The sequence below is a fragment of the Arthrobacter sp. BGA-UO-ETr-C19 genome (assembly GCF_059568005.1).
This window is the reverse complement of sequence record NZ_JCAQPC010000007.1, coordinates 56746-114416: the sequence shown is the minus strand read 5'-3', so window position 1 is coordinate 114416 and position 57671 is coordinate 56746. Positions and strand designations below refer to the sequence as shown.

Annotated in this window: 50 protein-coding genes (2 of these 50 only partly in view); 37 read left to right on the top strand and 13 right to left on the bottom strand. The window is 65.6% G+C overall.

The window, feature by feature from the left end:
• From AC57BR_RS02570 to AC57BR_RS02550, 5 genes are all read left to right on the top strand, one after another.
• On the top strand, nt 1-1374 hold the 3' portion of the coding sequence (locus tag AC57BR_RS02570; protein ID WP_496358204.1) for a CoA-acylating methylmalonate-semialdehyde dehydrogenase. 135 nt of this gene lie to the left of the window's left edge; the window shows 1374 of its 1509 coding nt (coding positions 136-1509); its start codon lies off the left edge, out of view; its stop codon occupies nt 1372-1374.
• A gap of 70 nt (nt 1375-1444) precedes the next feature.
• Nucleotides 1445-2356 (top strand): sugar phosphate isomerase/epimerase family protein, encoded by a 912-nt coding sequence (locus AC57BR_RS02565; RefSeq protein WP_496358203.1) that lies wholly within the window; start codon nt 1445-1447, stop codon nt 2354-2356.
• Nucleotides 2357-2392: 36 nt separating this feature from the next.
• Nucleotides 2393-3406, top strand: a complete 1014-nt coding sequence (locus tag AC57BR_RS02560) for a Gfo/Idh/MocA family protein (protein WP_496358202.1) — start codon at nt 2393-2395, stop codon at nt 3404-3406.
• 113 nt (nt 3407-3519) lie between these two features.
• Complete coding sequence (locus AC57BR_RS02555) at nt 3520-4395, top strand: sugar phosphate isomerase/epimerase family protein (RefSeq protein WP_496358201.1); 876 nt, start codon at nt 3520-3522, stop codon at nt 4393-4395.
• On the top strand, nt 4392-5852 hold the full coding sequence (locus AC57BR_RS02550; protein ID WP_496358200.1) for a sugar porter family MFS transporter: 1461 nt from the start codon (nt 4392-4394) through the stop codon (nt 5850-5852). The genes AC57BR_RS02555 and AC57BR_RS02550 overlap by 4 nt, the downstream gene beginning before the upstream one ends.
• A 108-nt stretch (nt 5853-5960) precedes the next feature.
• Here the strand turns inward: AC57BR_RS02550 and AC57BR_RS02545 are convergent, their stop codons facing one another.
• Nucleotides 5961-6410 carry a MarR family winged helix-turn-helix transcriptional regulator gene (locus AC57BR_RS02545; protein ID WP_496358199.1) on the bottom strand — a complete coding sequence of 150 codons (450 nt, stop codon included), beginning with the start codon at nt 6408-6410 and terminating at the stop codon, nt 5961-5963.
• Nucleotides 6411-6583: 173 nt separating this feature from the next.
• On the opposite strand from AC57BR_RS02545, the gene AC57BR_RS02540 reads away from it, so the two are divergent.
• Entirely contained in the window at nt 6584-7810 is a 1227-nt protein-coding gene (locus AC57BR_RS02540; RefSeq protein ID WP_496358198.1) for an MFS transporter, read from the top strand.
• 31 nt (nt 7811-7841) lie between these two features.
• Nucleotides 7842-8687 (top strand): aldo/keto reductase, encoded by an 846-nt coding sequence (locus AC57BR_RS02535; RefSeq protein WP_496358197.1) that lies wholly within the window; start codon nt 7842-7844, stop codon nt 8685-8687.
• A gap of 8 nt (nt 8688-8695) precedes the next feature.
• Here the strand turns inward: AC57BR_RS02535 and iolB are convergent, their stop codons facing one another.
• The 3 genes from iolB to AC57BR_RS02520 form a co-directional block, all read right to left on the bottom strand.
• Complete coding sequence (iolB, locus tag AC57BR_RS02530) at nt 8696-9598, bottom strand: 5-deoxy-glucuronate isomerase (RefSeq protein WP_496358196.1); 903 nt, start codon at nt 9596-9598, stop codon at nt 8696-8698.
• Nucleotides 9599-9780: 182 nt separating this feature from the next.
• On the bottom strand, nt 9781-10521 hold the full coding sequence (locus AC57BR_RS02525; RefSeq protein WP_496358195.1) for a GntR family transcriptional regulator: 741 nt from the start codon (nt 10519-10521) through the stop codon (nt 9781-9783).
• Between the two features lie 146 nt (nt 10522-10667).
• On the bottom strand, nt 10668-11714 hold the full coding sequence (locus AC57BR_RS02520) for a gamma-glutamyl-gamma-aminobutyrate hydrolase family protein (RefSeq protein WP_496358194.1): 1047 nt from the start codon (nt 11712-11714) through the stop codon (nt 10668-10670).
• A gap of 42 nt (nt 11715-11756) precedes the next feature.
• Here AC57BR_RS02520 and AC57BR_RS02515 point away from each other — a divergent pair, with 42 nt between their 5' ends.
• The 5 genes from AC57BR_RS02515 to AC57BR_RS02495 all read left to right on the top strand — a co-directional run bounded on the left by AC57BR_RS02515 (nt 11757) and on the right by AC57BR_RS02495 (nt 16724).
• Complete coding sequence (locus AC57BR_RS02515) at nt 11757-12224, top strand: SRPBCC family protein (protein ID WP_496358193.1); 468 nt, start codon at nt 11757-11759, stop codon at nt 12222-12224.
• A gap of 82 nt (nt 12225-12306) precedes the next feature.
• The gene (locus AC57BR_RS02510) at nt 12307-13014 is read left to right on the top strand and encodes a FadR/GntR family transcriptional regulator (RefSeq protein WP_496358283.1); all 708 of its coding nucleotides are present in this window, start codon (nt 12307-12309) and stop codon (nt 13012-13014) included.
• A gap of 301 nt (nt 13015-13315) precedes the next feature.
• Nucleotides 13316-14683, top strand: a complete 1368-nt coding sequence (locus AC57BR_RS02505; protein ID WP_496358192.1) for an MFS transporter — start codon at nt 13316-13318, stop codon at nt 14681-14683.
• 35 nt (nt 14684-14718) lie between these two features.
• Nucleotides 14719-15495 (top strand): SDR family NAD(P)-dependent oxidoreductase, encoded by a 777-nt coding sequence (locus tag AC57BR_RS02500; RefSeq protein ID WP_496358191.1) that lies wholly within the window; start codon nt 14719-14721, stop codon nt 15493-15495.
• 95 nt (nt 15496-15590) lie between these two features.
• Nucleotides 15591-16724 carry an LOG family protein gene (locus AC57BR_RS02495; protein WP_496358190.1) on the top strand — a complete coding sequence of 378 codons (1134 nt, stop codon included), beginning with the start codon at nt 15591-15593 and terminating at the stop codon, nt 16722-16724.
• A gap of 107 nt (nt 16725-16831) precedes the next feature.
• Here the strand turns inward: AC57BR_RS02495 and AC57BR_RS02490 are convergent, their stop codons facing one another.
• Together AC57BR_RS02490 and AC57BR_RS02485 are read right to left on the bottom strand one after the other, a co-directional pair.
• A complete protein-coding gene (locus AC57BR_RS02490) occupies nt 16832-17836 on the bottom strand; it encodes a matrixin family metalloprotease (RefSeq protein ID WP_496358189.1) in 1005 nt (334 codons plus the stop codon).
• 122 nt (nt 17837-17958) lie between these two features.
• Complete coding sequence (locus AC57BR_RS02485) at nt 17959-19146, bottom strand: VIT1/CCC1 transporter family protein (protein ID WP_496358188.1); 1188 nt, start codon at nt 19144-19146, stop codon at nt 17959-17961.
• A gap of 247 nt (nt 19147-19393) precedes the next feature.
• On the opposite strand from AC57BR_RS02485, the gene AC57BR_RS02480 reads away from it, so the two are divergent.
• Nucleotides 19394-19630, top strand: a complete 237-nt coding sequence (locus tag AC57BR_RS02480) for a hypothetical protein (RefSeq protein ID WP_496358187.1) — start codon at nt 19394-19396, stop codon at nt 19628-19630.
• 158 nt (nt 19631-19788) lie between these two features.
• On the opposite strand, the gene AC57BR_RS02475 is transcribed toward AC57BR_RS02480, so the two are convergent.
• Complete coding sequence (locus AC57BR_RS02475; RefSeq protein ID WP_496358186.1) at nt 19789-21312, bottom strand: sodium:solute symporter family protein; 1524 nt, start codon at nt 21310-21312, stop codon at nt 19789-19791.
• A 292-nt stretch (nt 21313-21604) separates the two neighbouring features.
• On the opposite strand from AC57BR_RS02475, the gene AC57BR_RS02470 reads away from it, so the two are divergent.
• The 12 genes from AC57BR_RS02470 (at nt 21605) to AC57BR_RS02415 (ending at nt 37161) form a co-directional block, all read left to right on the top strand.
• Nucleotides 21605-22180, top strand: coding sequence for a helix-turn-helix domain-containing protein (locus AC57BR_RS02470; RefSeq protein WP_003804566.1), 576 nt, complete (start codon nt 21605-21607; stop codon nt 22178-22180).
• A 166-nt stretch (nt 22181-22346) separates the two neighbouring features.
• The gene (gene speB / locus AC57BR_RS02465; protein WP_496358185.1) at nt 22347-23459 is read left to right on the top strand and encodes an agmatinase; all 1113 of its coding nucleotides are present in this window, start codon (nt 22347-22349) and stop codon (nt 23457-23459) included.
• Nucleotides 23456-25171, top strand: a complete 1716-nt coding sequence (locus tag AC57BR_RS02460) for a thiamine pyrophosphate-binding protein (RefSeq protein WP_496358184.1) — start codon at nt 23456-23458, stop codon at nt 25169-25171. The genes speB and AC57BR_RS02460 overlap by 4 nt, the downstream gene beginning before the upstream one ends.
• Before the next feature lie 199 nt (nt 25172-25370).
• The gene (locus AC57BR_RS02455; protein ID WP_496358183.1) at nt 25371-25868 is read left to right on the top strand and encodes a MarR family winged helix-turn-helix transcriptional regulator; all 498 of its coding nucleotides are present in this window, start codon (nt 25371-25373) and stop codon (nt 25866-25868) included.
• Between the two features lie 61 nt (nt 25869-25929).
• Nucleotides 25930-27906 (top strand): MDR family MFS transporter, encoded by a 1977-nt coding sequence (locus AC57BR_RS02450; protein WP_496358282.1) that lies wholly within the window; start codon nt 25930-25932, stop codon nt 27904-27906.
• A 297-nt stretch (nt 27907-28203) separates the two neighbouring features.
• Nucleotides 28204-29937, top strand: a complete 1734-nt coding sequence (locus AC57BR_RS02445; protein WP_496358182.1) for an ABC transporter ATP-binding protein — start codon at nt 28204-28206, stop codon at nt 29935-29937.
• Nucleotides 29934-32003, top strand: coding sequence for an ABC transporter ATP-binding protein (locus AC57BR_RS02440; RefSeq protein ID WP_496358181.1), 2070 nt, complete (start codon nt 29934-29936; stop codon nt 32001-32003). Before AC57BR_RS02445 ends, AC57BR_RS02440 begins: the two co-directional genes overlap by 4 nt.
• 56 nt (nt 32004-32059) lie before the next feature.
• Nucleotides 32060-32488: an acyl-CoA thioesterase gene (locus tag AC57BR_RS02435; protein ID WP_496358281.1), complete on the top strand. Its 429-nt coding sequence runs from the start codon at nt 32060-32062 to the stop codon at nt 32486-32488.
• A complete protein-coding gene (locus AC57BR_RS02430) occupies nt 32485-32766 on the top strand; it encodes a hypothetical protein (RefSeq protein ID WP_496358180.1) in 282 nt (93 codons plus the stop codon). Before AC57BR_RS02435 ends, AC57BR_RS02430 begins: the two co-directional genes overlap by 4 nt.
• A gap of 54 nt (nt 32767-32820) precedes the next feature.
• Nucleotides 32821-35052, top strand: a complete 2232-nt coding sequence (locus AC57BR_RS02425) for an McrB family protein (RefSeq protein WP_496358179.1) — start codon at nt 32821-32823, stop codon at nt 35050-35052.
• A 40-nt stretch (nt 35053-35092) separates the two neighbouring features.
• Nucleotides 35093-36376, top strand: coding sequence for a 5-methylcytosine restriction system specificity protein McrC (locus tag AC57BR_RS02420; RefSeq protein WP_496358280.1), 1284 nt, complete (start codon nt 35093-35095; stop codon nt 36374-36376).
• A 236-nt stretch (nt 36377-36612) separates the two neighbouring features.
• Nucleotides 36613-37161, top strand: coding sequence for a TetR/AcrR family transcriptional regulator (locus AC57BR_RS02415; RefSeq protein WP_496358178.1), 549 nt, complete (start codon nt 36613-36615; stop codon nt 37159-37161).
• Between the two features lie 9 nt (nt 37162-37170).
• On the opposite strand, the gene AC57BR_RS02410 is transcribed toward AC57BR_RS02415, so the two are convergent.
• Complete coding sequence (locus tag AC57BR_RS02410) at nt 37171-38862, bottom strand: sensor histidine kinase (RefSeq protein ID WP_496358177.1); 1692 nt, start codon at nt 38860-38862, stop codon at nt 37171-37173.
• Between the two features lie 101 nt (nt 38863-38963).
• On the opposite strand from AC57BR_RS02410, the gene AC57BR_RS02405 reads away from it, so the two are divergent.
• Nucleotides 38964-39719 (top strand): response regulator transcription factor, encoded by a 756-nt coding sequence (locus AC57BR_RS02405; protein ID WP_496358176.1) that lies wholly within the window; start codon nt 38964-38966, stop codon nt 39717-39719.
• Between the two features lie 21 nt (nt 39720-39740).
• Here the strand turns inward: AC57BR_RS02405 and AC57BR_RS02400 are convergent, their stop codons facing one another.
• Nucleotides 39741-40166 (bottom strand): very short patch repair endonuclease, encoded by a 426-nt coding sequence (locus AC57BR_RS02400; RefSeq protein WP_496358175.1) that lies wholly within the window; start codon nt 40164-40166, stop codon nt 39741-39743.
• Between the two features lie 26 nt (nt 40167-40192).
• A complete protein-coding gene (locus tag AC57BR_RS02395; protein ID WP_496358174.1) occupies nt 40193-40627 on the bottom strand; it encodes a pyridoxamine 5'-phosphate oxidase family protein in 435 nt (144 codons plus the stop codon).
• Nucleotides 40628-40831: 204 nt separating this feature from the next.
• Here AC57BR_RS02395 and AC57BR_RS02390 point away from each other — a divergent pair, with 204 nt between their 5' ends.
• The 3 genes from AC57BR_RS02390 to AC57BR_RS02380 all read left to right on the top strand — a co-directional run bounded on the left by AC57BR_RS02390 (nt 40832) and on the right by AC57BR_RS02380 (nt 44491).
• Nucleotides 40832-42643 carry a purine-cytosine permease family protein gene (locus AC57BR_RS02390; protein WP_496358173.1) on the top strand — a complete coding sequence of 604 codons (1812 nt, stop codon included), beginning with the start codon at nt 40832-40834 and terminating at the stop codon, nt 42641-42643.
• Between the two features lie 229 nt (nt 42644-42872).
• Nucleotides 42873-43547, top strand: a complete 675-nt coding sequence (locus tag AC57BR_RS02385; RefSeq protein ID WP_496358172.1) for a DUF6318 family protein — start codon at nt 42873-42875, stop codon at nt 43545-43547.
• A gap of 497 nt (nt 43548-44044) precedes the next feature.
• On the top strand, nt 44045-44491 hold the full coding sequence (locus AC57BR_RS02380; RefSeq protein ID WP_496358171.1) for a PKD domain-containing protein: 447 nt from the start codon (nt 44045-44047) through the stop codon (nt 44489-44491).
• A 24-nt stretch (nt 44492-44515) separates the two neighbouring features.
• Here the strand turns inward: AC57BR_RS02380 and AC57BR_RS02375 are convergent, their stop codons facing one another.
• Nucleotides 44516-45841: a helix-turn-helix domain-containing protein gene (locus tag AC57BR_RS02375; RefSeq protein ID WP_496358170.1), complete on the bottom strand. Its 1326-nt coding sequence runs from the start codon at nt 45839-45841 to the stop codon at nt 44516-44518.
• Between the two features lie 194 nt (nt 45842-46035).
• Between AC57BR_RS02375 and AC57BR_RS02370 the strand changes: the two genes are divergently transcribed.
• Both AC57BR_RS02370 and AC57BR_RS02365 read left to right on the top strand, forming a co-directional pair.
• Nucleotides 46036-47826, top strand: coding sequence for an NAD(P)/FAD-dependent oxidoreductase (locus tag AC57BR_RS02370; RefSeq protein ID WP_496358169.1), 1791 nt, complete (start codon nt 46036-46038; stop codon nt 47824-47826).
• Nucleotides 47827-47838: 12 nt separating this feature from the next.
• Entirely contained in the window at nt 47839-48894 is a 1056-nt protein-coding gene (locus AC57BR_RS02365; protein WP_496358168.1) for a 2,3-butanediol dehydrogenase, read from the top strand.
• Between the two features lie 88 nt (nt 48895-48982).
• On the opposite strand, the gene AC57BR_RS02360 is transcribed toward AC57BR_RS02365, so the two are convergent.
• Both AC57BR_RS02360 and AC57BR_RS02355 read right to left on the bottom strand, forming a co-directional pair.
• On the bottom strand, nt 48983-50248 hold the full coding sequence (locus AC57BR_RS02360; protein WP_496358167.1) for an MFS transporter: 1266 nt from the start codon (nt 50246-50248) through the stop codon (nt 48983-48985).
• A gap of 141 nt (nt 50249-50389) precedes the next feature.
• Nucleotides 50390-51985: an IclR family transcriptional regulator domain-containing protein gene (locus tag AC57BR_RS02355; protein WP_496358166.1), complete on the bottom strand. Its 1596-nt coding sequence runs from the start codon at nt 51983-51985 to the stop codon at nt 50390-50392.
• 165 nt (nt 51986-52150) lie between these two features.
• Between AC57BR_RS02355 and AC57BR_RS02350 the strand changes: the two genes are divergently transcribed.
• The 6 genes from AC57BR_RS02350 to AC57BR_RS02325 form a co-directional block, all read left to right on the top strand.
• Nucleotides 52151-53434 carry a Rieske 2Fe-2S domain-containing protein gene (locus AC57BR_RS02350; RefSeq protein ID WP_496358165.1) on the top strand — a complete coding sequence of 428 codons (1284 nt, stop codon included), beginning with the start codon at nt 52151-52153 and terminating at the stop codon, nt 53432-53434.
• 24 nt (nt 53435-53458) lie between these two features.
• Nucleotides 53459-54628 (top strand): zinc-binding dehydrogenase, encoded by a 1170-nt coding sequence (locus AC57BR_RS02345; protein ID WP_496358164.1) that lies wholly within the window; start codon nt 53459-53461, stop codon nt 54626-54628.
• 29 nt (nt 54629-54657) lie between these two features.
• Nucleotides 54658-55173, top strand: coding sequence for a hypothetical protein (locus AC57BR_RS02340; RefSeq protein WP_496358163.1), 516 nt, complete (start codon nt 54658-54660; stop codon nt 55171-55173).
• 2 nt (nt 55174-55175) lie between these two features.
• Complete coding sequence (locus tag AC57BR_RS02335; RefSeq protein WP_496358162.1) at nt 55176-56153, top strand: PDR/VanB family oxidoreductase; 978 nt, start codon at nt 55176-55178, stop codon at nt 56151-56153.
• 142 nt (nt 56154-56295) lie between these two features.
• Nucleotides 56296-57369, top strand: coding sequence for an alkene reductase (locus tag AC57BR_RS02330; protein WP_496358161.1), 1074 nt, complete (start codon nt 56296-56298; stop codon nt 57367-57369).
• 195 nt (nt 57370-57564) lie between these two features.
• On the top strand, nt 57565-57671 hold the 5' portion of the coding sequence (locus AC57BR_RS02325; RefSeq protein WP_496358160.1) for an alternate-type signal peptide domain-containing protein. Its footprint extends 427 nt past the window's final position; the window shows 107 of its 534 coding nt (coding positions 1-107); the start codon lies at nt 57565-57567; its stop codon lies beyond the right edge, outside the window.

The window sequence follows — 57671 nt, the reverse complement described above, 5'->3', positions numbered from 1 at the left end:
GCCGACCTGGACACCACCGTCGCCGCCGCCCGCGCCGCCGCGGACTCCTGGGGCGACATCTCCCTGGCCAAGCGCACCGCCGTGCTGTTCAGGTTCCGCGAACTCGTCGCCAACCACATCGATGAACTTGCCGAGCTGATCACCGCCGAGCACGGCAAGGTCCTCTCCGACGCCAAGGGCGAGATCGGCCGCGGCCTGGAAGTCATCGAATTCGCCTGCGGCATCCCGTCCCTGCTCAAGGGCGACTACTCCGACCAGGTCTCCACCGGCATCGACGTGTTCTCCTTCCGCGAACCCCTCGGTGTCGTCGCCGGCATCACCCCGTTCAACTTCCCGGTCATGGTCCCTTTGTGGATGGCCCCGATGGCGATCGCCACCGGCAACGCCTTCATCCTCAAGCCCTCCGAACGCGACCCCTCCGCATCCCTGCTGCTGGCCAGGCTCTGGAAGGACGCCGGCCTGCCCGACGGCGTCTTCCAGGTCCTGCACGGCGATAAGGAAACCGTCGACGGCCTGCTGACCCACCCGGACGTGGACGGCATCTCCTTCGTTGGCTCCACCCCGATCGCCAAGTACGTCCACGAGACCGCCACCGCCCACGGCAAGCGCGTCCAGGCCCTCGGCGGGGCGAAGAACCACGCCATCATCCTGCCCGACGCCGACCTGGACAACGCCGCCGACCACCTCGCCGCCGCCGCGTTCGGCTCCGCCGGTGAACGCTGCATGGCCATCTCCGTCGCCGTCGCCGTCGGCGATGCCGCGGACCTGCTGGTCAAGAAGGTCGAAGAACGCGCCACCGCCGTGAAGGTCAACAACGGCACCGTGCCCGGCGCCGAAATGGGCCCGGTCATCACCCCCGCCTCCAAGGAACGGATCGTGAAGATCGTCACCGAGGCCGAAGCCGCCGGTGCCGCGATGGTCGTGGACGGCCGCGACCTCGTCGTGCCGGGCCACGAAGAAGGCTTCTGGGTCGGCCCCACCGTGCTCGACCACGTCAAGACCGAAATGACCGCCTACCAGGAGGAGATCTTCGGACCCGTCCTCGTCGTCGTCCGCGTCGACACCCTCGAGGACGGCATCAAACTGATCAACTCCAACCCGTACGGCAACGGCACCGCGATCTTCACCTCCTCCGGCGCGGCAGCACGGAAGTTCCAGCGCTCCGTCACCGTCGGCATGATCGGCATCAACGTGCCCCTGCCCGTCCCGGTGGCCTACCACTCCTTCGGCGGCTGGAAGGCATCCCTCTTCGGCGACAAGCACATCTACGGCCCCGAAGGCGTCTCCTTCTACACCCGCGGCAAGGTCATCACCTCACGCTGGCCCGAACCCACCCACGCCTCCGGCGCCTCCTACAACTTCCCCTCCAACTAACCTGGCAGCATCGGTTTCGACGGGCTCAACCACCGGTGGTTGAGCCCGTCGAAACCAGAAGGATTGAGCAATGACAGAGAACAAGCTGATCATCGGCACCGCGCCCGACTCCTGGGGCGTGTGGTTTGCGGATGACCCCAAACAGACCCCGTGGGAGCGCTTCCTGGACGAGGTGGCCGAATCCGGGTACAAGTGGATCGAGCTCGGCCCTTACGGCTACCTGCCCAACGACCCCACACGGCTCGCCGAGGAGCTCAAGCAGCGGGGCCTGTTGGTTACGGCGGGCACGGTCTTCACCGCGTTCCACCGCGGCCTGGACCAGTGGGAGACGGCCTGGGAGCCGGCCCGCAAGGTGGCCGAACTGACCGCAGCCATGGGCGGCGAGCACATCGTGGTCATCCCGGCCATGTGGCGCGACGACGTCACCGGCGAGGCCGTGGAGAGCGGCACGCTCAGCGACAAGGCCTGGAGCGACCTGTTCGCCGGCCACAGCCGGCTCGGAAAGACGCTGCTCGAGGACTTCGGCCTCAAACAGCAGTTCCACTCCCACGCCGACTCGCACGTCGGAGCCCAGGAGGACATCGAAACGCTGCTGGGCGCGACGGACCCGCAGTACCTCAACCTGTGCCTGGACACAGGCCATGCGGAATACTGCGGCGCCTCCAGCCTGGAGCTCATCAAGAACTACCCGGACCGGATCGGGTACCTGCACCTGAAGCAGATCAACCCGGACGTCCTCAAGAAGGTCAACGAGGAAAACATGACCTGGGCAGCAGCAAACCTGGCCGGCGTCATGACGGAACCGCCCAACGGCCTGCCGGACCTGCGCGCGGTCATCGAGGCCGTGGAGGCCCTCGACCGGCCGATCTTCGGCATCGTGGAGCAGGACATGTACCCGGTGGCCTTCGACGTTCCGATGCCCATCGCCAAGCGCACCCGCAACTATCTTCTGTCCTGCGGCTCCCGCACTGCGGTCAACTAACATCCGCCCCGGCATACCAAACGTAAGGAAAGAACAATGACTGAAACCCTTCGCGTCGCCGTCATCGGCGCCGGCCGCATGGGCGCGGACCACATCCAGCGCCTCAGCAAGCGCATCCACGGTGCTGAAGTAGCCGCCGTCGTCGATGTTGACCTGGCCCGCGCCCAGGCCGCTATCGAAGGCATCCCGGGCGCCGTTGCCCTCGCGGACGCCGATGAGGCGCTGAACAACGGCGACGTCAATGCCGTCCTCATCGCCACGCCAGGCTTCCTGCACGAGGAGATCCTGCTCAAGGCCATCGCCAAGGACATTCCCATCCTGTGCGAGAAGCCGCTGACGCCGGACGCCGAGTCGTCCTGGAAGATCGTCCAGGCCGAGGAGAAGCTCGGCCGCAAGCGCATCCAGGTGGGCTTCATGCGCCGCTTCGATGCGGAATACGCGGCCCTGGGCTCGGTCATCCGCGACCGCGAACTGGGCGAGCTGCTGATGCTGCACCACCAGCACCGCAACCCGACAACCCCCGCTGGCTTCACCAACGAGATGCTCATCAACGATTCGGTGGTCCACGAGTTCGACGCCATCCGCTTCTTCACCGGCGAAGAGATCACCTCCGTCCAGGTCCGCCTCGGCAAGGCCACGAAGAACGCACCGGCCGGCCAGCACGACCCCCAGCACGTCCTGATCGAAACCGAGTCCGGTGTCCTGGCCGACGTCGAAATCTACGTGAACGCGAAGTTCGGCTACGAAGTGGCCACGCAGGCCTCCTTCGAGGACGGCATCGTCAGCATCGGCGGCGACAGCGGCCCGTACCTCCGCAGCAACGGCCGCTGGGGCGGCAAGGTCACCCCCGGCTTCGAGGAGCGCTTCGGTGCCGCGTACGACGTCGAAATCCAGGCCTGGGTGGACGCCGCCCTCCGCGGCGAAATCGGCGGCCCCACCGCCTGGGACGGCTACGCCACCGCTGCATGCTGCGAAGCCGGCGTGGAGGCCCAGAAGAACGGCGAGAAGGTCGCCGTGAAGCTGAACGCCAAGCCTGCCCTCTACACCTAGGCCCGTCCTTGGAGTTTTTGTCCAGATAATGCGCCTTCGAGGCCCTCAAGGTTGCATTATCTGGACAAAAACTCCGTTTGTTGCCCGACTCTTTCCACAATGGAGTGTTCCTCGTGAAAATCGCCCTTGATCCCACCCCGTTCCATCACAGCCACAGCCTGCTGGAATTCCCCAAGGTGGTGGCGGACCTCGGCTACAAGTACATGCAGATGACGCCGCACCCGGATTTCATTCCCTTCTACAACCACCCCAAGGCCGACGACGAACTGGTGGGACAGCTGAAGAAGGCGTGTACCGACGCCGGAATCGAAGTCGCGTCCATCCTGCCGGTGCTCCGGTGGTCCGGCCCGGACGAGGACGCCCGTGAGGCAGCCGTGCGCTACTGGAAGCGCGCCATCCAGATCGCCGTTGACCTGGGCGTCAGCACCATGAACACCGAGTTCAGCGGCCGGCCGGAACTGGCCGAGGAATCCGAGCGCGCGTTCTACCGCTCCATGGAGGAACTGCTCCCCATCATCGAGCGCGAAGGCATCGACCTGCTCATCGACCCGCACCCGGACGACTTCGTGGAAGAAGGCCTTGCCGCGATCCGCGTCATTCGCGGGCTGAACTCGAAGAACGTCGGCATGGTCTACGTGGCCTCCCACAGCTTCCACATGAAGAACTCGCCGCTGGACATCATGCGCGCGGCGGGGGACAAGCTCCGTCTGGTCCACGTCGCCGACACCATGGACCACCACGCCTCGCACGGACTGCGCTACATCACCAACCCGCCGGGCAACGCCGTCCGGGTGCACCAGCACCTGAAAATCGGCGACGGCGACGTGAACTGGGATGAGTTCTTCGGCGGCCTGAAGGAAATCGGGTTCCTCGACCGGGACGACACCGTGATGGTGTCCAGCGTCTTCGCCGAAAACGAGAATGCCGAGGAGGTTTCCCGCTTCCAGCTGGACACCATGAAGCAGTACGTGCAGAAGGTCAGCGTATGACGGCGGCGCCTTCTGGGAAGGCTGACTTAAAACACAACAGGGCACTGCGCACCGTCACCATCATCTCCACCTTCGGCGGCCTGCTCTTCGGCTACGACACAGGCGTCATCAACGGTGCCCTGCCCTACATGCAGGAGGACCTGGGCCTGACCCCGCTGGCCGAAGGCATGGTGACGTCGTCGCTGCTGTTGGGTGCCGCCTTCGGTGCCCTGTTCGGCGGGCGGCTGGCGGACCGGAACGGCCGCCGCAAGATGATCATGGTCCTGGCCGTCATCTTCCTGGTCGGCACGCTGTTCTGCACCCTGGCCCCCAGCACCGAGTTCATGGTGGCGGCCCGGTTCATCCTGGGCCTGGCCGTGGGCGGGGCGTCCGTAACGGTGCCGGTGTATCTTGCGGAGGTGTCGCCGTCGGCCCGGCGCGGGCGGATCGTGACGCAGAACGAGCTCATGATCGTCACGGGCCAGCTGCTCGCCTTCATCTTCAATGCCTACCTCGGCAACACCTTCGGCGAGGCCGGAGGTATCTGGCGCTGGATGCTGGTGATCGCCACGCTGCCGGCGGTCGCCCTGTGGATCGGCATGGCCTTCATGCCCGAAAGCCCCCGCTGGCTTGCCTCGATGGGCAGCTTCGGGGAGGCGCTCGGAGTGCTTCAGCGTATCCGCTCCAGGGCCGAGGCCGCGGCAGAATTTGAAGAAGTCAAGGCCATGGCCGTGGAGGACTACAAGTCCAAGATGGGGTCCTGGAGGGATCTGCGGGTTCCCTGGCTGCGGCGGATCTTCTTCGTCGGCGTCGGCCTTGCGGTGATCCAGCAGATCACGGGCGTGAACTCCATCATGTACTACGGCACGCAGATCCTCGCGGATGCCGGTTTCGGCCGGGAAGCGGCACTGAGCGCCAACATTGCCAACGGTGTCATCTCCGTGCTGGCCACCTTCGCGGGCATCTGGCTCCTCGGCAAGGTGGGGCGCCGGCGGATGCTCATCACCGGGCAGATCGGAACCACCTCGGCGCTGCTGCTGATCGGCCTGTTCTCGCTGGTCCTGCCCGAGGGCACCGCCCGCGGCTACGTGATCCTGGCGCTGACCGTCACGTTCCTCGCCTTCCAGCAGGGAGCCATTTCACCGGTCACCTGGCTCATGCTCTCGGAGATCTTCCCGCTGAAGCTGCGCGGCCTGGGCATGGGCGCATCGGCCTTCGTGCTCTGGATCGTGAACTTCCTGATCGGCTTCGGTTTCCCGCAGCTGCTCGCGGCCATCGGCATCTCCAACACGTTCTTCGTGTTCGCCGTCCTGGGTGTCGGGGCGATTCTGTTCGCCGCAAAGTACGTCCCGGAGACCAAGGACAAGAGCCTCGAGGACGTGGAACACTACTTCAAGCACCAGGCCGGTGTCCCCGCGGACGCAAAGACCGACGCGGACGCAAAGACCGCCGTCGAAGCGGAAGCCCCGGTCCACTAAGCCCGTCCTGCTCCGGAGTTTTTGTACAGATAATGCCCCCTCGAAGGCCTCGAGGGGGCATTATCTGTACAAAAACTCCAGCGCCGGAGGGGTTCTTGGAGCCCGGGGTCAGACGCCGGCGGAGAGGCGGGGGAGCGCGTCCACCAGGGGCGCCAGCTCCGGCACCTGCTGCGCCTCGGCCAGGGTCCGCTCCAGCGCGGCGTCGTGGACGGGCCGCGCTTCTGCCAGCAGCTTGCTCCCGCTCTCGGTGAGCTCGGTGTAGATGCCGCGGCGGTCGTCCGCGCACAGGATGCGGGTCAGCAGGCCGCGGTCCTCCAGCCGGTTCACCAGCCGGGTGGTCGCGCTGGCACTGAGAGCCGTGGCCCGCGCCAGCTGCTGCATGCGCATGTGCCACCCGTCCTGCCGGCTGAGCGCGTCCAGTACGGTGTATTCGACGACGGAAAGCTGCGCCTGCCCCTGCAGCGACCGTTCCAGCTCCCCCTCGATCAGCCCGTGCAGGGCCGCCAGAGTGCGCCACCCTTGGGCGCGCACCTCCATGGCGTCGTCCTTGATGCCCATGGGCTTTCCTCCTTCACTTCTCCGGCTCACTCGGAACAGGGCCGGGCATAGATAGTTGCTTGCGCGCTATATCTTTCTGTGCAATATTTGCTTGTGCAACAAAATATAGCGCGCTTGCAACTATTAGCTTACGTCGCGCTCCCCATTCAGTACAGTTCCGAAGGAGCACATCCATGCCAATTGGCCTGATAGCCCTAGCCCTCGGCGGGTTCGGCATCGGACTCACCGAATTCGTCATCATGGGCCTGCTCCCCGAAGTGGCCGCGGACTTCCGGGTGAGCGAAGCCTCCGCTGGCTGGTTCATCTCCGGCTATGCCCTCGCCGTCGTCGTCGGCGCCCTGCTGCTCACGGCGGCCGTGACGCGCTTCGAGCGCAAGCCCGTGCTGGCCATGCTGCTGGTGCTTTTCATCGCCGGCAACCTGATCTCGGCCGCAGCCCCCGGCTACGGGATTATGATGGTGGGCCGCATCATCGCCGCCCTGGCCCACGGCGCGTTCTTCGGTATCGGCGCGGTGGTAGCCGCGGACATGGTGGCCCCCACCAAGAAGGCCGGCGCCATCGCCATCATGTTCACCGGGCTCACCGCGGCCAATGTCCTCGGCGTCCCGTTCGGCACCATGCTCGGCCAGGCAGCCGGCTGGCGCTCCACATTCTGGGCCATCACCGGCATCGGAGTCCTGGCCTTGGTCGGCATCCTGACGCTGGTGCCCAAGACCGGCCACGGTGACACCGCCCCCGGCGGGCTCCGCAGCGAACTCCGGGCCTTCCGCTCCGGCCAGGTGTGGCTGTCCATCCTGGTGACTATCCTCGGCTACGGCGGGATGTTCGGTGCCTTTACCTACATCGCCTTCACCCTCACGGAAGTTTCCGGATTCGCCGCTTCAACAGTGCCGTGGCTGCTGATCGTCTTCGGCGTCGGCCTCTTTATCGGCAACACGCTCGGAGGCAAGGCCGCCGACCGGAACGTCGACCGCACGCTTCTCGTCGTCCTGTCGGTCCTCGTGATTGTTCTCGTGGCCTTCGCCCTGACGGCGGGCAACCAGCCACTCACCATTACCTCCATGGTGCTGATGGGCGGCTTCGGCTTCGCCACCGTGCCGGGCCTGCAGATGCGGGTCATGAAATACGCCGACGGCGCCCCCACTCTCGCGTCCGGGGCCAACATCGGCGCGTTCAACGTGGGCAACGCCCTCGGCGCCTGGCTGGGAGGGATGACCATCACCGCCGGCCTGGGCTACACCTCGCCCATTTGGGCCGGGGCCGGCATTACCCTGCTGGGCCTGGCCGTCATGGCCGTCGCCGCGGCCATGGCCCCGGCCGCCGCGCCGGGATCCACTACGGCTCCCGCGGATTCCGTCGGGTCGGACCCCAACGCTCCGGCACTGCCGGCTGTCCGCTGAACCGCCAAACACCACAACAGAGAGAGCTTCCATGAACGCCAGCAATGCTGCCACCCAGATCCCCACCGTCACGCTCAACAACGGCGTCCGCATGCCGCAGCTCGGCTTCGGCGTCTTCCAGGTATCCGACGACGACACCACCGCCGCGGTCAGCGCGGCCCTTGCCGCCGGTTACCGGAGCATCGATACCGCCGCCATCTACGGGAACGAAGCCGGCACCGGACTGGCCCTGGCAGAGTCCGGGATAGCCCGCGAAGACCTGTTCGTCACGTCCAAGGTCTGGGTTGCAGACCTTGGCTACGACGCCACCCTTGCCGCCTACCAGTCAAGCCTGGACAGGCTGGGCCTGGATTACCTGGATCTGTACCTCATTCACTGGCCGGCTCCGGCGACGGACGGCTACCTCGAGTCCTGGCGGGCCCTGGAAAAGCTGCTCCGGGACGGCCGGGTCAGGGCGATCGGCGTTTCCAATTTCCTGCCGGAGCACCTCGACAAACTGGTTGGCCTGGGCGGAACCGTCCCGGCGGTCAACCAGGTGGAGCTGCATCCGGCGCTCCAGCAGCGGGACGTCGCCGGGTCCAACGCCGCCCACGGCGTCGCCACCGAGGCGTGGAGTCCGCTGGCACAGGGTGCCGTGCTGGGGGAGCCGGCCGTCACCGCCATCGCCGCGGAACACGGTGTGACGCCCGCCCAGGTGATCCTCCGCTGGCACCTGCAGCAGGGCCGCATCATCATCCCGAAGTCGGTCACCCCGGCGCGGATCCGCGAGAACCTGGACGTGTTCGGCTTTGAGCTGGCGGACACCGAGCTGGCGGCCATCGATGCCCTCGAGCGCGACGGCCGGACCGGCCCGCACCCGGCCGAGTTCAACGGGTAAGTCGGACCCTACGCCCCGAACGGCAGCCGGGGGTCCAGGTTCTGGCTGTCCCAGGTCTGGCGGACCCAGCCGTGGTGGGGGTCGTCGCTGATGAGCCAGTCGCGCACGCGGCCGGGTCCGGCCATGACGTTGAGGTAGTACATGTCGTAGCCGGGCGCCGCCATGGCCGGGCCATGCCAGCCGTAGGGAACCAAAACCACGTCGCCGGTGCGGACCTCGGCGGCAACATCGATGGGCCGGTGGTCGGAAGCATAGACCCGCTGGTAGCCGATGGCGTCCTCATTCCCGCCCGGGCCGGTGGAGCCTGGAACATCGGCCACCCGCGTCTCGAAGTAGTAGATCTCCTCGAGCCGGGTCTCGCCCTCCTTCTCCTCGTCGTGCTTGTGGGGCGGGTAGGAGGACCAGTTGCCCGCTGGGGTGAGGACCTCGCAGACGATGAAGCGGTCGGCTTCCAGCGCGGCAGGGGTGCCAAAATTGTGGACCTGGCGAGAGCAGTTTCCGGCGCCGCGCAGCTCCACCGGCGTCTCTGCCGCGGTGATCAGGCGGGTGGGGTACTGGACCTTGGCGGGGGCCGTGGCGATGGCAACCCGGCCGCCGTCGGACGACGTGACCGTCACCGCCTTGTCCGTCCCGGAGTACAGCACGTCGGTGGGTCCGCTGAAGACGCTGGCCCGCCCGGCAAGCGGGTAGTCAAGCCCGTCAACGGAGGCAGTGAACGCCCCGCTCAGCGGGATGACAATTCGTTCCTCAGCCGCAGGCGGAAGTTCGACGGCGGCGCCCGGCCCCAGCGTGGCCACCTTCAGTCCCGTGTGTTCCCAGCCCTCCACGGCAACTTTCGAGTCCGACGTTCCCAGCGAAACGTCCCAGCAGCCTTCGGCTGCACTGCCCAGGGGGTATACCCATTCGGCCATAAGTTCATGTTCCTTTCGGATGTGTGGTGGTCGGTCCGGCGCGCGACAGCCCGGCGCAAGGGCAGGCCTAATGCCGCCCCTGCGCTGAAGGAGCCTCCCGGGTCCTTACGCCGCGCGGGCAGCGCTGGCCTGCGCTACGGCTGGACTGCCCTGGCGCTGGACTGCCCTGGCGCTGGGCTCTCCTAGCGCTGGACCAGTGTCATTTCGAAGCTGTAGGAGTCACCTCGGTAGACGTGGTGTCCGGTCTCCACGTTCCGCCCCGTGTCGTCGACGGCGGTGCGTTCCATGGTGACGAGGGCGGAGCCGGCTTCGGTCTCCAGGAGCGGAGCCTGGTAGTCGTTGGCCACCATCGCGCCGATCCGCTGCGTGGCCAGGCGGAAGTTGACGCCGCCGCTGCGCAGGATGCTGTACAGGCCCTGCGTCTTCAGCAGGTCCTCGTCGATGTGCGTGATGTCGTCGCGCACCCAGTTCTCCATCAGGGCCAGCGGCTTGCCGCCCACCTTCCGGAGCCTGGTGAAGTGGTAGACCTTGGCCCCGGCCGCGAGGTGCAGGGCCTCCCGGGTGGCGGGGTCGGCCTCGACGTGCGCAAAAGTGAGCACCTCGGTGGTGGGCTTGCTGCCGTTGTTGGTCAGGTCGTCGTACAGGCTGGACAGCTCAAGAGGGCGGCGGACCTGGCTCGACACCACCTGCGTGCCGACCCCCCGCTTTCGGACGAGGAGCCCCGAGCGGACCAGTTCGTCCATGGCCTTGCGCATGGTGGGGCGCGAGAGGTTCAACTGGGCGGCGAGATCAATCTCGTTCTCCAACCGGCTGCCGGGTTCCAGCAGGCCGGTGTGGATGGCAGCTTCAATGCCCTGGACGACCTGATGGTACAGCGGCACCGGCGACGAGCGGTCGATGCTGAGGTGTAGTTGGTTCGCCATTGAGTGCTCCCTTTGTGCTGCAGGTTCCTGCGTCCAGTAGCCTGTATGTCAGTGCATGTCCGTTTGTTAGGACATACTCTGTTTTTGATCATAGCAGGGAGCCGCCGGCAGTCAAGGAGCCCGGTCGGTCAGGGGAAGGCCGGCGGTCAGGGAGTGCGGCAGGCGTCCACAAACACACGGAACGGGGCAAGCCGTTGCTCTTCGGTCAGTTCCAGGGCTTCCGGATGCCACTGCACCGACGCGACCCACCGATCGGGGTCCTCCAGCGCCTCCACCGTGCCGTCATCCGCCACGGCGGTCACCAGCAGCCCCGGGGCCACCCGGTCCACAGCCTGGTGGTGGCCCGAAGCGATCTTGACCTCGACGGCGCCTGCGTCACCCGCTGCTGCATCATGCGCGGCCTCACCGGAGTCGGCGGACGCCGTCCCGCCGGCTTCCGGATTTCCCGCGGCGGCATACATCTTCGCCACTTTGGATCCCGGGGTGATCGTCACCTCGTGCCAGACCCAGGGCCTGTTGGCCGCTGCCGGGACCTGCCGGTGCGGCACCGTACCCGGCGTCATGTCCTGGACAAGCGTCCCGCCGTACAGGACATTGAGCAGTTGGTGCCCGCGGCAGATACCCAGCACCGGCGTGCCGGCATCGAGCGCGCGCCGCGCCACCGCGATGTCCAGCCGGTCCTGCTCCGCGTTGACGTCATAGAGGGAGGGCCCCGGCTCCTCGCCGTAGAGGCGAGGGTCAACGTCACCGCCGCCGGGAAGTACGACGCCGTCAAGCGCCTCGGGCGCGTCCGGCGCCTTATCGCCGTCGGCCGTTCCGCTGTTGGCCGGTCCGCCGTCGGCCGTTCCGCTGTTGGGTGCGCCGCTGTTGGATGCGCCGCCCGCCGTTTCACTTGCGCCGCTCAGTCCACCCTCCAGCGACTCGGGGGTGAGCAGCACCGGCTCGCCGCCGACATCGCGGATGAGGCTGACGATGCAGCCGAAGAGGCTGTTGGCCTTTGCCACCCGCGGGTCCGGATCCGCCGAGCTGCTCAGCCGGACGGGAATGCCGATCCGCGGCCGGCGCACATCGCCCGGCACCGTACCCGGCGCCGCGTTTGTATCCGGGACTGTGTCCGGGGTCTGCGAACTGTCTGTGGTCTGCGCTGTGTCCAGAGTCTGCGCCGTGTCTGAATTCCGCGTTGAATTCTGCATCCTCAAATTCTGCCCCATATCCGGGCGGTTTAGGCTGGGCCGATGAACAACCGCTATCTGGTGTCCCGGGACCGCTTCATCGCCGCGGCACCGGACCGCATCTTCGAGGTCCTGGCCACGCCCGCGCTGCACAGCGAAATCGACGGTTCAGGCACCGTCAAGGGCGCCCAGCCGCGGGGGCCCCGGCGCCTCGGCCCGGGCGCCAGATTCGGGATGGAGATGAATGTCAGGGTCAATTACCGGATCCTCAACACCGTCACGGAATTCGAGGAAGGCCGCCAGATCGCCTGGCGCCACTTCTACGGGCATGCGTGGCGTTACCTGCTGGAACCGGCCACGGACAGCAGCGGCGTGCCCGGAACGCTCGTGACCGAACAGTGGGATGCCCGCCATGTCCGCGGCAAGTTCCTGCTTCGGCTTGCCGGCTATCTTGGCCGCCATCCGGAGAATATTGACAGGACGCTCGCCAGGCTGGACTCATACGTTACGGGCGCCCAGGCCACAAGCTGACGCAGTTTGTGCCGTTGTTACTGCGTCTGGCCCGGTTTCGGTAGTGTTGGGAGCAATAGGCAAGGCGAAAGTAGGGCAGTCAGTGGGGCGCAGGACACTTGTTGACGACCTCGTTGACGGTCTGCTGGAAGACATACTTGCCGGCAGGCTGAAGCCGCATGATGCCTTGCCGCCGGAAGCCGACATCGCCAAGGCCTATGACGTCAGCAGGCTGACCGCCCGTGAGGCGCTGAAGGCACTCCGGGCGCAGAACATCCTTTACGTCAAAGCGGGCCGCGGGACGTTCGTGAACCCGGCAGACAACTGGACCGGCCTCGACGCCATTATCAAGGCGGCCTCGCACGGCAACGCGGACGACCAGGTTTCCCGTGGCCTGATCGAGGTCCGGCGCATGGTGGAAACCGGCGCCGCCGCGCTTGCTGCCAGACGCCACACCCCCGAGCATGCCGAGGAAATGCGGTCCTCCATCGCGGACATGAAACGGTATCATCAGGCCGCCGACCTTGACGGGTTCGTGGCGGCGGACATCGCCTTCCATGACACCGTTCTCAAGGCTTCCGGCAACCCGTTTGTCCGGGCCCTCCTGGCCCAGCTGGGCCAGTCCCTTTACCGCGCCCGCCGCGAGACGTCCGCCATCGAGGAGATCCAGCGCCACGCCATCGCCTTCCATCAGCGCGTGCTGGAGAGCATCCTCACCGGCGACGCCGAGCTGGCGCGCAAGGCCATGGACGAGCACATGGACCAGACATTCGAGGACTACGAACGTTACGTTCACGGCCAGCGCTCCTAGTCTCGGGCCACTCGTGAGTCTGAGTTTTTCCGGGTCCTGACTTTCATCTGGTCCCGTAACTTTTTGCTGGGCCCTGACTTTCATCTGGGTCCGCGGTCGCCTTAACCCGCCTTTTCCTCGGGTCCACCCTTTTCGTCTTGACGTAATGCTCGTCACCCTCCTATGCTTTTGGTCATGTTCTTCCGTCAGATGTCTGACATCAGATAAACCAGACATAATTACTGAAGCCGGACTGAACCCCACAAAGACAAGCTGCGGATTCCCACCGCGAAGCCGCCGGGAACCGCCAGACAGAAGGTCGATGATGACTTCATTAACCACAAAGTCCTCCGGACTCGGCGAGCTTGGAGACCGCACGCTCCGCAAGGTCCGCCGCCGCGTAATGCCCCTGATTGTCCTGCTGTACTTCATCGCGTACCTGGACCGGAACAACGTCGGCTTCGCCAAACTGACTATGAGCGAGGACATCGGCCTGAGCGCCGCGGCCTACGGGCTGGGCGCCGGCATTTTCTTCCTCGGCTACGCCGTGCTCGAAATCCCCAGCAACGCCGGCATGTACAAGTTCGGCGCCCGCAAATGGCTGGCCCGCATCCTCATCACCTGGGGCATTTTCGCTGCGGCGATGGCCCTGGTGAACGGCGAATCCACCTACTACATCATCCGCTTCCTGCTCGGCGCCGCCGAGGCCGGCTTCTTCCCCGCCATTCTCTTCTACCTGACCCTGTGGTTCCCGGCCGCACAGCGCGTCTCTGTGCTGGGCATCTTCATCCTGGCCCAGCCCATCTCCAACGCGCTGGGTGCCCCGGTTTCCGGCCTGCTCCTCCAGATGGACGGCATCATGGGCCTGCAGGGCTGGCAGTGGCTCTACATTATTGAAGGCATCCCCGCCATCCTGCTGGGCGTGCTGACGCCCTTCCTGATGACGGACCGCCCCCGTGACGCCAAGTGGCTCAACGCCGACGAACGCGAATGGCTCGCCACCACCATGGACGCCGAACTGGCAGCCAAGTCCAAGGGTGGCAGCCATAACTTCCTGGCCGGCCTCAAGGACAAGCGAACCATCGTCTACTCGGCCCTCTACTTCGGCCTGGTCTGCGGCATCTACGGCCTCGGACTCTGGATGCCCACGATCGTGGCGGCCCTGGGCAAGTTCTCCACGGCTGAGGTCGGGTTCATCGTCCTCATCCCGTACGCAGTGGCTGCAGCCTTCGTCTTCTTCTGGAGCAAGCGTGCTGACAAGACCGGCAAGCGTGCGTGGCATAGCGCCGTCAGCATGGTCCTGGCCGGTTTGGGCCTGCTCGCCGCCGGTTACCTGCTCCCGGTCAACCCTGTCCTGGCACTCATCGCCCTGACCGCCTCGGCCATGGGTATCTACGGAGCCATTGCCCCGTTCCTGTCCATGCCGTCCGCAGCGCTCACCGGCGCAGCCGCAGCCTCCGGCCTGGCTATGGTCAACTCGCTGGGTAACCTGGGCGGATTCGTCGCCCCTTACGCAGTGGGCCTCCTGAAGGACGCCACCGGCAACAACCAGAGCGGCCTCCTGTTCCTCTCCTTCTGCCTGTGCGTCACAGCTGTGGCCACCTACCTCTACGCCCGCAGGCGCCCCGAAGGCGATGCGGCCCTGGATCCGGCAGTCAAGGCCGCCGCAGACGCTTCGGCCAGCCACTAAAGACCCATTCGAGAACCACCCGAAGGAATACCGCAATGAGCTCAATCACCCCTTTCCCCGCAGAGCGCACCGTTGTGCTGACCGGCGCGGCGTCCGCCCGCGGCATCGGCCGCGCAGCAGCTGACCGCATGGCCAGCGAAGGCTGGTCCATCGCGATCCTGGACATCAACGCCGAGGACGCGAAGGCCGCCGCCGCGGAGATCGGGTCCAACCGTGCCGTGAAGGCTATCGGTGTCGGCGCCGATGTCTCCGACGAAGCATCCGTGGACCGGGCGATCACAGAGATCGAAGCATCCCTGCCGCCGATCGTGGCTCTTGCCAACCTGGCCGGCATCAGCTCCCCGACCCCCTTCATGGAAACCACGGTTGCCGAGTGGGACAAGGTCTTCGCCATCAACATGCGCGGCACGTTCGTGGTGTCCCAGCGGGTGCTCAAGGGAATGATCGAGCGCAAGCTCGGCCGCATCGTCAGCATCTCCTCCATCTCCGCCCAGCGCGGTGGCGGCACCTACTCCAAGGTGGCCTACAGCGCCTCCAAGGCCGGCATCATCGGCTTCACCCGTGCCCTGGCCCGCGAAGTCGGCGAGTTCGGCGTGACCGTGAACGCCATTGCACCGGGTCCAATCGACACCGACATCATGGGCGGCACGCTGACCGAGGATCGCAAGGCCCAGATGTCCGAGGGCATCATGATGGGCCGCGTCGGTACCCGCGAAGAAGTGGCCGCGCTGATCTCCTTCCTGCTGGGTGCGGACTCGGGCTACATCACTGCCGCCACCTACGACATCAACGGCGGCCTCCAGGTTTCCTAACCCGGTTTCCTGACCCCTTCCTGATTTATCCGAAGTGTCCCGCCGGGATTCCCGGCGGGGCACTTCCGGCAGAACACCGCACTAGGCTGGGCAGCATGAACCCCTCCGGCAGCCTGAACCCGAGCCCGCGCACACTCGAGGTGGACAGCGTCGCCAGGTTCGACAGGCTGGTAAACGCCGGAGCCAGGGCGATGCACGGCTGGCACGCGCAGTCGCTTGACCTCCGCGGGCGGGGTGCCGCCCTTGCAGCCCTGGACGCCGAGGGCGCGGTTTTCCTGGGCTGCACCTTCGACCCGGGCGTGGAGGCTTCGCTCCGCAGCAGGGGCGCGCTGATCTTCCCGCGGCTCATCGGCGTTCCTTTCAATCCGTACCGGGCAGGTCTCTACAGCCCGCAGGAACTGTACGCAGGCATCGTCGATGAACCATACGAGAAAACACCCGACGCTCTGGTCTACCAATGGAGCATGCGGCCGGGCCAGCGGAACCGCCTCGATTCCACCCTCGCGGCGGCCCTGCACGATCATGCCGTCGGCGATGCCCTGGAGGAATTCGTCCGTACCCTCAACAGCGGTGGCCGTTCCATCGTCGGGGTCATGGGCGGCCATGCCCTGCAGCGAGGGACCGGCGGCTTCACTGCCGCCGCCACGCTGGGCCGGCTCCTGGCCCGCCGTGGCCACCTGGTGGCCACCGGCGGAGGCCCCGGGGCCATGGAGGCCGCCAACCTGGGTGCCTACCTCAGTACGGCCGACGACGGCGATTTCCACGGTGTGCTTCGAGAGCTGGCGGCCGTCCCCGGCTTCCGCCCCTCGGTGTCCGCGTGGGCGCGTGCTGCGGCAGCCGCCGTCGAACGCTTTCCGGGCGGGACCGCGTCCCTCGGCATTCCCACCTGGTTCTACGGCCACGAACCGCCCAACTACTTTGCCACCCACATTGCCAAGTACTTTGCCAACGCCGTCCGCGAGGCCATTCTGCTGGAGGTCTGCAACGGCGGCATCGTGTTCCTGCCGGGTGCGGCGGGTACCGTGCAGGAGATCTTCCAGGATGCCTGCGAGAACTACTACGGCGCCCCGGAGACCATGACCCCCATGGTGCTGGTCGGCAGGGAGCACTGGGAGCTGCGGTTTCCGGCCTGGCCCATGCTGCAAAGCCTCGCCGCGGGCCGGGCAATGGAACGGCGGATCTTCCTGGTGGACAGCGTGGATGAGGCGCTCGCGGTCCTCGGCGGATGAAGGCGGTGGATGAAAGCGCCGGATGAACGCGGGGTAAATCCGGCAGCGGGGACCGGCTGCGGTGGGCGCCAACGCGGAGCCGGGCTACCGTTCAGGCGGAGGGCGGCCTACAAATCCTTGCGGCAGGGTGTGCTGCCGAGTTGATAGAGGCCGTTCAGGTCGCCGGCCGCGAGGCCGTCGGGGGCGCCGATCTCCGGATACATGAGCTGTACGGGGTCGTTAACATGCTCGAGCCCCATCACGTGGCCCAGTTCATGGAGGATGACGGCGGTGGCGTAGGCGGTGCCGTCGGGGCGTTCCAGTTCCGCAGCCATCTGCGGGGCATCCAGTTCCAGGCTGCCGGTGACATAGCTCTTGGGCCCGTTTCCGTAGCTGTAATGGGTGCTGCCGCCGGTGCCGATGACCTTGCCGCCCAGCTTGGGGGTCACGTCCGGCGTGGTCCAGCTGATGAGTAGGGGTGCCCAGCGCTCGCCGTAAGCCTCGGGCTGGTAGGGGGCACGATGGCCCGAGGGCTGCTCGTCGGTGGCGCCATCGTCGATAAACTGGATGCCGGTGGCCTTGGAGATGGCCTGGATTGCCAGCGGAACCAGGTCCGCTGCACCCTCCGGCGCAAGGCTGGCATTCACCACGTAATGCAGCGGACGGCATGGCGAGTAGCCCACGGGGGAGCCGTCACTGTTCACGGCCAGAAACTTGTACGAGTTGCTGGGCTCTGGGGGTGGCTCCGGTTCGCCCAGGGGCGCGGCCGCCTCCTCGCGGCCCGGCGGCGGTGCGCCCCCGGTACCGCCTGGGCCAACAGACGCACCGGTCCCAGCACCGCCGGACTGTCCGCCCAGCCCGGGCTGCCCTGCCTGCCCGGCGGGGGCCTGCCCAGCCGGGTCTTGGCCGGAATCATCCTGCGGGGACGCGGACTGGTCCCCGGAACCGAGGCGGAAGTTCAGCACGCCCGCAAAACGGGGGTCCCCGTACGCCATTCCGGCCGCGAGGAACGCTGCACAGCCAAGGGCGGCGAGCACGATCAGGCGGCGGATAAACCTCGCCGCCGCGGTGGCCGGACCCGAGTGGCGCGGCTGGTGCCGGCGTTGACTGTGACCGGGGTCTTGACCCTCCACTGCACCCCTTTCACGGCATTCCCATGCCGGCCCCTCCACAATGGAACCAAGCACCGGGCAAACAGGCCTACTTTACAGTTCTGCCCACCAGCGCATGAAACCTGCCCGGCAACGCCAGCCAATCAGGCGATGACAGCGCCAAACGCCATGCCCAGGAGATACGTGACGCCGGCCGCTCCAAGACCAATGGCCAGCTGCCGCAATCCGCGGGTCAGCGGCGAGGTTCCGGACAGGAGGCCGACGGTGCCACCGGTGGCCAGCAGCGCGATACCCACCAGGACGGCCGCCACGATGAGGGCCCCGATCCCGGTCATGCCGAAAAGGAAGGGAATGATGGGCACGATGGCGCCCGAGGCGAAGAAGCAGAAGCTGGAGAGCGCGGCGCCCCAGGCAGTGCCCACCGCTTCGTGCTCGTCCTCAGTCTCGGGCAGTTCGGGATGGAGCGAGAGGCTGGGATCGCAGTCACACGTGAAGAGGCCCATGCGCTCGGCCACGCGGTGTTCGGCCGCCTCGCGGGACATGCCGCGGGCCAGGTAGACCAGCAGAAGCTCGTTGTGTTCGATGTCCAGCTGGGGTGCCGCCACCAGCGTCACCTGGGTGGGACGTGTGGCGTCCAGGAGTTCGCGCTGGGAACGGACCGACACGAATTCGCCGGCGCCCATGGAGAATGCTCCGGCCAGGAGCCCGGAGATGCCGCTGAGCAGGACCACGCCGCTGCCAACGCCCGTGGCAGCCATGCCCATGACCAGCGCGAGGTTGCTGACCAGTCCGTCGTTTGCGCCGAAGACCGCGGCGCGGAACGTGCCGGCCAGCCGGTTGCGGCCGCGTGTTGCCAGGCCGCGGACCACTTCCTCATGGATCTGCTCGTCGGCCGCCATGGCCGGGGTGGCCGACGGTTCCTTTGTGTAGGGGGAGCGGCCCTCGGCCCGCTGCGCCAGTGCGAGCACAAACACGGACCCGAAGTGCCGGGCGAGGAAGCCCAGAAGGCGGCTGCGCAGGGAAGCGTGCCGGGGCTTGCCCGCGTGTTCGCCCAGCAGCTTCAGCCAGTGCGCCTCGTGACGGCCTTCGGCTTCGGCGAGGGCCAGAAGGATGGCGCGCTCTTCGCCGGAGCGGTTCTGGGCGAGGTCGCGGTAGACGGCAGCTTCCGCGCGCTCGTCGGCGAGGTACTGGCGCCAGCGCTTGATGTCCGCTGCGCTGGGTTCCGGGCGGGAAGCGCCGCCGCTGGATGCCACGGCGCTGGCTGCGGGACCGGCGCTTGAGGCAGACGCGTTGCCGGTGGTGTGGGGGTCAGATTTTGCGTGCTGAGACACGGGAACTCCTGGGTAGATGGGACGTGATACGGCCCCATTGCATCGCCCACTTTACCGCGTAATTCCGCGGTTTTTCGGCCGGTAACCCTTAGCAAAAAGTTTAGGGAAACCTCAATAACTTGGGCCGGACGAGGCAAAGCCGCCTACCCGCCCGAACGCCCTTGACCGCCTGCACCCGCGGTGATCTGATGAAAATGTGCCTTGCCGACGGCGGGTACGGAAGTCCAACCACACGGAGGTCTGCCTGATGAACACCAACGGATCGCGCCCCGAGCCGGACACTCGCAACACCATCGAGTCCGATCCCGCCTACGACTTTGCCGAGGACGCGCCGGTGGACGAGGACTGGGACACGGAGGACGAATTCCTTGATTCCGAGGAAAGGGTTGTTCCCGCCGGCCCCGAGGCAGCGGACGATGACGAACGGGTGGTTCCGCGGGATGCGGACGACGAGTTCCGTGCGGACGAAGGCTACGAAGCCTAAGGCGTTCGTGCATTGACGTCCGTTTCGTCCCTGAACCGTTCGCTCCTGCTCTAGCGCAACTCTTTAAACGACGACGGCGGTGCCTCCTTGCGCTGGGAGGCACCGCCGTCGTCGTGCGCTTACTGCTCAAACCTGCCGGCGGCAGGTCACCGGGCAGATTACCGGGCGGTGGCCGAAACCGGCACTTCCTCGGTGTCCTTGCCGGCCACCCGGCGGTACCAGCGGTTCATGACCGCGGGGTCCGTGGGTTTGGTCAGCAGCGACACTGCCACGTAGACCACTGCTGAGGCGAGCAGGCCGTAGTAGATCGGCTCGTTCGCAAAGATGCCCGCCAGCGGTTCCTTGGCGTTGATCTCCAGGACGATCATGGTCCCGAGCGTTATTACGGAACCCACGGCCATGGACGCCGCGGCTGCTATGCCGGTGCCGCGCTTCCACACCAGGCCGCCGAGGATGGCCACGAGGAGGCCGCCCACCAGGATGTCGTAGGCGATGGTGAGAGCCGCGACGACGTCCTTGGTGATGATGGCGATCAGGATGGCCACGATGCCCAGCCCGAGGACCCACATGCGGTTGGCCTTGACGTCGTGCTCGGGGTTGTCGGAGTCGTCGGTGTTGATGGTCTTGCCGAACCAGCCGGCGACGAACGGCAGTACATCTGCGCGGGCCACGGTGGCGGCGGCGATCAGGGCGCCGGACGCGGTGGACATCATGGCCGCGACGGCGGCGGCGAGCACCAGGCCGCCGATGCCGATGGGCAGCAGGTTCTGGGCCACCTCGGCATAGACAACGTCCTTGCCCTCGGTGGCGACGTCGATGTTCGGCAGGGCCACCCTCGCGCCAAGCCCAATCAGTGCTCCGGCCGCGCCGTAGAGGATGCAGTAGATGCCGGCGGTGGCACCTCCCCAGCGGGCAACCCGCGGCGTCTTGGCGGTGAACACGCGCTGCCAGATGTCCTGGCCGATCAGCAGGCCCAGGGTGTAGACGACGAAGTAAGTGATGATGGTCTGGACGCCGATGCCGTCGATCTGGAAGAAGCTGGCGTCCACGCGGCTGCGGATGCCGTCGAGGCCGCCGGCTGCGTTGAGCGTGAAGGGCAGCATGAGGACGAAGATGCCCACGGTCTTGATGACGAACTGGACCTGGTCGGCCAGGGTGATGGACCACATGCCGCCGATGGTTGAGTACACCAGCACGATGGCGCCGCCGATGGCGATGGCCAGCGCGCGGTCCCAGCCGAACAGGACAACGAAGATGGTGGCGTAGGCGCCGGTGGAGGTGGCGCACAGCATCAGGGTGTAGGCGAGCATGATGATGCCGGAGGTCCGGGTGGCCTGGCTGCCGTAGCGCAGGGACAGCATCTGGGAGACGGTGTAGATCTTCAGTTTCTGGATGGTGCCGGCGAAGAGAAGGCTCAGCAGCAGGACACCGGCACCGATCGCCACCACGAGCCACATGCCCGAGATGCCGAACTTGTAGCCCAGGCCGACGCCGCCAACCGTGGAGGCGCCGCCCAGGACAACGGCGGCCATGGTTCCGGTGTAGAGGAACGGCCCCAGGCGGCGGCCGGCCACGAGGAAGTCGCTGTTGTTTTTGGTGCGGGACTTGCCCCACCAGCCGAAGGCCAGCATGGCGGCCAGATAGACCACCACGATGGCGATATTGACGAAACTTGCGTCCATGATTTGGGGATCCTTGGAGCTTTGGCAGCTTGCGGGCCGATCCGGGAAACTGGCTGCCCGGATGGTGCTGCATTAACGGAAAATCGGGGGGAACGCTGGGTTCCTTGCTGGGCATCTCCTCACGGGAGTTGTTTCACAAGCAACACTTGTTGCATGAAAGCGTAGGCTGTGATTCGAGTAACAGTCAAGACGCAAAGCTCCGCGGCGCGGTTTGCCCCGCGTCACAGAAGGGCCGGGCCGATAATATGACTCCAATGATGGGGCCGGGCGGCCGGCCGTGAAAGGTTCGTAAATGAAGGCACTACCAGTTGAGCCGAGCAATGTTCCGGTTGCCATAGGTTCAAGAATCCGTGCCGCGCGCCAGTCCCAGCGGCTGACCATCGAGCAGGTGGCCGATGCAACCGGCTTAACCAAAGGCTTCCTCAGCCGCGTGGAACGGGACCTGACCTCGCCGTCCGTGGCGTCCCTCGTCACGCTGTGCCAGGTTCTGTCCATCTCCATTGGCGACCTGTTCGCCGCCCCGGAAACGCACCTGACCAAGCGGGACGCCGGTCCCCGCATCTCCCTCGGTGGTGAGGGGATCGTGGAGCGGCTGTTGACCGCGCGGTCCGAGCGGCGCGTGCAGATCATCCAGGCAGTCATTGATCCGCGGGGCCGCGGCGAATCGGAGCTGTACGCCGTTGACTGCGACGTCGATGTCCTGCACGTGATCAAGGGGACTATCAAACTCATCCTCACCAACGAGGAGTATGAGCTGACCACCGGCGATACCGTCACCTTCCCCGGCCGGGAACCCCACACCTGGGTCAACCCGACCGACGAGCCCGTCGAGGTTCTCTGGGTGCTGGTGCCCGCGGCCAGCCGGTAGCGCTCTATGGAATCGGCCCGGCCCGCCTTGCTTGGCGGTCCGGGCTTTTCTCTACGCCCGTGTTCGATCTTCTTGTAAACAGTCGGTGCACATTAGGCAACTTCGAGTGTATGATGGCTGTCACAACCCACCCTCGACAATTCACCCTCGAAGGAGAGGCGTTCCTTTGGAAGAGCTGCGCATCGAAGCCAACGGCAACCTTGGCCCCATCGATTCATCCCGTATTCCCCGCTACGCCGGGGCGGCGACCTATGCCCGCCTGCCGCGCCTGGACCAGGTGGCGAAGTCCGACATCACCGTGGTGGGCGTGCCCTTTGATTCCGGCGTCTCCTACCGCCCCGGTGCCCGCTTCGGCGCCAACCACGTCCGGGAGGCCAGCCGGCTGCTCCGTCCGTACAACCCGGCCTGGGACGTCAGCCCGTTCGAGAACTGCCAGGTGGCCGACGCCGGCGACATGGCCGTGAACCCGTTCAACATCAACGAGGCCATCGAGACCATCCAGCAGAACGCCCTCGACCTGACGGCGGGCGGCAGCAAGCTGCTCACGCTGGGCGGTGACCACACCATCGCGCTGCCCCTCCTGCGCGCAGCGGCCGAGCGCGCCGGCGGCCCCATCGCCATGCTGCACTTCGATGCCCACCTGGACACCTGGGACACGTACTTCGGCGCGGAGTACACCCACGGCACGCCGTTCCGCCGCGCCGTGGAGGAGGGCATCCTGGATACGGAGGCCATCAGCCACGTCGGCACACGCGGCCCGCTGTACGGGAAGAAGGACCTCGACGACGACCACCGCTTCGGGTTCGGCATCGTCACCTCCGCGGACGTTTACTACCAGGGAGTCCTTGAGACGGTGGCCAAGGTCCGGGACCGGATCGGCGACCGTCCCCTGTACATCTCTGTGGACATCGACGTCTTGGACCCTGCGCACGCGCCCGGAACCGGTACGCCGGAAGCCGGCGGCATCACCAGCCGTGAGCTGCTGGAGATCATCCGCGGTTTCCGCGGCATGAACCTCGTCGGCGCCGACGTCGTGGAAGTGGCTCCGGCCTATGACCATGCCGAGATCACCGGCGTGGCCGCCAGCCACGTCGCCTACGAACTGGTCACCCTGATGGCGGACAACACCGTCGCGGGCGACCGCTTCGGTGCCGAGACCGGCTACGCCGCCCAGGCGCTGGGCCAGGAAGCCCGCCGTCCGGCAGGGTTCGCGGCAGTCTCGCCGGCGCCGGCAGGCAATGGCGCCGTCCGTGCCGCCGTGGGGGAGTACTCCAAGTGACCGACGTCGAGTCCGGCTCGGCGGCTGCCCCCGCAGGGGAAGGCGCCGGGACCGGTGTCCGCAACGGCGGGGATCTCGTTGTCGAGACCCTGGAGGCGCTGGGCGCGAAGACGGTGTTCGGCATCCCCGGCCAGCACGCGCTGGGCCTCTTCGACGCGATGGGCCGGGGCAACCTGAAGTTCGTGTCCTCACGTGTGGAGAACAACAGCGCCTTCGCCGCCGACGGGTACTCGCGGGCTACGGGGGAGGTGGGCGTGCTGTTCCTGTCCACCGGCCCGGGCGCGCTGACGTCGCTCGCCGGGCTGCAGGAAGCCTATGCCACGGGCGTGCCCATGGTGGTGGTCGCCAGCCAGATCCCGCTCGAGGGCCTGGGTGCCCGCCGGAAGGGCATGCTGCACCAGCTGGATGACCAGAAGGCGTCGGCGGCGAATGTTACCAAGAGCCAGCGCCTGATCCAGCACGCGTCCGGCATTCCGTCGGCCATCCAGGATGCCTGGACCGAGGCGATTTCCTCGCCGCAGGGCCCGGTCTGGCTCGAGGTCCCGCAGAACGTGCTGCTGGATCCCATCATGGTGCCGCCCGTGGAGGATGCACTGGCCGAAGCGGCGGACAACCCGCCGCGCGTCGAGCTTGTCCGGGAAGCCGTGAAATGGCTGTCGACGGCGCAGCGTCCCGCCATCATCGCCGGCGGCGGAACCCGCCGGGGCCGGGCGGAAAAGTCGCTGCTTTCGATAGCGGAAAAGCTCCGCGCTCCCGTCATTTGCACGCCCGGCGGCAACGGCGCCTTCCCGTGGAACCACGAACTGTCGCTGCAGTCGTGGATCGAGGACCGGCACATGACGGACCTCCTCGAGGACGCCGACGTCCTGCTGGTCATCGGCTCGTCACTCGGCGAGGTCACCTCCAATTACTTCACGTTTGAACCGCGCGGCAGGATCATCCAGATCGACGCCGAACCGCGCGTGCTGGAATCGAACCGGCCCGGCCTGGGGATCCGCGCCGACGCCGGCCAGGCTCTCGCGGCCCTCGATGCCTCGCTGATGGTGCCCGCCGATGCCCGGCCCGACTGGCACGGAACCTCGCCGGAGGACCTCGTCCGCGAGTCGCTGCGCAAGGTGAAGGACCGGCTGGAATCGCAGGACCTGGCGAAGGAACTGAAGTTCATGGCCGATATCCGCGACGCTGTTCCTGCGGACATGCAGACGTTCTGGGACATGACCATCTCGGCGTACTGGGGCTGGAGCTGCTGGGACGCCCGCGAGGGGCAGTTCCACTCGGCACAGGGCGCCGGCGGCCTGGGCTACGGCTTCCCGGCAGCGATCGGCGGGGCCGTGGGGCTGGAAACCGTGGGCAGGTCCGCGGCCTCGGCCCGCGTGCTCGCTGTCTCCGGCGACGGTTCGGCCATGTACTCCATCGCCGAACTCGCCACCGCGAAGCAGCATAATGTGCCCGTCACCTGGCTGATCGTGGACGACGGCGGCTACGGCATCCTGCGCGAATACATGGTGGGCGCGTTTGGCAAGGCCACTGCCACTGAACTCGCCCGGCCGGACTTCGTGAAGCTGGCCGAGTCATTCGGCGTTCCCGCCACCCGGGTGGCACCGGAAAACGTGGGGGACGCGCTCAAGGCGGGCTTCGCCGCGGACGGCCCGAACGTCGTCGTCGTCGAAACGCTGCTCAAAATGTTCGCCCCAACTCACGTGGACAGCTAAGCGCGAACGCACATTTAAGCCCCATCCTTCCAGCGCGAACTGGCAGGTAATGCCCCCTCAGCACGATTTTGAGGCCATTACCTGCCAGTTCGCGCTGGTTGTGTTTAAGGAGTCCTTGCAAGGATCCTAATGCTTAGTTTCCTAAAGCAACCTTTTATTGCTATAGTTGCCTAAGGCAAGCAATAAGGGGTTTTCCATCATGGCAGTTGAGCCAAGCACGGCAGCTGAACTCGTGCGGCAGATCTTCGACCTCCAGCGCGCCGTCCGGTGCGTTGCCGTCTCCAACTCGCGCGGCCTGGAGGCGGGAGTTGCGCTGCAGGGCGTCCTGCGCTTCGTGGGGGAGAAGGAATCCCGCGCCACGCACCTTGCCGCGCGGCTGGGCGTCAGCGCGCCCGTCCTCAGCCGGCACATCGCAGAGCTTGAGGAACTCGGGCTGGTCCACCGCAGGCCCGACCCCGACGACGGCCGGGCGCAGCTGGTGGCGCTCACCGACGCAGGCCGCGCGAAGCTCATCGAGATCGAGGAGCACCGCGTGGCCACGCTGCAGGAATTCCTGCAGGACTGGAGCCAGCAGGACGCCGAGGAGACGGCGAAAGTACTCTCCAAACTTGCGGAATCCCTTCGGGAATCCGCCCGGGCAACGACGGCCGGCCCCACCACAACCACTACCCAACGCAAGGAGCAGTTCATTGGCTAGCCACGCTGCCGTCCCCGCGACGGCCACGTCACGCCCTTCGGCCCACCCGCCCCAGGCCCCCATGACGCACCGGCAGATCATGGAGGCCCTGACCGGGCTCCTGGCTGCCTTCTTCACCGCGATCCTCAGCAGCACCATCGTGGCCAACGCGCTGCCCACCATCATGTCCGAGCTCAAGGGCACACAGACGGACTTCGCGTGGGTCATCACCGCCGCCCTGCTGGCCAACGCGGCCACCACCCCGATCTGGGGCAAGCTCGCCGACCTGTTCGACAAGAAGGTCCTGGTCCAGCTCAGCATCGTGATCTTCGTGGCCGGATCGGTGATGGCCGGCCTGTCCCAGACCATCCCGCTGCTGCTGACGGCCCGCGTTGTCCAGGGCATCGCCATGGGCGGCCTGACTGCCCTGGCCCAGGCGATCATCGGCTCCATGATCCCGCCGCGCGACCGCGGAAAGTACTCCGGCTACATGGGCGCAGTCATGGCCGTCGGCACTGCCGGCGGGCCGCTGCTTGGCGGCTTTATCGTTGACAGCCCGCTGGGCTGGCGCTGGACGTTCTTCGTCTGCGTGCCGCTCGCCGTCGTCGCGCTCATCCTGCTGCAGATCACCCTCAAGATCCAGCACGTCAAACGGCCTGCCAAGATCGACTGGCTCGGCTCCATCCTCCTCACCACCGGCGTCAGCCTCCTCCTCATCTGGGTGTCGTTCGCCGGCAACCCCGACTACTACGACTGGTGGTCCTGGCAGTCGGCACTCATGGTGGGCGGCGGCGTCGTGCTGCTGGCTCTGCTCGTCGTGGTGGAATCCAAGGTTTCCCAGCCCATCATCCCGCTGAAGATCATCTCCGAGCGCACCACCGCCCTCGCCATCTGGGCCTCCGTGGCCGTGGGCGTGGCGATGTTCGGCTCCTCGACCTTCCTGGGCCAGTATTTCCAGGTGGCACGCGGCGCGACACCCACCGAGGCGGGCCTCCTCACCCTGCCCATGATCGCCGGCAACCTGATCGGCTCCGTGCTTTCCGGGCAACTGATCAGCCGCACGGGCAAGTGGAAGCGCTACCTGATCGCCGGGTCGGTCCTGCTGATTGGCGGGCTGGGTCTCGCCGGCACCATGGACCACACCACGGAACTGTGGCAGTCCGGCGTCTTCACGGCGATCCTTGGCCTCGGGCTCGGCATGCTCATGCAGAACCTCGTCCTGGCCGTACAGAACACCGTCAGCGCCAGCGACATCGGCACGGCCAGTGCTTCTGTGGCCTTCTTCCGCTCCGTGGGCGGCGCGATCGGCGTGTCCGTGCTGGGAGCGGTCATGAGCAACCGGGTCAAGGAACTGGCCACCCAGGGTCTGGCCGACGCCGGCATCCGGGCAGGTTCCGGTGCTTCCGGCGCGAGCCTCGACCTCGCCGACATGCCTGCCCCGGTCCGGGACATCATGCGGGCGGCCTACGGCGATGCCACTGCAGAGATCTTCCTGATTGCCGGCGCGATTGCCGTTGTTGCCCTCGTCGCCGTGCTCCTGATCAAGGAACAGCCGCTGCGCCGGACCGTTGATATCCGCCCGGATGCTGCCGCCGATTCCGCCGCTTCCGGACTGCCCGCCGCTGGGCCTTCAAATGGCGGAGGGTATTCCGACGACGACCTCGAGCGTGAGTTCGCCGAGGTGCTGACCCGCCAGTTGGCCGACGACGCCAAGGCACCGTCCTACCCCGGGAGGCAGCGGCTCGCGGAACCGGTCCTGCCGATGAACGAACCGCCGGCACGGGCCCGGACCATGCTGGCTGAGATGCACAACAGGCCTGCGGACCTGGTGCCGCTCATCCAGGAAACGCAGGGGCTTCTCGCGGAACAGCAGCTTCAGCTGGCCACGGCACTGAACGCCGTCGCCCGGCAGGCCGAGCAGCAGCGGATCATCGCGCAGGAGCAGGCCCGTGTCGGCGCCGAACTGAAGGCACTGAGCCGGCGGCTGGCCAAGGAACGAAAGCTCCAGAGCGCCGCCGCGCATTACATCGCCTCGCACGGCAAGTACCGCAGCGAGTAGCCCTCGCGCGGACGGAGTTTTTGTACAGATAATGGCCGCAAAACCCCGGCCAGAGGCCAATATCTGTACAAAAACTCCTGTCAAACGGGCACGGCGTACGACGGCGGCGCTTGGGTTTGGGGCTTAAATGTGCGTTCGCACTGGGGGGAGCGGGCCGGCGTCGTCCGTTGGGATGATCTTCGCCCGCGACGTTTCGCACGGGCAACAGATTTCGTAGAGTTGGAAGGCTTGGGCTGTCAGACCCGTCTGCTATTACTTCTCTTAACTCATTCGCGCTCTCCCGAAGGATCCGTGAGCATGCTTGTCACCCTCATACGGCGTTACTCCAGACCGTATTTGCCGTACATCCTGGCTGTCATCGCGTTCCAGCTGGCATCCACCATTGCGGCGCTCTACCTGCCCAGCCTCAACGCCCAGATCATTGACGAGGGCGTCTCCCGCGGCGACACCGATTTCATCTGGCGCACAGGCGCCGTCATGCTCCTTGTGGCCTTCCTCCAGGTGGGCACCGCCATTGCCGGCGTCTACTTCGGATCGAAGACTGCCATGGCGATGGGCCGCGACCTCCGCCGCGGCGTTTTCCGCAAGGTGACCAGCTTCTCGGCCAAGGACGTCAACGCGTTCGGTGCGCCCACCCTGATCACCCGCGGTACGAACGATGTCCAGCAGGTCCAGATGCTGGTGCTGATGGGCCTGAACTTCATGGTGTCCACGCCGATCATGTGCATCGGCGGCATCATCATGGCCCTGCGCCAGGACATCAACCTGTCCTGGCTGGTCTGGGTCTCGGTCCCCATCCTCATCGTGGTGGTGGGCTACATCGTGGTGCGCCTGATGCCGCTGTTCCGCTCCATGCAGAAGAAGATCGACCGCATCAACGAGGTCCTGCGCGAGCAGATCATCGGCATCCGCGTCGTGCGGGCCTTCGTGCGGGAACCGTACGAAACCGAGCGCTTCGGCCAGGCCAACAAGGAACTGACGGACGTGTCGCTCAAGATCGGTGCGCTGTTCGTCCTGATGTTCCCTGCCATCGGCATGATCCTGCACCTGTCCACCGCCGCCGTGCTCTGGTTCGGCGGCCAGCGGGTGGACTCCGGCGACATGCAGGTGGGCTCCCTGACGGCGTTCCTTCAGTACCTGCTGCAGATCCTCATCGCGGTGATGATGGGCACCTTTATGGCAATGATGATCCCGCGCGCGTCCGTCTGCGCGGATCGCATCGGCGAGGTGCTCGACGTCGAACCGTCAATCCATGACCCCGAGCGGCCGGTCAGCCCGGGACAGCTGGCGGGCGTGGTGGAGTACCGCAACGTCACGTTCGCCTACCCCGGAGCCGAGGCCCCGGTCCTGAGTAACATCAGCTTTACCGCCCGGCCGGGGGAGACCGTGGCCATCATCGGCTCCACCGGTGCCGGGAAGACCTCCCTGTTGTCGCTGCTGCCGCGGCTCTACGACGTGGCCGACGGCGAAGTGCTCCTCGACGGCGTCCCCGTCAGCCAGCTGGACCGGGCGGAAATCACCAGGCGCGTGGCCCTGGTTCCGCAGCGGCCCTACCTGTTCTCCGGAACCATTGAGCACAACCTCCGCTTTGGAAAGCCGGAGGCTACCGACGACGAACTCTGGGATGCGCTGCATGTGGCCCAGGGCGACGGTTTCGTGAAGGAAAAGAAAAGCGGGCTCGCGTCCCGCATCGCCCAGGGCGGCACCAACGTCTCCGGTGGCCAGCGCCAACGGCTGTGCATCGCGCGCGCCCTGGTCACCAGGCCCAAGGTCTACCTGTTCGACGATTCCTTCTCGGCGCTGGACGTCGCCACCGACGCCCGGCTGCGCGCCGCGCTCAAGCGCACCACCTCTGATGCCACCGTCATTATCGTCGCGCAGCGCATCTCCACCATCACGGAGGCGGACCAGATCCTGGTGCTGGACAACGGCAGGATCGTGGACCGCGGAACGCATGAGGAGCTCCTCGAAACATCGCCCACTTACCAGGAAATTGTTGAGTCCCAGCTGAGCGTGGAGGAAGTGGCATGAGCGCCGACAAGAAGGGCACCAGCCAGGACCCTGCCGAGAGCTCCGTAAAGGCCCAGGCAGCTAACGAAGCTCCGGCCCTCGAGGACGATGACTTCGTCGAGGAGGAATACAAGCCGGGCGAGGCCGACGGCGGCATGTTCGGTGCGATGCCAGCCAAGAAGGCGCAGCACTTCTGGCCCTCCGCCAAGCGCCTCATGGGCCTGCTGAAACCGGAAGCCGCCGGCATCTACGTCGTCGTCGGCATGGTGATCGTTTCGGTGATCCTCAATGTCATTGCGCCCAAGGTACTGGGCCAGGCCATGGACGTCATTTTCGGCGGTGTGGTGGGCAAGCAGTTGCCCTCCGGCGTCAGCAAGGACCAGTTCGTCGAGGGGTTGCGGGCGCAGGGCCAGGACAACTTCGCGGACATGGTCTCCCGGATGGAGCTGGTGCCCGGAACCGGCATCGACTTCCAGAAGCTGACCGTCCTGATTTCGGCCGTGCTGCTGATGTACTTCGTGGCCAACATCTTCCTGTGGCTCCAGGGCTACGTCCTCAACAGGATCGTCATGAAGGTGATCCGGCAGCTCCGTGACGATACGGAAAAGAAGCTCAACCGGCTGCCCCTGAACTACTTCGACACCCGCCAGCGCGGCGACGTGCTGTCCCGGGTAACCAACGACGTCGACAACGTCCAGCAGGCGCTGCAGCAGGCGTTCGCGCAGCTCATCAGCTCGCTGCTGACAGTGATCGGCATCGTCATCATGATGTTCATCGTCTCGTGGCAGCTGGCACTGATCGCCCTGATCGCCCTGCCGCTGTCCGGCGCCGCGGCCGGCGTGATCGGCGCGCGCAGCCAGAAGCTGTTCGCAGCGCAGTGGAAGAACACCGGTGAGCTGAACGGCCAGATCGAGGAGTCCTTCTCCGGGCATGACCTGGTGCGGGTCTTCGGCCGCGACGCCGACATGCTGGAGCGCTTCGAGGAGCGCAACGAGGCCCTCTACAAGGCCAGCTTCGGCGCGCAGTTCGTCTCCGGCATCATCTTCCCCGTGATGCAGTTCGTCTCCTACCTCAGCTACGTCGGCATTGCGGTCGTGGGCGGCCTGCGGGTCGCTTCGGGGTCCATGTCACTGGGCGACGCCACAGCCTTCATCCAGTACTCGCGCGAGTTCACCCAGCCGCTGGGGCAGATGGCGGGCATGGCCAACATGCTGCAGTCCGGTGTGGCATCCGCCGAGCGCGTGTTCGAGTTCCTGGACGCGGATGAGCAGGATGCCGAGACCGCCACGAAGCACCTGCCGGCCAAGACCGACGGCCACGTGGAGTTCCGGGACGTCACGTTCAGCTACACGCCGGACAAACCGCTGATCGAAAACCTGTCCTTCACCGCGGAGCCGGGGCACACCGTGGCCATCGTAGGACCCACCGGCGCGGGCAAGACCACGCTGGTGAACCTGGTCATGCGCTTCTACGAGCTCAACTCCGGTTCCATCACGCTCGACGGCGTGGATGTCACCCAGTTGAGCCGCGCCGAGCTGCGTTCCAAGGTGGGCATGGTGCTCCAGGACGCCTGGCTGTTCGGCGGTTCCATCTACGACAACATCAGGTACGGCAAGCTGGACGCCACCGAGGACCAGGTCATGGCGGCGGCGAAGGCCACGTTCGTGGACCGCTTCGTCCGGGCCCTGCCCGACGGGTACAGCACCGTCATCGACGAGGAAGGCAACAACGTCAGCGCCGGTGAAAAGCAGCTCATCACCATCGCCCGCGCCTTCGTGGCCAACCCGTCGCTGCTCATCCTGGACGAGGCCACCAGCTCGGTGGACACCCGCACCGAACTCCTGGTGCAGAAGGCCATGGCAGCCCTGCGCACGGACCGGACCAGCTTCGTCATCGCGCACCGCCTGTCGACGATCCGCGACGCAGACACCATCCTGGTCATGGAGAACGGCAAGATCGTGGAGCAGGGCAACCACCAGACCCTGCTTGCCGCCGTAGGCGCCTACTACCGGCTGTACATGTCGCAGTTCGCCGGCGCGGACGCGGAGGAAACGCCCGTGGACGATTCGACGGCGGTGCACAGCTGACCGGCGCGAACCCCGGAGGCCACCCCGACCCCCGGCGCATTGAGGTACTCGTGCCCATGCGCTGGGGGGACATGGACGCCTACGGGCACATCAACAACGTGGAGATCGTCCGCATGCTGGAGGAGGCGCGCATCGCCGCCTTCGGCCCGCCCGCCGGGGCCGGGCTGCCCGGGATCGATCCTCACGTGTCGCTGTTCAACGAGGTTCCTCAAGGCACCATGGCACTCGTGGTGGACCACCGGATCCGGTATGTGAAGACCCTCGAGTATCGCAACATTCCGGCGGCGGTCCAGGTGTGGGTCGGCGCCGTCAAGGGTGCGAGCTTCGACATTCACTACCTTGTGCAGGACCCCGTAACTGGCGACGATTGTGTGAAGGCCTCAAGCCATTTGGCCTTCGTCGATGAAGCCACCGGAAGGGTACTTCGGCTGACTCCGAAGCAGAAGCAGCTGCTGGAGCCCTTCCAAGAGCGCAAGGAGCATTGACCGTGGGAACCAAGAACCAGAGAACGAAAAAAGCGGACTGGAAGAAAAAGAAGTCCTGGAAGGAACTTCCGCCTGCTGCCCGCATCGGCACCATCGTGATCGGCGCCGCGCAGCTCGCTTTCCTCACCGCGGCCCAGCGGGACCTTTCGCGCCGCCCCGCCGAGCAGATCCGCGGCTCCAAGATGTTCTGGCGGCTGGCCACCCTGGTCAACTTCATCGGCCCGGGTTGCTATTTTGCCTTCGGCCGGAAGGGGCTGCCAGCTGTTACCCGGAGGTAGCTTTCGGGCCGGCCATGGTGCTGGCGTTCAGGTTAACCCTGTAAATTTGAACGCATGACCCCCGCCCCAAAGCCTGCCATGCCCCGCGCCCTCGGAATCTCCAAGGAGATCGAGGACGCGGCGTGGTTCGTGCTCGGCGCCGGGCTGCAGGGCAAGCCGTCGGCGCTGGACGGCCGCACGCAGACGTGGACGGCGGAGGCCGCAGCGGAACTGCTGGAACGGCTTGAGCGGGGAGTCGCGGACGCCAAGGCGCCCATGATGACCAACCTGCGGCACAACCTGGCGGACGCGTCCCCTTCGGCGAAGCAGCTGGCCGTGGAACTCCTCTTCCTGCAGTCCCTGCCGCTGGCGCACGAGGTGAAGTCGCTCAAGGTCAAGCGGGCCCGCGTCGCCGAGGCGGCGTCCTGGCTGGAGCCGCCGCTGGAGCTCCCGGAGGAGCTCTATAAGGGCATGACCGACCATGGCGTCATCCGGGACCGGACTGCCGAGTTCAACTGGACCATCTGGGACCACCTGAAATGGCTTTGCCGGTTCGTCCAGCACGTCGACCGGCAGTCCACGGCCGAAATCGGCAAGGCCCTGAAGGATCCGCTGGCTTTCCACCTGCTCGCGGCGGGAACCCCGGATGACCAGCCGGCCATCCGCCGCAGCATCGAATACCTCGCCTGGCCCAGCTACTTCGAGCCGGTTGTGGCGGACATCGAACGCCAGGAGATCCGGGACGCCTTCGCCTCCCTGGTGGGCGGGGCGAAGGGAGACAGCGAGGAGGAAATCACCGCTGATATCCGCCGCATCCGCCTGCACCTCGATGAGCAGGCCGGCCTACGCATCGACTGGTACGCCCGGCAGCTGGTGAGCCAGTGGCGGAAGGTCGGGGACCCGGGCCGCCGCGCCTGGCTGCTGCGCACCCACCACGACAACGCCGAGCTCCTGGCTGCCTGGCAGGCAGAGGAGAAGGTGACGCTCGACGTCGAACACCTCCGCCTGCTCGACGCCGGCGTTACCGCCGGTCTGGTCCAGCACGCCGTCGATGAGGACTATAAGCACCTCGGCTACGTGGAGCGGGAGGACACCAAGACCGCCGTCTTCGCCTTCCTGACCGTCATGAAGCCGGGGGACCTCGCGCTGTACCAGAACGCAGGAGCCGTTCGGATCGGCGTCGTGCTTGGGGAGCCCGACCACAACGGGGATAACCGGCGGATGCGCCGCAAGGTGCGCTGGTTCGACGAAGCCCACGCCGTGACCGACCTGCCACGGCACATCCAGCGCCAGCTGGCCACCCCGGGCATCGTCGTCGACGTCACCCGGGTGGTGCAGGCCCTGCAGGCGCTGCTGCCCGCCGAGGCGGAAACCGAGCCCGACGCCGATACGTCACCGGCCACCGTCGCCCTCCCCGTGCTGGGCGGCTTCCGACCCGTGACGCAGGAGTTCGCGGACTCTCTCCATATGGAGGTGGAGCCGCTGCAGGAGATCGCCGACCTGCTTGAGGAGAACCGGCAGCTGGTGCTGTACGGCCCGCCGGGAACCGGCAAGACCTACCTCGCCAAGCACCTCGCGGCTGAGCTGGCGCAGGACAGCACCGACGAGCGGGTGAAGCTCGTCCAGTTCCACCCGTCCTATGCCTACGAGGATTTCTTCGAGGGGTACCGGCCCGACAAGACGGACGAGGGCCAGGTCTCCTTCAAGCTCGTGGCCGGGCCGCTGCGCCGGCTCGCGGAGGAGGCGGCCAAACCGGGCAACGAGTCCAAGCCGTACTTCCTGATCATCGACGAGATGAACCGCACCAACCTGGCCAAGGTGTTCGGCGAGCTGTACTTCCTGCTGGAATACCGCGATGACCGGATCTATCTGCAGTACAGCCCCAACGAGCCGTTCACGCTCCCCGACAACCTGTACATCATCGGCACCATGAACACCGCGGACCGCTCCATCGCGATGATGGACGCCGCCATCCGCCGCCGCTTCGCCTTCATCGAACTTCACCCGCAGACCGAGCCGGTGAAGGGTTCGCTGCTGAGGTTCCTTGAGGCGCGGCAGCTGGACACCACGCCCGCGTTGCTGCTGGATGCGCTCAACCAGGCCATCGATGAGTGGGACCGTGACCTCATGATCGGGCCGTCCTACTTCATGAAAAAGGCCGCCCAGACCCCCGCCGGCCTGCGCCGGATCTGGAAGTACGAGCTCATGCCGCTGCTGGAGGAGCACTACCACGGGCAGCTGAACCGGGCCCAGCTGGAGGAGCGCTTCGGGCTGGACCAACTGCTGGGACGCCTTGCGGCTCGCTAGCCCTGAGGGCGCCGCCAGGTCCACTGCGGCGGCGGGCTCCATGACGGCGGCCGGCTCCACTGCGGCGGCGGGCTCCGCGCGTCCGGCAGGCAGACTTGGCTCCGCGCCGGCACTACGGCACATCGTCTTGGACGAGCTTTCCGGCGGCACCGTGGAGAAGCTCGACCCGGACAGCGCCGCCTTCCTGAACTCGAGCGGCCTGGCCAAGGCGTCGCCGATGGGCATGGGGCTGTTCCGGATCGAACCCGTCGGCATGGTGGGGTCGGTGCGCACTCCGCTGGTGCAGCTCGACGTGCGGCCCAAGGACCGGCTCGGGCTGAGCCGGCTGCTATTCCTGCTGAGCTATGCCGGGGACCAGGGCTTCCGCGACGACACCGTGGCGGCCGACGAAGATGCCGAGCTGTGGAGCGCCCTGGCGGTGTCACTGGTGCAGCTCGCCGAACGCGCCCTGCAGCGCGGTGTCCTGCAGGGCTACGTCACGGTCGATGATTCGCTCCGGACGGTCAAGGGCCGCATCCGCATTTCCGACCAGATCTCGCGTCGGCCCGGGATGCTCGTGCCGCTGGAGGTGTCCTACGACGAGTTCACCGAGGACATCCCGGAAAACCGGATCCTGCGTGCCGCCCTCGACCGCATGTCCCGCGTCCCGGGAGTGCGCCCCGATGTGCTGAGCCGCCTGCGGCAGCTGAAGGGAAAGCTCGACGGCGTCACCCGCCTCCACGCCGGCGCTCCGCTACCGCCGTGGCAGGCCAGCCGGATGAACGTGCGATATCACGGCGCCTTGCGGCTTGCCGAGGTGGTCCTGCGCAATGCTTCCGCCGAGGCGGGGGAGGGCAAGCAGCAGACGGCATCCTTCGTCGTCGACATGGGGAAGGTCTTCGAGGACTTCGTCGGCGCGGCCTTGCGCCGGGCCATGGCGGCCTTCCCCGGCGAGATGAGGCTGCAGTACAACGCGATGCTGAACGAGGCAGTCCGGGACTCTGACCGGCTGACCGTCCGCCCGGATGCCGTGCACCTGCTGGGCGGCCGTCCGGTGGTGGTGTACGACGCGCAGTACCGGGCCGGTACCGACCAGGGTGCGTCGCTTTCGGCGGACCACTTCCAGATGCTGGCCTACTGCACGGCTTTGCGGGTGCCCACGGCCTGGCTGGTGTACGCCGGGGCGGGTGAGGTGAAGCTGCGGCGGATCCTGAACACCGACATCGACATTGTGGAGTTTCCGCTGGATCTTTCGCGGCCGCCGTCGGAGATCCTGGCAGCGGTTGCCGACCTTGCCGAGCAGTCCTGGGGAGAAGTGGTGCGCCAGGCGAGCCTGGGCCGCTAATCCTGACGCTGCATTGACCTGTGAGAACAACATCCCGAGACAGACAGGTCTGTCTTGCTGTTTGGGATAGACTGTTCGTAATGGCAGAGGTACCCAGCTCTAAGCCGTGGAGCGCCGGGAGAGTGTCTTTCGGAGGGCTTCAGACTGGACCGCAGCCGGCCGCCACAGCGGGTAACCCCCTGAATTCGGGAAACACGTTGCATGGCGAGGAGATTGCGGCGTCCGGTGCTTCCAGAATGCGCGAACGAATCGTTGACGCGGCCTATGACCTCTTCGCCAGCCGTGGCGTCCGGGACGTCGGCATCAACGAACTCATCAGCTGTTCCGGCGTCGCAAAGGCCACGTTCTACCGCTACTTCGCTTCCAAGGACGAGCTCGTGCTGGCGTTCCTGGCGAAGCGCGACCAGGTATGGACGGTCAACGCCATCATGGGGGAGGCGCGGCGCCGGGCGGACACTCCCGAGCAGCAGCTGCTGGCCATTTTCGATGTCTTCTCGGACTGGTTCCACCGCACGGACTTTGAGGCCTGTTCCTTCATCAACGTGCTGCTGGAGATGGGAGCCTCGCATCCGCTGGGACAGGCCAGCATTGATTACCTCGCCCGGATCCGCGGTCATGTAAAGCAGCTCGCGGACGAGGCCGGGCTGCAGCGGACTGACGATTTTTCCCGTTCCTGGCACATCCTGATGAAGGGCTCGATCATCTCCGCGGCGGAGGGCGACCTTCAGGCGGCCCAGCGGGCGCGCCGGCTGGCCGGCTGGCTGATCGAGGACCACCGGGCGTAAGCCGACAAATCAGTTCTGCACCGGCACGGCAAACGTGAACGTGGTGCCTTTCCCCACTTCGCTGCGGAGTGAGACGCGGCCCCCGTGGGCTTCCACAATGGCCTTGCTGATGGACAGCCCCAGCCCGACGCCGGGAATCGCAGAATTGCGGACTGCTGCGGAGCGGAAGAATTTGGCGAAAACCTCCTCCTGGTCCTGCTGGCTCATCCCCATGCCCGTATCGCTCACGCTGCATACCATGTGGCCGTCCTCGGACCGCAGCGACACCATCACGTCGCCGCCGTCGGGCGAGTACTTGATGGCATTGGAAACGAGGTTGTCCAGCACCTGGGAGATGCGCGCGGCATCGATGTGGGCCTCAAGCCTGTCCGGTGCGTCGGCGCGCAGCCGGATGCCCGATTCGGCGGCGCGCGGCAGGGCGGCGGTGACGCTGCTGCGCACCAGTTCGGCCACGTTCACTGCCTCGGGCGTGACGAGCAACTGGCCGTTGCGGCTGGACAACAGGTCTGAGACCAGCGTGAGCAGCCGCTCCGAGTTCCGCCGGATGATTTCCAGGGGGCCACGCTGGGAGTCGGTGAGATCGTCGTCGTCGTCCAGCAGAAGCTCGACGTAACCAAGAATCGACGTGAGTGGTGTGCGGAATTCGTGGGAGACGTTGGAGACGAAATCGTCCTTGGCGGCCAGGGCGTTGACCAGCTCGGTCACGTCGCTGAACACGATGACGGAGCCGGCGAAATTCCCGTCCTGGTCCTTCATCGGCCTCGCGCTGGTGGAGATGGCGCGCTGTTCGGGGCCCGCTCCGAGCCACACCAGGTAGTCGGTGAATTCCTCGCCGAGGACCGCGCGCCGGACCGGCCGCTGGTCGACGGGGACCAGTGTGGTCCGGTCGGCGGAAAACACCAGGAGCTGGGACTCGTTGGGGTCATCGATGGTAGGCGGCGAAGCCAGTTGGTGATGCTTGCGCTGCTTGCGGTTCATCAGGATGTCGTGGCCCTGCGCATCGATGGCCAGGACGCCCAAATGCACCGTGTCCAAGACCGTGTTCAGCAGCCGCTCCTGGCGTTTGCTTCCGGTCAGCACGACGCGGAGCTGGGAGTCCTTTTCTTCCAGGTCCCGCTGCTGCTCCTCGAGGTCCCGCTGTTGCCGGACCATGCTGAGCGTCATGACGGACACGGTAACGCCGACGCCCAGCATCATCACCGGCAGCAGGAAGGAGCGCGCCAGGTCCTGGCCGGAGACAGCGCCCCGGAGAAACAGCGGCACCCAGATGATCCCCAAGGGAGCGAAGAAGGACAGTGCCACCGCGGCTTTGGGGAACAGCCCGGAAGCGCAGAGCCAGATGACCGGAAAAACCGCCATGAGGCTGATCCCCGTCAGGCTGTCCTGGCCGCCTTCCCTGCCCAGACATATCGACACCAGGTCCAAAAGTGGGATCACCAGGAAAGACGGATAGGGCAGCCGGTGCCAAGGTACGGCATAGCAAAGGATCAGTATGACTGCCTGTGACAGCAGAAAACTGATGAAAAGGGGATTGAGCAGCGTCTCAGGAAAGAACGCCAGAATAAGAAAAGCTGTGATTCCTGCCGTCACGGAAAGCGGCATTTGGCTCAGCATCACCCTGCCCCGCAGGGAGTACTCGTGGAAGGGCCGCCGGAAGAGCAGGATCCGGCCGGAGGAGTCTTTCCAGGCGATACTGCTCATGGGCGATGGTCCATCTGGACGCGGCGTGAGAAACGCATAGGAGCAGGATATCCGCCGGGAGCTATACTGCAGACGGGATGTAGCGGGCTGAGGGGGCTGCGATGGGTGATACACGCGTGGGACTGGTCATCGAGGATGATCACGATATTCGCGAATTGGTTCGCGTTGTTCTGACGCAGGCCGGTTTTGAGGTGCGCGCCGCGAGCAGCGGAGCCGAGGGCGTTCTGGCCGCCAAGGAACTGGACCCTGCGGTCATCACGCTCGACCTGGGACTGCCGGACATCGACGGCTTCGAGGTCGCGCGGCAGATCCGCCAGTTCTCCGACGCCTACATCGTCATGCTTACTGCCCGTGCAGAAGAGCTGGACACCCTGATCGGCCTTGAGTCAGGCGCCGACGATTACCTCACCAAACCGTTCCGCCCGCGTGAGCTGCGCGCCCGCGTTGCGGCCATGATGCGGCGTCCGCGTTCGACGCCGGATCTCGCCGAAGAGGCCGGCTCGCCTGGCGCCGCCGCGAACGAGGGGCGGAAGTACACCCACAACGGCCTCGACCTGAGCTATGACTCCCGGACCGTGGCCGTTGACGGCCAGGAGCTGAGCCTGACCCGCACCGAGTTCGACCTGCTGCATGCCCTGCTCGAGGCGGGCCGCATGGTCCGTACCAAAGCGGATCTGGTGCGCCGACTGCGGGACGAACCGTACGACGTCGGAAGTTACATCAGCGAGGCGGACGAGCGGTCTGTTGAGGTGCACATGGGCAACCTGCGCAAAAAACTCGGTGATTCGGCGCAGAATCCGCGCTGGCTGCAGACTGTCCGCGGCGTGGGCTACCGGCTGGCTCCGGCTGAGAACTGAGCTGAGCCCCGCGTAATTGGGTCAGCCCGCTGCGAGGAACAGCTCCAGCTGTTTCTCGACGGCGGACAGGTCCCTGAGTTCGCACTCCCAGACGGTGAGTACCTCCCAGCCGTCGTTTTCGAGCTGCCGGCGCTGGCTGGCGTCGCGGTCCCGTGTGCGGGTGCGTTTCGTTTCCCAAAATTCGGCGTTGGCCTTCGGGGCGTGCTGGCCCACCTTGCAGTCGTGGAAGTGCCAGAAGCAGCCGTTGACGAAGATGACCTTGCGCCGGCCTGCGAAGACGAGGTCCGGGTTCCCGGGCAGCTTGACGCCGCGCGAGGCGCCGTGGAGGCGGTACCGGTAGCCCTTGGCGTGCAGGAGGCTCCGCACCAGCAGTTCAGGCTTGGTGTTCTTGCCCCGGATCCGGGACATGTTCCAGCTGCGCTGCTCAGGTGTCAGCCGGTCCGCCATGTTTCCAGTCTAGGCCGGCGGCCTTGCTAGAAATCGCGCTCCGGCTGCTCGCCAAACTGGAAGTGCCGGCCGCTCACGGAGCCGGGATCGATCTCCACGTAGAAGTCCTTCAGCGTGGGGACCCAGGACGCGAGCCCCAGCTCTTCGGCCTCGGCAATCTCCGCTGATTTGCTCAGGACGCGGGCCGTGCCGCGGAGCACCACTGACCACGCCTGGTCCGACATGATGCCGTCCGTCTCGAACAGGACCCTGTCGTTGATGGTCACCTGGGCGAGCTTGTTGCCCGGCGCTGTGCGGAAGTACAGCTTCCTCCGGCTCGTCACGTAGTTGACGGGGAAGATATCCGGCTCTCCCGCCACGGTGACCACCAAACGGCCGTGCCGGGTGCCCTCCAGAAGCTGCCAGCACTGCTCTTCGTCGAGGACCAGGATGGGATCGCCGTCGGTGTGGTTGAACATCATGTGCTCCATTCTTCTACAGCTTGTAGAAAAACGATAGGGGTATGGGCAGATTTTCCCAGTAAGCTCGGTGCTCCGCCGCTGGCCAAAGCAGCGTTTGACCGGTGCGTAGGACACTTTACACCGCTGTAATACCCCCGGAATCGGGCTGTCGCACGGTGTGACTAGCGTCGGCAAGGACAAACCGGAGACGAAAGCGGATGCCTAATGACTAATGACCTGAAGGACAGCGAACTGTTGGATAGCCCGGGCGGCGGTGCCGGCGTCGGACGTGCCGCCGTCGGGCTGGAAAGCAAGCGGCCGCGGGCGGCTGGCAACACGGGCACCGGCAACGCGGACGCCTTGAGCGCCACGAAGGAAAGCCTGGAGGATTACACGCTCAGGTTCGCACCGCGTTCTTACCGCAAGTGGAGCGCCGGCGTGGTGGCGACGAGTGCGCTGGGAGGCATTGCCTACCTGGCTGATTTCTCGATCGGGGCGAATATCGGGATTGCCTACGGCACGGTGAACGCAATTCTCGGAATTGTGGTGGCCGCCGTGATTATCTTCGCGACGGGTTTTCCGCTCGCCTATTATGCGGCCCGGTACAACATCGATTTGGACCTGATTACCCGCGGTTCCGGGTTCGGGTATTACGGCTCCGTGGTGACGAACGTGATCTTTGCGACTTTCACATTTATCTTCTTTGCGCTCGAAGGGTCGATCATGGCGCAGGGCCTCGAACTGGGGCTGGGAATTCCACAATGGCTTGGTTACGCCGCGTCCACGATCATCATCATTCCGCTGGTCATTTACGGGATGAACACGCTGGCCAAACTCCAGGTGTGGACCACGCCCCTGTGGCTGCTGCTCATGGTGGTTCCCGTCGGCTATCTGCTGGTATCCCACCCCGGCAGCATCGATGACTTCTTCGCCTACACGGGGAATTCCGGTGCTGGAGGAACCAACCTGGCCTCGGTCATGCTGGCCGCAGGCGTCTGCCTGTCGCTGATGGCGCAGATCGCGGAGCAGATCGACTACCTGCGCTTCATGCCGCCTAAAACCGCCGACAACAAAGGCGCGTGGTGGCGTGCAGTGATCCTTGCCGGGCCGGGCTGGGTACTGTTCGGTGCCATCAAGCAGATCGTGGGCATGTTCATCGCCGTCTACCTGATCGCCAAGCTGGATCCTGCAGCCTCGGCCACTGCGAATGAGCCGGTGCACCAGTTCCTCGGTGTCTATGAGGAGATGATGCCGGCATGGCTGGCGATGAGCCTGGCCGTGGTGCTGGTGGTCATTTCCCAGATCAAGATCAACGTCACCAACGCCTACTCCGGCTCGCTGGCGTGGACCAACAGCTTCACCCGGGTGACCAAGACCTACCCGGGGCGCATGGTGTTCGTCGCGGTGAACCTGCTGATCGCTTTGATCCTGATGGAAGCCAACATGTTCGACTTCCTCAACACGATTCTGGGCTTCTATGCCAACTGCGCCATGGCCTGGGTGGTCACGGTGGCCTCGGACATCGCCATCAACAAATACCTGCTGAAGATCTCACCCAAGACCCCCGAATTCCGGCGCGGCATGCTGCACGCCGTGAACCCGGTGGGGTTTGTGTCCATGCTGGCTTCCGCCGGGGTGTCCATCGCGGTGTTCTTCGGTGCCTTTGGTTCCGGAATCCAGCCGTACTCGCCGATTTTCGCGGTGGGCCTGGCGCTCGTACTGCCGCCGGTTCTGGCCGTCCTGACCAAGGGCAGGTACTACCTGCGCCGCACGGACGACGGCATTGACCTGCCGATGTTCGACGCCGACGGAAACCCCAGCGATGCAAAACTGCTCTGCCACGTGACCGGGATTGAGTTCGAACGCCCGGACATGGTGCGTTCCGCCCAGGACGGGCCCGACGGCGAACCCCAGTACGTTTCGTCGCTCGCTTTGTCGACGGATAAGACGGGGGAGTTGGTCCTTCCGGCGCAGCCGCTCCAACCAGCGGCTCTCCAACCAGCGCAGCCCCTCCAACCGGCGCAGCCCCGGGGGTAGTGCTGTGTAGAGCCTGAGCAGCGCCATGATGACGGCGCAGTGGGGGACTGAAGCGGGTCCGGTGAGATTCTCACCGGACCCGCTTTGTGCGTGTTCCATCGCACCTCGACGGTTCGCTTGGGCGTTGAAGTGGCTGTGGATAACTTTGAGCCGGAATGTGTGATCTCAGTTACCCTTTAATCATTGTTCGGACACAGATGTCTTGAAACCTATCCGGGGGGATTAGCGCATGACTTCTCGTACCTGCATTTCTGAACGCCTCCGTCTGCCTGTGATTTCCGCCGTTGCTGTGTCCGTCCTTGCGCTCACCGGCTGCAGCGGTGGAGGCGACCCCCAGGCCGGTCCAACTGCCTCGGCCGTCGCGTCGCCAGCTGCGTCAGGTTCCGGGTCGGCCTCTGCCACGCCAAGCGCCGCCGCCACACCGGAACCGACGCCGGTGTACAAGCCGGCCGACGCCAAGGGGAGGGCGCAGAACGTCCCCGTGCCCGTGAAGCCAGCCCTTGCAGATAAGAATACAAAGGAGGGGCTGGAGGCGTTTGCCAAATACTGGTACGCCTTGCTGAATTACGGCTTCGAGACCGGTGACTTGTCATCTTGGGCAAAGCTAACTTCGACTTCCTGTGAGTTTTGCAACCTGCTCAAAAACAGTGTCGCAGTCGGCTACAAGGAGGGGCGTTGGCAGGCTGGCGGCCGCCTTTCTGCTCCGTCCGTCGAGGCGAGGTTCAAGCCGGGGGCGGCAAGTCAGCAGGTTGTGGTGCAGGTGATTCAGGAGAAAACGTACTACTACAAAGCAAATAAAAGCGTCGGAAGGAGTCCTGCTCCTGGCTCGAATACTGCTTCTGTGGTTGTAGCGAAATATGCCGATGGCCATTGGGCTGTTTCCGACCTCCACCTTATTCAGTAGCCGGTGACGAAATGAGCCTTAGGGCGACTATTTCCGTGACTCTTGCCGCAGCTCTAGCGTTTAGCCTGCAGCAGCAAGCTCATGCATTTGACGACGATTACGGCGGTTCCGTCGACTATGGTGAAGCGGGCATCATTGTAGATGGTTGGGTACGCGACGAGGCGACAGATGAATTCCTTCCCGCCCCGCCTGGCTACGTCAGTAACGACCCCAACCAATACAACGCATTTCCGCAGTGCCAGGTGGACGACGGGAACTTGGCCATCGATTGCTTGGCTGGCCAACGCCCGTGCCCACCAAGAGCCGATGGTAAGCCTGGCGTCCCAGTGATTTGGAAGGTTGCCCCGCGGGAGGTAGAGAATCCAGCCTGGACCGACTGGCAGGGCAATGGCGGCGGCCCCACGTGCCTCTACGACAGGAACCCCGAAGACCTTCTGCCCCGAATCGCCGCTCTTATCCAGAGGGCATTCGATAGCCTTCCAGTCGCCCCCGGAAAGTTGACCGCTCAACCTAGCCCGCACACTCTCCGGGGTGCCGAGACCAACTTCTACGGCAAAGCCACAGAGCAGCCATTCGACATCACCATCCTGGCCCAAAAAATTCACATCATCGCTAAACCTGTCCAATACCGTTGGGACTACGGTGACGGCACGTCGCTCGGCCCCACGACCACCATGGGCGGCCCGCTCCCGCAGGACCGGTGGGGTGAGAAGACCCGGACCAGCCACGCCTACGCCGCGACCGGCGACTTCAATGTCGTCCTCACCACGTACTTCCAGGGAACCTACTCGGTGAACGGCGGGCCGGACCTGCCAATCCCCAATCAGGGTCAGTTCAGTTCTGCGCCCCAGACTGTGAGCGTGTGGCGCTCGGTCACCCGCAATTATGCCGACGACTGCAACACAAACCCGCGCGGCGAAGGCTGCCCTGGCGCGGCTCCCTAGAATCCTAGAACAGGTCCGGTGAGCTTACGCCCGCAGCTCGCGATCCATCCGCGCCATCCTGGCCCGCAGCAATTGAAAGCGTGGGTCAGCCGCCCCGACCACTCGCTCAACCACGGCAGCAGCAGCGGAATCGGTCGCGCCCATTTCCGTGGAGCACCACCGCAGGACCAGATCAGCCTCACCGCTGGCGCGCACCGATGCACCCACGGCCTCGTTGAGTTCATCCCGCATGAGTTCAATGGCGAAGTTGGCCGAACGGGTCAGGAGCTTCGCGGGATATAACGTCAGCGCGTCGGCCACGCGCCCCGCGCGCAGGTGGGTGGCCACCTTGGACGCGTCGGTCTCGACCTTCACCCCAGCGGTGAACCGGTACGGATTGGGTTCCACAACGGTTCCAAGTAGCCCGCGAATCCGGTGCATCTCAGTCCGGACGGATGCGGCGGCGCCGTCCTCACCGTACAGCTCGAACGCCAGTTCCTCCCCGCTCCAGCCACTGGACCGGGAGGCGAGCAGCGCCAGGATTTCGGCACGGCGCAGGGTGAGCGCAAGCGGCGCACCGCCGTCGATCTCTGCAGTGGGCCTGTCACCCAATATCCGCAGGGTCAACGTATGGGCCGAGCGGCTGGTCCGTGCTGCCGGAGTCGCGGGTGGCCGCCCGGGCACTGCGCCGATCGTTGGCGCGCCAGCGGACTTTAGCAGTTCCTCGGCCAGCCGGACACCGCACCGCACCATCCGCAGGCTGTCCGGCGTCACGGATTCGATCGGGCCGGAGACATCCAGGACGCCCAGGATGTCGCCCGTGAACGGATCCCGGATCGGTGCCGCGGTGCAGGCCCAGTCATGGTGCGTGCGGACGAGGTGCTCCGCGGAGAACAGCTGAGCCGGGGTGCCGGTGACCAGGGCCTCGCTGATGGCGTTGGTCCCCACCCCGGACTCGGACCAGTCGGCGCCCTCCACGAACTCCAAGGAATCCGCCTGCCGCAGCGCATGCCTGCTCCCAATCCGCCAAAGAACCTCGCCGAGGTGGTCCGTGACAATGAGAAGGTGCCGCCCACCCGTCGTCTCGTCGGCAATCAGCTGGGTCAGTGCCGGCATCACCGCTGCCAGGCGGTGGTCGGCGCCCAGCCGACGGGCTTCGCTGACGTCGTGGCGGTGGACGGGACGGTGCCGGTCGGGATCAATGCCCAGCGCCAGGGACCGCTGCCAGGAGCTCATGAGTGACGGGGTGATGTACGGATCCGGGCGTCCGGAAATGGTGGCTTCATGCGCCTGTCGTAGCGCCCGGGCGTACTCGAGGGGCGAAGTGAAGCGGAGGTCGCGCGCCTGGGCGGCAGCATCAGACTTCGGCATACCCATCCTCCCAACTCGCCATTGAATCGTGCCCCGACCGCCCATCACAGGACGAAAACGTGCAACCCGATTGTAACCCTCCGCGGCTTTTACTTGTGATGCGGGTCACGGAGGCGGGTGGGGGTGCCTGCCCCGGCATCGGCAACGTGACACCAGGCCAACACACGGTCGGGTCATCAAAGGAAAGAGGAATCATGCCCGAGACACCAAACGGCATCGTCGCCAGCTGGCTGGAGCAGTTCGACGAGGCGCTGCGCACGAAGGACACCGCAGCGGCGATTGAGTTGTTCGACGAAGAGTCGTATTGGCGCGACTTCGTGTCCTTCACCTGGAACCTCAAGACCATGGAAGGCAAGGACAGCATCAGGCGAATGCTCGATGCGACCCTCAACGACGTCGGGCCGCATAACTGGGCGCTCGCCGAGGACGCCACCGGCGATGCTGCCAGCACCGAGGCCTGGGTGACATTCGAAACCGCGCAGGCCCGCGGCTACGCCCACCTGCGCCTTCGCAACGGCAAGTGCTGGACCCTGCTCACCACCATGCAGGAACTCAAGGGATTCGACGAGAAGAAAGGTCCCAACCGCGAGCAGGGCGTGGCCCACCGCATCGAGAAAGGCCGAAGGTCCTGGCTTGAACTCAAGGAGGAGCAGGCTGCCAAGCTTGGCTACGAGGAGCAGCCCTACACCGTGATCATCGGCGGCGGCCAGGGCGGCATCGGACTCGGCGCCCGGCTCCGCCGGCTTGGCGTTCCAACCATCATCATCGAGAAGAACGCGCGGCCGGGTGACTCGTGGCGGAACCGCTACAAGTCCCTGCACCTGCACGACCCCGTCTGGTACGACCACCTGCCGTACATGAAGTTCCCCGACGACTGGCCCGTCTTCGCCGCCAAGGACAAGATCGGCGACTGGTTGGAGTACTACACCCGGATCATGGAGCTGAACTACTGGTCCAGCACCGAATGCACCAACGCACGCTGGGACGAGGATGCCCGCGAGTGGGAAGTCAGTGTGGTCCGCGACGGCGAACCTGTCACCTTGCGCCCGAAGCAGCTCGTCTTCGCGCTGGGCGTTTCCGGCTACCCCAACGTTCCCAAGTTCGACGGCGCCGAGTCGTTCCTGGGCGAGCAGTACCACTCGTCCAAGCACCCGGGCGGCGGGGACTGGACGGGCAAGAAAGCTGTAGTTATCGGGTCCAACAACTCAGCCCACGACATCTGCGCCGATCTCTGGGAGCACGGTGCCGACGTCACCATGGTCCAGCGCTCCTCCACGCACATCGCCCGCAGCGAGTCGCTCATGGACCTTGCACTCGGCGACCTTTATTCGGAAAGGGCCCTGGCCAACGGCGTCACGACCGAAAAAGCCGATCTGCTGTTCGCTTCGCTGCCGTACCGGATCCTGCCGGATGCACAGATCCCGGTCTACCAGGAGATGGCGCGGCGTGACGCCGACTTCTACTCCCAGCTTGAGGCGGCCGGCTTCGACCTTGACTTCGGCGTCGACGGTTCCGGGCTCTTCCTGAAGTACCTGCGGCGTGGTTCCGGTTACTACATCGACGTCGGCGCTTCGCAGCTGATCATCGACGGCAGGGTGAAACTCGCCAACGGCCAGATCGATAAGATCACGGGCAACGCCGTCGTCCTCGATAACGGCACTGAGCTGGAAGCCGACGTGATCATTTACGCCACCGGCTACGGCTCGATGAACGGCTGGCTCGCCGATCTCGTCTCGCCCGAGGTGGCGGACGCGGTAGGCAAGTGCTGGGGATTCGGCTCGGATACGCCCAAGGACCCTGGCCCGTGGGAAGGGGAACTGCGCAACATGTGGAAGCCCACGAACGTGGAGAACCTCTGGATCCACGGCGGCAATCTTCACCAGAGCAGGCACTACTCCACATACCTGGCGCTGCAGCTCAAGGCCAGGTTGGAAGGCCTTCCCACCCCGGTGTACGAGCTGCAGCCATCCCACCACACCCGCTGAAAGGGGCACGCCATGAAAGCTGCACGGTTTTACGGCCAGCGTGACCTGCGTATTGAGGACGTGCAGGAGCCGGAGCTGCGCCCCGGAACGGTCAAGATCGCGGTTGCCTGGTGCGGCATCTGCGGAACCGACCTCCACGAATTCCTCGAGGGCCCGATCTTCATCCCGTCGCCCGGCCATGGCCACCCGCTCACAGGCGAAGAGGCGCCGGTCACCATGGGGCACGAGTTCTCCGGCACCGTCGAGCAACTGGGCGCCGGGGTGGCCGGCCTCTCGGTGGGGGACAACGTCGTGGTCGAACCGTACTTCGTCTGTGACGACTGTGAGCCCTGCCGGGCCGGCAACTACAACCTGTGCACGCGCATGGGCTTCATCGGCCTGGCAGGAGGCGGGGGAGGACTCAGTGAGAAGATCGTCGTCGATTCCCGGTGGGTCCACCCAATTGGCTCAATCCCACTGGACGAGGCTGCGCTGATCGAGCCCTTGGCCGTCGCCTACCACGCAGTTGGCCGGAGCGGCCTGACTGCCGGGGACGTGGCCGTCGTCGGCGGCGCGGGGCCCATCGGTCTGCTGACTGCTGCTGTCCTGAAAGGCCTTGAGATCACGACGATCATCACGGAGCTGTCCGCCGCCCGCAAGGAGAAAGCCGTCTCATCCGGAGTTGCCGATCACGTCATCGATCCCGGCCAGCAGGACGTGAAGGCGCGCGTGCTGGAACTGACCGCCGGGGAGGGAGCCGATGCCGCGTTCGAGTGTGCCGGCGTCAACGCGGTGCTGGACACCATGCTGGATGTCGTGAAACCGGCGGGTGTTGTGGTCAACGTTTCCATCTGGGGCCGCCCAGCCACGGTCGACATGCAGAAGGTCGTGCTCAAGGAAATCGATCTTCGCGGCACCATCGCTTACAAGGGGGATCATGCCGCGGCCATCAAGCTGGTCCAGGACGGAAAGGTGGACCTGAAACCCTTCATCACTGGACGAATAGCATTGGACGACCTCGTGGACAAGGGATTCGACACCCTGATCAACCACAACGACACCGCGGTCAAAATCATCGTTCACCCGTAGGCGCATGGACTGGCGGGTCCGGCTTCATGCATGATGGCCCCCGATCCGGAAGGATGGGGGGCCATCATGCGGCCGGGGGGTTCTGCGGCTAGGCCGCCTCTGCCCGGTCCGTCACGGCGATTTCGACGTCGTCGGGGCGTTCGTTGACGAAGTACATGATGATCATGCCGAGGAAGGGGCCGGCGGCGAGCGTGATCAGGGCTGCCATGAAGGAGTTGTCGGTTGCGGCGAAGACGGCGCCCACTGCCAGGGGAACCAGGACGCTTCCGATTTGCCACATGGCGTTTGTTATTCCGGCAGCACCGCCGAGGACCCGGCTGCTCACCAGGCGGGGTACGAGGGCCACGATGAGCGGGAGGTAGCAATATGCCCCGAGTCCGAGCAGCGGGGCGGCGATGAAGAAGGCCACAGCGTTGTCCAGCGTGCCGAAGACGACGAGCATGACGGCGAAGCAGCCGAGGACGACCATTGCGGGGACCCTGCGGGCGCCGTTGAATTTGTCGGCGATCCAGCCGATAAGGGGCTTACCGAAGACACCGAGGGCCCCATAGACAGCCACGATGCCACCGGCGATCGTCGGGTCGATGCCGTGCCCCTTGATCATGAGGGCGTTGGACCAGGTGATGAAGCCGTAGGTCCCCCAGAAGCCGCCGAATCCTGCCAGCGCCAGGAGAAGAAGGTTCTTGTTGCGTCCCAGTTCGATAAGGACGGACCGTCCCTCCGCGCGGTTGGCCCTTTTGGCCACGACCGGTCCGGGCCTGAGCACGAGGTAGCAGGCGATGCCGGCCACAATGGACACGCCTCCGAAAAGCAGATAGGAGGCATGCCAGGAGTAGTGCTCGATGAGGTAGGGCACGGCGGTGTTCGCCACCACGACGCCGAGCGATGTTGCCGAAGTGTAGATCCCCATTGCCTTGCCGAGTTCCTCGGGACGGAACCAGCTGGAAATCAATTTGATGCCGGCGGCATATTCGGCTCCGGCGAAGAGGCCGATGACCGCCTGGACAGCCATGCCGACCCACGCGGACGTCGTGGACCCGAAGAGCATCATGAACGCTCCGGCACCCACGAGGGAAACCGAAATGAGTAGGCGTCCGCCAAGCTTATCCGTAAGGAATCCACTGCCGGCATTCGAAACGACGTAGCCAATGTAGTAGAAGGTGGCAAAAAGGCCCAGGCTTGCCAGGGGAACGCCGAGGTCGTCGCCAATAGAGATGGACGCCGGACCCCAGGTGGAACGGTCAACGGAAGTCATGGTGAAGGCCAGCCAGCAAAGGACTAGGACCAGCCAGCGGTAGGGGCGCCTGGACGGATCGAGATCGGTGGAGACGCGGGCAGGGTCAAGGGCAGTCATGTGTATCCCATTCTGAAGGGGCGTCGTTGCCGCGGGACATCGCGAAAACAAGAATTTGCGTGTGATCAACATAACCACCTCCGCGCCGGATATCAAGCTTTTTTGTCCGCATAGTGTCGCTTTGCGCGTAAAACGGACGATTTAGATGCCCAGGCCATCCCTCAAATCCATCATGAACTCATCAGCGGCGTCCCTTAGGGCCGGCAGGAAATTCTCGGTCATGTCCCGATTGGGGGTAGTGGCCTCGTGGACTGAGGCGCTCATGGCCGCTACAACCTCACCCCGGCGGTTCCGAAGGGGGACCGCAACGGCGCGTATACCGGTCTCGAGCAACTGGTCAACGTAGCTCCAGCCCTGCTCTCGGACGGCCGCCAGTGTGACCTCGAGGTCTGCCAAGCCATTGGCGGCCCTGCCCCTGCCCGCGGAACGCTTGGCGTCTTTAAGCGCCGCGGGGGGCAGAAGGGACAGGAGGATCTGTCCCATGGCCGTGCGCTCTGCTGGAACCCGGGTGCCCGGGCGAATGTTCACGATCAGGGGGCTGGGTGCACTGGCCCTGGCTACGTAGCGCAGGTCCATGCCGTCCAGAACGCCGATGGAAACCGAGGCTCCGAGCTTTCGCGCCAATGCTTCGAGGCGGGGTTTGGCCACGTCTGCGAGCGAAAGCCGGGACAGCAGGGAGTAGCCCAGCTCCAGGGCTAGGGGGGTCGGGGCGTAGCTGCGCCCCCGCTGTTCAAGGTAGCCAAGTGAGGCCAGGGTCAGGACGAAGCGACGCGCCGCCGAGCGCGGGAGCCGGCACCGCTCGGATATCTGGGCCAGGTTCATGGCCGGGTGGCCCTCATCGAAGGCGGTGAGGATGCACAACCCCCGCTCCACCGATTGGATTACATCCGATGGACGCACCTTGGGGCGAGTGGCGGTCGCAGGTGCCGTCGCGGACCTGGCCGGAGCTTCCCCGGAAGCCGGCCAGAGGGCGGCCGCGGTCCGTTGCGCGGCGGACTGGAGCAGCGGAACGAAGTCGTTCTCGAGTACCTGGGCGTCCACACGCGTGGCGTGCGCGGCAATATTCAGGGCGGCGACGATCCGGCCTGCCGGGTCGTGCAGGGGGACGGCCACTGACCGGATTCCCGGCGTCAACTCCTGGTCGGCCATCGTCCACCCACGCCCGCGGGCTTCCTCGATCCGCTTCCGCACGTAGCCAGGATCGAAACCAGGGCTGGGTTCAGTGGATGAAAGGTAGTCCTCGAGTTCGTCGGGAGTGAGGTCGCCCAGCAGGACGCGGCCGGTGGCTGTGCTGTGTGCGGCGACGCTGGTGCCGACGGTGATGTTTGCGGTGACGATCCTGTCGGCGGCCACCCGTGCGGCGTAGTAGACGCGGCGCTTGTGAAGCACGGTCAGGGAGGCTGTTTCCCCCACGGCCCGGACGAGCTCGGCCAGATGGGGGTGGGCGGCGTCCGGCAGCGGATTGCTGCGAAGGTAGGCGTCCCCGATCTCGAGCACCCCTGGCGTCAGCGTGTACCCCTCCGCCGACTGGCCTGCGTAACCCAGGTACTCCAATGTCAGGGCGAACCTGCGCGCCGCGGTGCGCGTAATACCCACAAGGGACGCCACATCCGCGACGGAAAGCGCCTCCTCGTGCGCACTGAATGCTCTGAGGACCGACAGGCCCCGCTCCAGGGAGTCCACATAGTCCGGGTCTGTGGCCGCGAGTTCTGCGGCTGCCGGCATTGATGCATTCACACTCTCGAATCTAGACCATCACCAGTCCGGCCAGTAGAAGTGCTGCCGCTGCGCATTGCTTGACGCGCCATGAGACCCATGCAACACTTTATTGACCGAATGACGCGCAGATGCGCGCAAACCGGATATATCGACAATTTCGACTCATCTCGGAAGGCCCCCACAGTGCTCACTTCAGAACAGAACGTCCTGCTGACCCAGACCGGCCCGGAAACGCCCATGGGGCGCCTGTTCCGGCGCTATTGGTTCCCTGCTCTCCTCGCCGAGGAACTTCCCGAGGCGGACTGCCCCCCGGTGCGCGTCCAGCTCCTGGGCGAGAAGCTCATCGCCTTCCGGGACACTTCGGGCCGGCTTGGCCTGTTGGACGAGTTCTGCGCACACCGAACCGCTTCCTTGTACTTCGGACGCAACGAGGAAAACGGCCTCCGGTGTGCCTACCACGGGTGGAAGTACGACGTGGAGGGCAACCTGGCGGACATGCCGTCCGAGCCCGAAGACTCCAAGTTCAAATGCCGCATCAAGCAGAAGTCATATCCCCTCGTGGAACGGGGAGGTGTGCTCTGGGCGTACATGGGTCCCGGGGAGCAGATGCCGGATCTTCCGGAACTCGAATGGGCCCTGCTCGGCGACGGGCAGCGCTTCATTTCCAAGCGCCTCCAGGAAACCAACTACCTCCAGGCCATGGAGGGTGGCATCGACTCCAGCCACGTGTCCTTCGCCCACCGCTTCAACCTGGATGATGACCCCATGCACTCCGGAACGGCCGGCAATGAGTACATCAAGGCTGACACCCGCCCGAAGTTCGAGGTCGCCGAAAGCGACGGCGGCTTGCTGATCGGGGCCCGGCGCAACGCGAACGAGGAAGAGTTTTACTGGCGCATCACCCAGTGGATCATGCCCTTCTACACGATCATTCCCCCGTTCGGCACCCACAACCCCATGGGCGGGCACGCCTGGGTCCCGATCGATGACACCACGTGCTGGGCCTGGTCCTGGAACTACCACCCGACCCGCGACTTGCGCGAAGACGAACTGGAACAGATGCGCAACGGCGACGGCATCCACGCCAAATACATTCCGGGAACTTATCGGACGCTCGCCAACAAGGACAACGACTACCTCATGGACCGTGAGGCTCAGAAGCAGAACAAGACCTTTTCCGGCATCGAGGGCATCGCCGCGCAGGATTTCTCCCTGCAGGAAAGCATGGGCGACATCGCCGACCGCACGAAGGAGCGGCTGGGCACCTCCGACGCCGCCATTATCCTGGCGCGGCGCCGCCTGCTGGCAGCGCTCGACTCCATGGAGGACGAGGCCCTGCCCGGCATCAGCACCGCGGACCAGCGCGTGCGCTCGACGTCCGTGTTGCTCCCCAAGGACGTCCCGTTTCATGAGGGTGCCCACCAGGCCGTCCAGGTGGTCCCCGGAACCGACTTCGTTTCCATCTAGACCCGAACCCGCTAGGAGTTCCGCATGAAAGACCACGGTTCCACGGTCGCCTCGACAGGCACGGCCGCGACACTGGCAGCGCCCCTTCCCGACGCTGTCAGGGCCGCTGTCTCGTTGCCAGATTCAACCACAACGGTCCAGGCGATTGACCCGGGACTGGCCTCAAGCGCCGCAGGCTGGCTAAAAGTGGAATCCTCCGCGCTGTGCGGGACCGACCTGGACCTCTACCAGCAGGGCCTTCGCCATCCCACAGTGATGGGCCACCACGTCATTGGCGAAATCGTCTCCCTCACCCCGGTCATGCGGTGGTCGTGGGACGTCGAGGTCGGCGACAGGGTGGCCCTGGAGGAGTACCTCCCCTGCGGGCGGGCGACCTGCGCTGCCTGCCTGCAGCCGGACATCTACCGTTTCTGCCCGGACGCGGATCTGTGGGGCGGACAGCGTAGGGTAGGAATGCTGGGACTCCATGAAGGTTCCGGTCTTCACGGCGGCAACGCGGAATACATGGAACTGTCGACCCAGACAGTGCTGCACAAGCTGCCCCGGGACCTGGATTCGAACCTCGCCGCCTGGACCCAGCCCTTCGCCAACGCGGTCGATTGGGTCATCAACATCGGTGGCGCCATGAGTGGCTCGCGCGTGGCCATCATCGGACCGGGCTACCACGGCATCGCCGCTGTGGCGGCCGCCAGGGCAGCCGGCGCACACGAGATCGTCGTGCTCGGACGCAACTCGCGCACCAGCCGCGACCGTCTGGAGATCGCCGAGGCCATGGGCGCCTCCGTCCTCGTCAACGACGACGCATCATCAACGTCCGCGGCCCTGGGCCGGCACGGCAAGACCACCGGATTCGATGTCATCGTAGACACCGTCGGCCTCGGTGGACCCGCCCTCCAAACCACGGAACACCTCCGGAAACTGGGACGTCTGGTCCTGGCCGGACTCGGTGACACCCCCGTCGCAGAAGTGAACCTGAAGACCCTCGTACGCGGGGCGTCCGGTGTCGTCGGCGTACGCGGCCGTTCGCCGCAGGCCCTCACCAGGAGCATCGAACTCCTTGCCGGCGAAGACACCGGCCTGCAACACGTGCCCAGCATCGACGTCGGGCTCGACGGCGTCGACGAACTCTTCCGCACCCTACTGGACCGGACAGGGCCCAGCAGTCCGCACGTCGTCGTTCGACCTTCGCTCTGAGCAGCGACAACCCAAACTAAGGAAAGCCCATGACACATCTCACGTCGCGCGCCTACTACAAGGCCCGGATCCTTCTTGTCCCCCTTGGGACCTCGGGCGCTGCACTCGTCGCGTCAATGTCCGACGCCGGGCTGCGGCAGGTCCGGGTGGCGGCACCCGCGAGCCACCCCGACGGAGTACTCCTGCGCGGGATCGACGAACCCGAGACCGAACCCACAACCGAAACCGTCAGCGACCTCGCAGCCAGCACGGACATGATGGTGTTCCTCGGATCGCGGCTCGAAGAGATTCCCGACGATTTCGTCGAGGCCATGGCCACTGCAGGACGGAACCAGGGGACACTCCTCGCCGGCGTCCTGGTCGGCCTCGGCGGCTGGGATTCCGCCCCCGGCTCGACCTCCATGAGAGTGCTCCGCCGTGAACTCGACATGCTCGTCACCGTGCGAAAAGCAGACCTCGCGCGCGATTTCATCGAGGTCCTCAAAGGCGGAACCAGGGAAGCCATTCCCGGCCAACTCTTCCAACACCCCACCCCCGGAGCCTGACCATGTCCCCCGACACCCTCGACCTCGTTGTGCGCGGCCTGCGCCAGGAGTCCACCAACGTCATGTCCCTCGAACTCGCCCTGCCCGACGGCAGCGCGCTCCCCGAATGGCAGCCCGGCGCGCACCTGGAGGTCATCCTCCCGTCAGGCATGGTGCGGCACTACAGCCTGTGCTCCGACCCCCGCAACCTCCAGAAATACCGCCTCGCCATCCTCCGCGAGACCGGCGGCCGCGGTGGGTCGGAGGAACTCCACTCCGAGACCCGGCTCGGCACAAAACTGACAGCGCGCGGACCGCGCAACCATTTCAAAGTGGAGGACGGCGCAACACACTACCTCCTGGTCGCCGGCGGCATCGGCATCACACCCATCATGGCCATGGCACGGGAACTGAAGGCCGCTGGCAAAAGCACCCGCCTTCTCTACTGCGGATCCAGCCGGCAAACCATGGCGTTCATTGACGAGCTCCAGGAGGTCATGGGAGATTCCCTCGCGCTCTACCCCCGGGACGAGCGCGGCCGTGCCGACCTGCTCACCGAAATCAAGAACGCTCCCGCCGGAACAGCCGTGTACGCGTGCGGACCGGAGCGGCTCCTGACCGACCTTCAGGAAATCACCGCAGCCACACTCGGTGCCGACGCCTTCCACGCGGAACTGTTTGCCGCCGCCACGCCACCGGCCCGCACCGAGGCCGCAGCGGAAACAGAGGCGGACGCACCATTCGAAATCGAGCTGCGCCAATCCGGCTGCACGCTGACCGTTCCACCGGAAAAGACCGTCCTGGACGTCGTCCTCGAGGTGAACCCCTCCTTCATGTCCTCCTGCGAGGAAGGGTTCTGCGGTACCTGCGAAACCAAAGTCCTGGAAGGAGAAGTCGACCACCGCGACACCATCCTGTCCCCAAAGGAACGCGCCAAAAACGACACCATGTTCATCTGCGTCAGCCGCTCCAAATGCGCCAAACTCGTTCTGGACGCTTAGGGCAGCGTCCGACGGCGGCACCCAGCTTGGGTGCCGCCGTCGTCCTTGGTGCTTACCGGGTGAACTCCGCCACACCCGGAATAGTTGCACGCGCTAGGCAGTTACCGCTGGTGAACCTGATGCATTCTGAAAGGAACTCCGCATGCTGTTTTCCCCGCTGACACTCGGCGAGCTCGAACTTTCCAACCGCCTCGTCATGGCCCCGCTGACCCGACTTCGCAACGGCAAGGACGGTGTACCCGGACCGCTCGTGGCGGAGCATTACCGCCAGCGTGCGTCGCTCGGCCTGATCGTCAGCGAGGGAACCTACCCCAGCCCTGCCGGCCGCTCCTACCCGGGACAGCCCGGGCTGGTGACCACTGAGCAGATCGCCGGCTGGAAGAAGGTCACCGACGCTGTCCATGCCGAGGGCGGCCGCATTTTCGCCCAGATCATGCACGGCGGCCGCGTCTCGCATGAGGACATCAACGGCGGCCACCGCGTCGTGGCCCCCAGCCCCGTCGCCGTCGAAGGTGAAACGCGGACCTACAACGGCAAGCAGGCACACCCCGTCCCGCACGAGCTCTCCATTGACGAGCTGCCTATTGTCCGGGAGGAGATCGTCACGGCGTCGCGCAACGCCATTGAGGCAGGGTTCGACGGCGTTGAGCTGCACTCCGCCAACGGTTACCTTCTCCACGAGTTCCTGGCGCCGAACACCAACGTCCGCAGCGACAGCTACGGCGGCTCGCCCGAGAACCGTGCCCGCTTCGTCATTGAGACGGTGAACGCCGTAGTGGAGGCGCTCGGCGCCAACCGCGTCGGAATCCGCATCTCGCCCGAACACAATGTCCAGGGCATCGAAGAGACCGACGCCGCCGACGTCCGGGCAACCTACGAGGTGCTGGTCAACTCCATCGCCCCACTGGACCTGGCCTACCTGAGCATCCTGCACGCCGACCCGACGGGCGACCTGGTGCAGGACCTGCGCTCACGCTTCAACGGCACCTTCCTGGTCAACACCGGCTTTGGTGTCATCACCACCCGCGAGGAAGCGCTGGCTCTCGTGGCTGACGGCCACGCGGACGCCGTCGTGGTGGGCCGGCCCGCCATCGCCAACCCGGACCTCGCCCGCCGCTGGCGCGACGGCCTGCCGCTGAACGAACCGGACCAGTCCACGTTCTACGGCGAGGGCGCGAAGGGCTACACCGACTACCCCGTGTACCAGCCGGCCTAACCCTCGCGGCGCTCCATCGTGAGCCTCCGTAAGCAGCCAAAGGAACCGCCCGTTCGCCGGGCGGTTCCTTTGGCTTAACCGGGCGTTTTTTCTTGAGTGAATCTTGACTCTTTGCCGCATGGAGTCCTGAGTTAGCCCCTGCATTGTTCTTTTCAGTAGGAAATCCACTCAGCATTTACCCCGAAGGGTCTCATCATGAAGAACAGCGCACTGATCAAGGGAACCGCCGCCATCGCCGTTGGCGCTGCACTGCTGCTGGGCGGCGGCGGCACCCTGGCCTCCTGGAATGCTTCCGACACCCA

Excerpts from the sequence above, each read along its gene's own strand:
- AC57BR_RS02565 (WP_496358203.1), top strand. The coding sequence starts at position 1,445 with ATGACAGAGAACAAGCTGATCATCGGCACCGCGCCCGACTCCTGGGGC.
- AC57BR_RS02560 (WP_496358202.1), top strand. The coding sequence starts at position 2,393 with ATGACTGAAACCCTTCGCGTCGCCGTCATCGGCGCCGGCCGCATGGGC.
- AC57BR_RS02550 (WP_496358200.1), top strand. The coding sequence starts at position 4,392 with ATGACGGCGGCGCCTTCTGGGAAGGCTGACTTAAAACACAACAGGGCA.
- AC57BR_RS02545 (WP_496358199.1), bottom strand. The coding sequence starts at position 6,410 with ATGGGCATCAAGGACGACGCCATGGAGGTGCGCGCCCAAGGGTGGCGC.
- AC57BR_RS02540 (WP_496358198.1), top strand. The coding sequence starts at position 6,584 with ATGCCAATTGGCCTGATAGCCCTAGCCCTCGGCGGGTTCGGCATCGGA.
- AC57BR_RS02535 (WP_496358197.1), top strand. The coding sequence starts at position 7,842 with ATGAACGCCAGCAATGCTGCCACCCAGATCCCCACCGTCACGCTCAAC.
- iolB (WP_496358196.1), bottom strand. The coding sequence starts at position 9,598 with ATGGCCGAATGGGTATACCCCCTGGGCAGTGCAGCCGAAGGCTGCTGG.
- AC57BR_RS02525 (WP_496358195.1), bottom strand. The coding sequence starts at position 10,521 with ATGGCGAACCAACTACACCTCAGCATCGACCGCTCGTCGCCGGTGCCG.
- AC57BR_RS02520 (WP_496358194.1), bottom strand. The coding sequence starts at position 11,714 with ATGCAGAATTCAACGCGGAATTCAGACACGGCGCAGACTCTGGACACA.
- AC57BR_RS02515 (WP_496358193.1), top strand. The coding sequence starts at position 11,757 with ATGAACAACCGCTATCTGGTGTCCCGGGACCGCTTCATCGCCGCGGCA.
- AC57BR_RS02505 (WP_496358192.1), top strand. The coding sequence starts at position 13,316 with ATGATGACTTCATTAACCACAAAGTCCTCCGGACTCGGCGAGCTTGGA.
- AC57BR_RS02500 (WP_496358191.1), top strand. The coding sequence starts at position 14,719 with ATGAGCTCAATCACCCCTTTCCCCGCAGAGCGCACCGTTGTGCTGACC.
- AC57BR_RS02495 (WP_496358190.1), top strand. The coding sequence starts at position 15,591 with ATGAACCCCTCCGGCAGCCTGAACCCGAGCCCGCGCACACTCGAGGTG.
- AC57BR_RS02480 (WP_496358187.1), top strand. The coding sequence starts at position 19,394 with ATGAACACCAACGGATCGCGCCCCGAGCCGGACACTCGCAACACCATC.
- AC57BR_RS02475 (WP_496358186.1), bottom strand. The coding sequence starts at position 21,312 with ATGGACGCAAGTTTCGTCAATATCGCCATCGTGGTGGTCTATCTGGCC.
- AC57BR_RS02470 (WP_003804566.1), top strand. The coding sequence starts at position 21,605 with ATGAAGGCACTACCAGTTGAGCCGAGCAATGTTCCGGTTGCCATAGGT.
- AC57BR_RS02455 (WP_496358183.1), top strand. The coding sequence starts at position 25,371 with ATGGCAGTTGAGCCAAGCACGGCAGCTGAACTCGTGCGGCAGATCTTC.
- AC57BR_RS02450 (WP_496358282.1), top strand. The coding sequence starts at position 25,930 with ATGACGCACCGGCAGATCATGGAGGCCCTGACCGGGCTCCTGGCTGCC.
- AC57BR_RS02445 (WP_496358182.1), top strand. The coding sequence starts at position 28,204 with ATGCTTGTCACCCTCATACGGCGTTACTCCAGACCGTATTTGCCGTAC.
- AC57BR_RS02440 (WP_496358181.1), top strand. The coding sequence starts at position 29,934 with ATGAGCGCCGACAAGAAGGGCACCAGCCAGGACCCTGCCGAGAGCTCC.
- AC57BR_RS02435 (WP_496358281.1), top strand. The coding sequence starts at position 32,060 with ATGCGCTGGGGGGACATGGACGCCTACGGGCACATCAACAACGTGGAG.
- AC57BR_RS02425 (WP_496358179.1), top strand. The coding sequence starts at position 32,821 with ATGACCCCCGCCCCAAAGCCTGCCATGCCCCGCGCCCTCGGAATCTCC.
- AC57BR_RS02420 (WP_496358280.1), top strand. The coding sequence starts at position 35,093 with ATGACGGCGGCCGGCTCCACTGCGGCGGCGGGCTCCGCGCGTCCGGCA.
- AC57BR_RS02415 (WP_496358178.1), top strand. The coding sequence starts at position 36,613 with ATGCGCGAACGAATCGTTGACGCGGCCTATGACCTCTTCGCCAGCCGT.
- AC57BR_RS02410 (WP_496358177.1), bottom strand. The coding sequence starts at position 38,862 with ATGAGCAGTATCGCCTGGAAAGACTCCTCCGGCCGGATCCTGCTCTTC.
- AC57BR_RS02405 (WP_496358176.1), top strand. The coding sequence starts at position 38,964 with ATGGGTGATACACGCGTGGGACTGGTCATCGAGGATGATCACGATATT.
- AC57BR_RS02400 (WP_496358175.1), bottom strand. The coding sequence starts at position 40,166 with ATGGCGGACCGGCTGACACCTGAGCAGCGCAGCTGGAACATGTCCCGG.
- AC57BR_RS02395 (WP_496358174.1), bottom strand. The coding sequence starts at position 40,627 with ATGATGTTCAACCACACCGACGGCGATCCCATCCTGGTCCTCGACGAA.
- AC57BR_RS02390 (WP_496358173.1), top strand. The coding sequence starts at position 40,832 with ATGACTAATGACCTGAAGGACAGCGAACTGTTGGATAGCCCGGGCGGC.
- AC57BR_RS02385 (WP_496358172.1), top strand. The coding sequence starts at position 42,873 with ATGACTTCTCGTACCTGCATTTCTGAACGCCTCCGTCTGCCTGTGATT.
- AC57BR_RS02375 (WP_496358170.1), bottom strand. The coding sequence starts at position 45,841 with ATGCCGAAGTCTGATGCTGCCGCCCAGGCGCGCGACCTCCGCTTCACT.
- AC57BR_RS02370 (WP_496358169.1), top strand. The coding sequence starts at position 46,036 with ATGCCCGAGACACCAAACGGCATCGTCGCCAGCTGGCTGGAGCAGTTC.
- AC57BR_RS02365 (WP_496358168.1), top strand. The coding sequence starts at position 47,839 with ATGAAAGCTGCACGGTTTTACGGCCAGCGTGACCTGCGTATTGAGGAC.
- AC57BR_RS02360 (WP_496358167.1), bottom strand. The coding sequence starts at position 50,248 with ATGACTGCCCTTGACCCTGCCCGCGTCTCCACCGATCTCGATCCGTCC.
- AC57BR_RS02345 (WP_496358164.1), top strand. The coding sequence starts at position 53,459 with ATGAAAGACCACGGTTCCACGGTCGCCTCGACAGGCACGGCCGCGACA.
- AC57BR_RS02340 (WP_496358163.1), top strand. The coding sequence starts at position 54,658 with ATGACACATCTCACGTCGCGCGCCTACTACAAGGCCCGGATCCTTCTT.
- AC57BR_RS02335 (WP_496358162.1), top strand. The coding sequence starts at position 55,176 with ATGTCCCCCGACACCCTCGACCTCGTTGTGCGCGGCCTGCGCCAGGAG.
- AC57BR_RS02330 (WP_496358161.1), top strand. The coding sequence starts at position 56,296 with ATGCTGTTTTCCCCGCTGACACTCGGCGAGCTCGAACTTTCCAACCGC.